Source organism: Butyrivibrio sp. INlla16 (assembly GCF_900104155.1).
GTDB lineage: Bacteria > Bacillota > Clostridia > Lachnospirales > Lachnospiraceae > Butyrivibrio.
The window spans coordinates 1-45,479 of the sequence record NZ_FMYB01000037.1 but is presented as its reverse complement, the minus strand read 5'-3'; the positions used below and the strand labels follow the sequence as shown (position 1 = coordinate 45,479).

The window sequence follows — 45,479 nt, the reverse complement described above, 5'->3', positions numbered from 1 at the left end:
TTGAGTTGGTACTACTGCTGTATAATGGAGCAAACAGCATCTCATTGATGTTTACAAAGATCTCTTGTGAAAACTGATGAGCCCATGAACTTTCAAGCATCTTCTGTTTTCTTTCTGAGAGAAATGTAAGAGAATCAAAAAGAGACAATTGCTGATGATCATTTAAGATGAATGACATGGCTGAAACCTCGTTAAATACTGGATTTGATACTAATATTTTACCGCAGATCAGCACTAAAACATAGCTTTATTCAGTTATCAATGTGCATTTTTAGGGTGTTTCTATACTTTTGACACCCACATCATTATCATAATTTCTAGCTTTTCCACATAAATTCAAATTGCAAAAAGCATATGTCCTATTGATAATAGAAAGTCTAAAAATTTTTGCTTCTACGCTATTCCAAACAGCATTGCATTCTTCGCAAAAAATGTTTCCTATTGGTAAACTATCTACCAATGGAGGGCAACTACAAGGAACAACATCTCCTCCAGTCACTATCTGGCATTTAGTAAATGGCTCTCTACAATATGCTCCCTCAGTTACTTCTGCATAATAAGCCTTTTTCATCATCTCAGAAGGCATAACATAATGGTCTGAAAAAGCATCATATTGTCGCATGTATGAACAATAGTCAATTCCTTCCACCAAACCATAACTTGATAACTCCATAGCAACTTGCTCATAGTATTTTATCGTTGTGATAATAACAAAGTAGTCCCTCCATCCAGAAATTTCTTCCGGTAAAAAGACCTTCTTTCCATTTCTATAATCCATCCTCTTTTCACTATCCACATATCCATATACGTTATTCCCTTCGCAAAACATGGATTTATTCTCAAATCTATCACACTCATGGCCTATTCCCCAAAGTATTATTTTCCTTCCACCAGCAAGCTTATTCCAGTCAAAATCAAGGTCTTCAAAAAGTTCCTCAGCAAATGCGTACATTCCCCTATCCAAATTGATTTGCTTTATTATTTCTAAATACTTCTCCTTATCTCCCGTGCATATGATTAAGAAAGCATTATCATGCACATTAAATACTCCATCTATTTGTTTCTCTTCTATAACTGTAGCATTATTAAACATGTCAAAAACATATAGAAAATCATTGACATGCTTATCATCACCCACCAAATATATTTCCTTTTTTAAAACATCTTTAATAGTCAATCCTCTATTCTCCTGCGTTTTTCCTTGCATATATATTCCATATATTTTTCAATATACATTCTTAACTATGCATAATTCCTCAAGCATCTACGGTACATACGCATATAACTTCTCCCATCTGTATTCAATCTTATAATCCGGATTAGCATTTAATATAAGATTAGTCATAACTTCCTTGTCATCCGGAAAATGGTATGTACACAAAGCCATTTTAGGTTTTAATTCTTTCAGTGTTTTTTTTGCCCCTTCCAACATATAACGTTCAGATCCTTCTATATCCGCTTTAATAAAATCAACTCTATCCAGATTATACTTTTCTACAAAATCATCTATAGTTATTGCCGGAACTATTATAGCTTCAAATGCCTCCTCATTCTGTCTATCTATTATGGTGCTTTCTCCTATATCATGAAAATCTTCTGCCACTTTAGAAAATGTAACCGTTCCCGTTTTGTTTCCTGCAGCAGCTTTTACAATCTCAATATTTTCATATAAATCCGTTGTTTTTTTCAGATACTTACTAATAAAGTCTATGGGCTCAAATGCGTATACTTTGCATTTTAATGCTGATGCTGTTGCCGTAAACAATCCTATATTTGCTCCCAAATCAAGAACTACATCACCTGGAGAAATATCAACCTGCCCATAGCAATAAGGTCCTTCCGTTCTTAATGCCGATAAATCATGCAATATATGTGGTGCTACTAACTCTCCAAATTCACCAAGGAAAAAAGATAAATAATTATCTCTTTCTTTCCAAGGATTATTAAACCTAAAGTCACGTATTTTGATATAATCTTTTGTTTTATCCAATTCTATTCCATGTTCATCCATTAAACCTTGAAAACGCACCTCTCTAAGCGCTGCATTTACAGATTCCCAATCTTCGCACAAGAACAAATTGCTATACCCTGCTTTATCAAGGGCATCATATACCAAATCAGAGTTTTTGCGACCCATTGCCAAAATAATACAAACGTCATTTTTATCAAAAGGAGACTCTGATAAACAATATGAAGGCAATTGAGAATACCTATTTGCCACGTTTTTATATTCGTCGCTCTTAAGAAAAGCTTCGACTTTAAACCCCAAACCATCAACCAAAGTTTCTTCACATATCAATCCTTGGTTTCCTGTTCCGTAAAACAAAATTGGTTTGTCGCTAACTAATATATTTATTAATTCGTCAGGTATATCGGAGTTCTTCCTCATGACATTAACATATTTGTTTTCTGAATTAAGCATAACAAGCCTCCTAATACTATGTTTCAGTCTTCATCTCTCCACTGTTCTCCCGGTGGAATTTGCCTCGTAGTTTTCATGTTAGAGCATAAATATTGGCAAGCAGTATAATGTGTTTTATTTAGCAGTTCCCTTAGTCTATCCGTCAGTCCCTTCTCATTATTCAAGTCAATTATGTCATCTTCCACATCATGTACTTCCATTCTGAACTGCCTTTCAGTTTGGGGGCATGCATATAAATATTTACCAGCAATTGATGGGCCAAACACGCATGCAGATTTCCTGTTATCCAATGTTTCATCCCGAAAATCCGGATTATCACGCAACTCATCAGTATTAATTACCCAAATCGGTGTACTTATATTACAAGCTATTCCTGCTCTCTTTACTCTTTCAACATTTTCATGAAAAAGTTTCTTTTGCATATCAGATAGTGAGTCTGTATAGTTAGAAAAATTAATTTTTATTTTGTCGTTCTTTATCTCGTTCAATAATTCTTCACTCATATCACACACGCCATTAGTTGTAATAGATATGATTGCAACATTATCTTTTGTCAGGCAATGTTTCAGAATCTCGGCAAATTTCGGATGTATAAATGCCTCGCCTCCAATAATAGAAAAAGTACCTACAGCATCTAGTCTATCCATTACCACATCAATAGAATGCTTTATATCTTCTGCCGGATAATCTCTGTACTTTTCCGGAAATCTCCTTTTGGTTTCACCTGCCTGTTGTCCGCAATATTTGCAATCCAATGTACATCTGGAAGATAATATTATCTCCAATACTTGAACAGTCAACCCTGTCTTTTCTCTTCCATTCCTGACAATATTCATGTATCTTTTACATGTGTTGAAATTGCAAATACTTGTATTTACACACTCTCTGACATCAAATGGCTTTCCTATTTCTTCTTTACAAGCAATAGCCTCATACGTCTGCATTCCAAATAAATAATTATAATATCCTTTGCTTTCTAGTACCCCCTTTTGCCAAGTATGAGACAAAGTTCCATTAACAATACCAATTACAATCAATGTATTATCTTTGTTATGATCTCCAGAAAAGGGCTCAGTTACTGCTATACCATTACACAATTTTATATTTTCATAATCCATATCCCAGTAAACTGAAATATTTAAACCATGCCCTAAAAAAGCTTTTCCAAGAGCCGTCCCTAAATTTCCCGCGCCCCAAATTATCACATTCTCGAAGCCTCTAACATATTCTTTAAAAGCATTTAAATCCGGTCTTCTTCCAGCTTCAGCATCCTCATAAAACTTCTGCACATCAAACATATCCTAATCCTCACTCATAAGAAAACTGCAACAATCAAAGCTGCTCTGCAGCAGGTACCTGTCCGTGCATATCACAGTAATGGCATGCTTCAATTGGTACTTCGTCATCCATATACTTTCTGAATGCAATGATTCTTTCTTCCTTCGTCATTGTCTCATCGAGAAGATTATATCCGTTTTTCTCAGGATCAATTATTCCAAGTCCAGACATAAAGGCTGCTTGTGAACAGAAAAAATGTCTTCCTCTGTACAATGTATTGCAATCATAAACGCTATTGCAATTCTTAAACTTTTCTACTGCATATTCTTCCGAATACCCTTTATCTTCCAGTTCTCCCACTTCGCTCCAATATTGGATTTTGACCTCATTTTTTCCACCCAGATATGCATATCTCCATTGAACCTTTTTTTCTTCGCATGCCTTTTGAACTCTGTCCATATTCACAGATAATTTCCCATAGTCACTAAGCATTATCATAATTCCATATTTATTCATGACATCCAACAAGTCATTTCCAGGAATAATTGTTCCATTGGATACTATATTTATATTTTTTATTTTCCCCTTTTTCTTTAGTTCACCTACTGCTTCGCATATTCTCGGCAATTCTTTGTTCATCAAAGGTTCGCCACCAAGAAGAGTCAAATCTTGAAGATATGTAATAGCATCTGTTAGGTTTCTGATGCTTTCTATAACAACATTTGTATCCAAATCTTTTGGAGCCTTAAACTTAGGCATATACTGTGAACAATTCTTGCATCTAAGGGTGCATCTTTCCGTAACACATACTACAATCTGCCTCATTATGTACTTTCCATTCTGATATACCAATGCCTTTTCCCTATGATGGTCATACTCAAAACGATGAAGAAGTGCCTGTCTTGAAATAAAATCGTCAAACCCCATTGCTTCAAGATCATTTCTTATTTCTCCGGCCACATCATCATTTCCTACTGTTATAGCAATTCTTACATCAGGATACTTCTCTTTTATTTGCTGTTTTGTCATAACAGGTATATCTTCAATTACCTGTCCAGCTTTATCCGGGTTATTATCTCCTATACATACAATCTTATCCTTGATTCCCAGATATTCCATTCTAAGAACAGCACGTCTTCCGATTTCACCGCCTCCAAAAATAACTATAGGCTTGTTTTCAAAAAGTTTATTAAATTCCTTAGTGAATTCATCCTTTGTAAGCTTTGTTTCTACCATCTTTTACACCTCTTTTTTTACAGCATATCTCTCATCCACACCCTGTTCACCTGCAACTTCCACGAGTTCAATGCTTGGATTGCAATATCTGCATGCATCATAATACGGCTTATTTACCAGCTTCTTTATCTCCTTTGCCAGTTCAATGCCTATTATTGATCCGTCAAGCTCAATGTAATCTTCAGGGTCATCTACTACTCCCAAGTTATACATCGTGTCACAATGCTGGCAGGTAAAGAATTTGCCATTTTTAACAACCATTGTTTCTGTTGTATCTTTTTCATTTTCACCAATCTCGCAGAAATTAGCGCAGCACCTCTTTTTTGCGATAAGTTCATCATCGCTTAGTCCATTATTTGTAAGCGCCCCAGGCTTTCTCCACTCAGGAGTATCATTATGTACCACTACGTTAAGCCCAAGCTCTGCCATCTTTCTTATATTTTCTTCGCGTCTTTTTATCATTTCCTCCGGAAGTGCCTGATTATAATTTGAAATATTGATCTTAACGTTTTCGAATTTAAGCCTTTTTAATACTTCATCAGGCTGATTAAATATTCCGTTCGAAATAATATCTATTGTCCCGACATTTTTCTTTTCAGCCATTCTCTCAATAATTTCAGCTATATCGGGATGCAAAAATGGCTCTCCACCAAATGGAACAAGGCGTTTTATGAAGCTTGCTGCGTCGCACACAAGATCAAGATCCTTTAATATCCTTTCTTTATCAAAATTCACTTTCTTTTCCGGAGGATAGCTGTTTTCATAGATATAGCAGTACTTACATTTAAGGGAACACTTCTGCGTCAGATATACATCCAATGTATTTATGAAAACCTTTTCCGTATTACCAAATAATCTAAAAGCAATATTACTTTGTCTTTTACATGTCGCAACGTTACATTCCTTGCGCTTATAGCACTCGCATGCTTTAAAATCCTCAACAGATGATGGACATAAAATTGCCTCATAAATTCTTGTCCCGTCAATGTAATTTATATCAGCTTCATCAAGTTTTTGATAAAGCTTTGGAATAACGAAGGCATTAGTTATGCAAAAGATAATCAGTGAATTTCTCGCATCTTCAAGCTCAAGCGGCTCCGAAACAGTTATCCCATTACAGCTTTTTACACTCTCGTATCTCGCATCCCAATATGAATCAATTTCGATGTCCCTATCCAATAGCGCTTTTCCTATAACCTGTCCCAGATTTCCGGCGCCCCAAATAATGCGTGTGCTAAAGCTTTTTAATACATTTAGAACATCTGACTCATTAACTATTTCGCCATTATCTGATGCCTCATAAAAATCGTAGTAACAAGGCATGTTCCACCTCCGTAGTATTTACCTGATATCCACCCCGCAAATCTCTACACCATCATCTTCCAGATATTTTATTGCCGTATATATCTCCTTGTAGAAGGCTTCGCTTGCGATTATTACTTTAGTAATACCCAATTCCTTTATTTTGCTCGGATCATTAACTACATATCCACTAAGTACTGATTCCTTTCCCCACTTATTTGGATTAGAATCAAAGAAATACAGCGGAAAATCTATACTTCCCACAAGGCTCTGATACATTCCAAGCAGTCTTTTTGCAAAGGGTCCCGCCGCATATATTCCCATTTTTCCGCCTTCTTCAATTGAAAACAATTTCATAAGCTTTGGCTTTACATACTGTAGATACTCATCTGCAAACTCATTAATCTTTTCTATTCTTTTTATAATTGGTAGGTGCTGGGTACATTTTCTCTCACACATACCGCACTTTTTGCAATCGAACTTAACTTCCTCCGTATATCTCCAGACATCATTCATATATTTTCTTAGCTCTGCTTTGGAATTATCAGTAAGTACATACTGATTGTAAGCAAGCATAAGCTCATTTGTCTTAATATGCTGTGGACAACCTGCGCAATAGTTACATCCCGTACAAAGAGTATCGAATTCATTTTCAATCTTTGCCTTAATAGAATTCACTTTCTCAGCTGAAAAAGAATAAGCCTCTTCAAAGCATGAAGTGTTTTCTTCTATTTCTCCTAATGTTGTCATGCCGCTAAGAACCGTACTGACAGCAGGATGAGCTGATACAAAAAGCAAGCTTGCCTGCGCCAGCGTTTGGCTATCTTCATTTTTTATAAAATCGAATTTCTTCGGATTACAAGGAATAACTCCACCATAAAGAGGATTCATTACAGATACACCAATCCCCTTTTTCTGTGCCGCTATCATTCCCTTTTCCCTGAATTTGAAATTGATGGCATTATATCCAATAGTCATGCCCTCAAACAGGTTATCCTCAAGTATTCTCTCCAGCTCTTCTCCAGTACAATGAGCTGAAAATCCTATATGCTCTATTAGTCCCTCTTCTTTAGCTTTAAGCGCTCCCTCATAGGGTCCACCCGGTTTAATAACATCAAGGTACTGGTCATAATTAAGTATCCCCCACATGTTATAAAAGGCCACTTTATCAACCCCAAGCTTTTTAAGCGATGTCTCCAGTCTCCTTCGCAAAGCATCTGCCGTAGGGTCCTGTGTCGAGGATGATTTTGTCGTTACATGAACCTGCCCATTAATTTGCTTTAGGGCCATCCCAAGAATTTCTTCTGCCCACCAACCGCAATAAGTCGGAGCAACATCAAAATAATTGATTCCATGCTCATAGGCACTTACAATTACCTGCGCAAATTCTTCTCGTTTTTTCGGATTTTCACACTCAGTAGGAGAAAATCTGGATACCCCCATTCCAAGTGCAGAAACTATTTCTCCTGTTTTCCCAAAGTTTTTATATATCATGTCATCCCCTTGATGGTCTTGTTATTCCAAAATCAGAAACACCTTGCCTCCCTCGGTGGTGCAATGCTTGGTACCATAAGCGCCATAGCAAGTTCCTCTATTTTTGTTTTATTCCTGTTTTTCTTTTTGAACATATCTGATATATCGGCATAAATATCTCCACAAACTACTTTGGGATCAATCATCTCCGCATATATCAGACAATCTTCCACCTCTTTATACTCGCCATTTCCCAATTTATAAAGTGCCAACTGTAGTGCTCTGTTCGACAGATTATGGTATGCATCATCCCTTTCAGCAAGCTCAACATCTGACGCCTCTTCGCTTGAAAAAACTCCTGTTTCAAGCGCATACATATTTCGCTTAATTAGGAAAGTTCTCTTTACAAGATCAGAAGCAGCATCCGTAACGCCTTTTTTATAAACGCATCCCATACTATTCCTAAAATATGTTATTTCTCTTTCTCTATTAACAATTAGTGAAAACCACTCACTGTAATAGTCTGCTATAACCTGAAAATATGGTAATTTCATTTCTATGTCGGTAAAAAGATTCTTATACAAAACAATTATTTTATGAGAGCCATCTCGCCTATAGTATTCACTCCTGCTAAGATTATCTAATATACAATTACTGCTGTAAACAGGTTGCACCGTATACTCTTGATTTCCGTCCCACAAATCTGCTTCAAATATAACTGCACCGCTAAAATTCCTAAGTGACAGTACCTGCATCCCCTTTTTTAGAAAATCAGGATAAATAACATCACCAGGCTCCAAAATTACAGAATAATCAACCTTAGTGAACCTAAGATGCCTAAGCATATGCTTAAGAATTCTTCCTCGTGTTGTAGGCTTTTTTTCATGAATTACAGATATTGTGGCAGGATGGTCAATTTCATATTGAAGAACTTTTTTATAATCCTCCATTCCGGTATTGTTTTTGCCAATAAGTACCCTTATTTTCGATATATCTACAGTCTGTCTAAAAATACTATCAATCGTTCTGTCAAGGAATGAAAAATCATCATAAACTGGTATGAAAATATATGCACAAGTATTGTCTTTCATCAGCCCTACACCTCCAGCAGAGTATAGTTTTCAGGTGGTTCATAATTTCTTTTGCGTTTTGAATAATTACTGCTCTTTTTATACTCCTCAACCGCAATTCCGGATGCATCCTTCCTCTCTAGTGCCTCAATGCATTGAATATAATCCGGATCCTTCACTACTTCCCTGTCCACAAGCTTCATGAATAAGAGATACTGCTTTGACAGATCAAACTTTTCTCTTTTTAGGAATACTTTTGTAAAGCCAAGACATTCTTTAGCAAACCTTTTTAATGATAATTCCACTCTTTCTTCAACCTTTGGATAATTACGGAGTTTCGCCCACTCTTCAAAGCTTTTGGCCGTATGATAAAGCGCTATAGGATGATAAAATGTCTCAACAATTCTTGATGTTTCACTTGTTACCTCAGGCATTCGGATAAGTGCCATTTTTTCACGTATATATGCATAATCAGACACCATTGAAAGTCTAAACCACTGTTCCCTGTCTATATTTAGGTGATCGCTCTCAGTATCATGTAATTCGATTTTCTTAAATGCAGAAGTCCTTATCACTGCCTGTGCTGACTGCCCTATATCAGTCACTGAAAAAATAGGCATAACCTCTTCTCCTGGAGCTATAAAACTACAATTAAAGAAAGGATCAAGCTCCGTTATCACTCCATTCTCATCTATATAGTCTCGTTCTCCATGAACGAATCCTACTTCCGGATGCTGTTCCATAATGGCTACTGCCTTTCCAACAAAAGTCTCCTTAAGCACATCGTCTGCGCAAAGAAGTACAAAATAGTCCCCTTCAACCCAATCATCAAGAATGTCATAATTAAAGTTATAGAGATTCTGCGGATTTTTATTTACAATAACCCCTCTGTCCACATACTTTGAGATAACCTCTATTGAGTTATCTGTAGATGCATTATCACTTACTATTACTTCAATATTGGGATATGTCTGATTTAGAGCGCTCTGAATAGACTCATCAAGATATCTTGAATGATTGAAATTTGGAATAATTATACTTACAAGTGGATAACTAGTGCCTTTAGCCATTTAGATCCCCCATCATTTTATGCTGCAAAAGTCTTCTCGTTCACTTATATCCTTTATATAAATTTACTTCTTTAACCTATAACTGTTTGTACTTTGCCTTAAGTTCCTCTGCGTAATCACTTATATCATCCTCAGGGAAAATCCTGAAATCATTAATCGCACATTCCTCACAGAACTTACATACATTTTCCCTTCCATCAAGCATCTGTCTTCTAAATGTCATGTAGCCTTCACCATTCCAAATATCTACAAGACTTCTTTCGTTGCAATCATCAAGGATTCTGGGATAATATACCGCATAGCAGCCGACAATTTTGCCATCGGGATTAATCTGCATTGTATAAAAAGCTTGCGGACATACCTTTACATGCTTCATCGGAAGCCCGAACTGAGTCTTTATACCCTTAGCTTTATATAGATCTTTATTGAAGCTCACATCCGGAAAAATAGGAACTGTATTTTCAATTCCTATAGTGTCACAGATATCTCCGAAAATATCGAAGTATCGCTTTTTATCCTCTTCATCATCGAGTGCTATATCCACGATTTTCAAATACATCTGAACAGCTTCGCCCTTGCGCTCATAAAAGTATCTGATATTATCAACAAAACTGTTAAAGTCAAGGTCAATTCCACATACCTTTTTATACTTATCAGCACTCGTTCCCTGAAGCGATATTACCAGCCTGTCAAGTCCTGCAGCTATAAGTCCGTCTGACATCTCATGCGTCAAAAGAGAGCCATTGGTGATTATCTCTATCCTATTAGCAACATCAAGTTCTTTTGCCCTTTTTACCATCCTCACAATGTCCTTGTGAAGAAGTGGCTCACCCATACCAACAAATCTTAAGGTCTTGATTTTTTCAGGAAACTGCGCAAGCTCGCTAATACATTTTTCATAGAGCTCATACTTCATAACAGGCCAGTCTGTTACAAATTTACGCTTTTCTTTCGGTATTGAATGATGGCAATACTTGCAGGTAAAATTGCAGGCATAAATCGGAAAAAATTGAACCACATACGGAGTTGAAAGTGGGAGCTTTTCTGCAAGATTCTGCCTTTTTCCACCTGGTGCTTCACTATCTAATAACCTAGCTTTCATCCAGCTCAGCTCTCCTTTTTATAATCCTGAAATGGAACCTTTGTCGCAGCCTCTGGTCCGAATACATCATCACTATTTACCGGAAGCTCGTGGTTATAAATACATTTCTCCACATAGTTGCAGATAAAATCTTTATCCTGTGCTATTGTGCAGACATCTATATGTTCTCCGAAATACTTAATGCTAAACCCTCTTTCGATAATATCCTTTAAGGGTTCATTGAAGATATTACCTATTGAAATATGAATATATGGACAAGGCAAAACATCTCCATACTGTGTTACAGAGAACATTCCCTTTACCGCAATACACCCCATCTCCAGTCCATATCCTGGAGTAAGATGAGAATATACATGATACTTTTTCTCCAAAGTATTGAAGAATTTCAGGTCATCATCATCTATCATGATGTCATACTGACCTTCCCATGCTCCTACAGGCTTCGCAAAAGATACAAATACACCTATTCCTCGCCCATTGAAGTACTCTATGAACTTAATAAACTCTTCACTGTGGAGCCTCTGCTTGGTAACAACCGTTTGAATAAAAATGTCGAGACCAACTTCCTGACATGCATCAACAGCCCTCATGGTTTTTGCAAAGGATCCTTCATACGCACGAAATGCATCATGTCCCGCTTCTTCCAGATTGTCAATTGAAAGCTGAACACGATCCACACCTATTTCTTTAAGGTGTTTTGCTCTTTCCACATCCAAAAACCAGCCATTAGTATCTACATTTATATAGAATTTCTGCGGATCTATTGCCTTAACAACCTCATCGAAATCAGGAAAAACAAGCGGCTCTCCACCTGTAATTACGAATCTTGCAAGTCCCAGTTCATCCGCCTGTCTTGCAAGCTCTCTTACTGCATCTGGATCCATCTGACGATTACTGTTTACGCCTCTGAATCTTTTAATTGAGCAATGTGTACAATGAAAGTTACAGGCATAGTTATATTGCATTTGAATGATCGCAATTGACTCTCCGCGCTTAAATTTTTCTTCAAACTTTTGAATTTTCTCATAAACATAAGGTTTCTTTTCCTTAAGTGAATTTCTCTTTTTACTCTCTCTTTCATTAAGCTTCTCATCGCCCATAATATGCCCCCATTTATATAAAAAATAAGCTAACACTATTAATATCGGTGTATTTCATATATTCTGTTATGAAAAAAAGGAACATTCTTAGCCATTCCACTTATTCGGTTTTTCAGCCATGTGTATATCCCGGTATTTAATCAGAACTTTTACTATTCTCTCATGCATATCGCCGTGACACAGCTTCTTAAGTTCATCCCTATTCCACATCGCAAGATTATTTCTATATATTTCTTCGCAGCACTCTTCCCATGACCTTTGGCTGCTCATATGCCCATAGTGTAAATAGTATGATCCGTAGAGTAGCTTATATACCCGTTCCTGAAGTTCAACAAGCACTGCTATACTAATATCATCAGTCAGTCCAAGATCAAGCACTAACCGTACCTGCGCGTCAAGGTGTGCAAATCTCGATTCCAGCTTTTGATATAAAAATCTGTCAGTGTTTATATTTTCAGTAAAAACTTTCGCCTCTTCTTTATTATCATCCTTTTTATTAAACAGGATTGTTCCGTTCCCGCCCATTTCATAGTTTTTTGCAAGAAACAGAAAAAATACGTTGTGAGGATAGATATCATAGTAATAGTTCTGCTTATGATATTTGCTGATTATTGCCTCCCCAAAGTCATTCTCACGCAGCCTATCCATGTTGTAACAGATACCGGTCACATAATTGACAGAAAATGATGATATCACTGAGTCAAATACATCTGTTGTATCATTGTAATCATCATATAAAATCTGTCCGCTACTACTTCTTAGCCTGAAAAGAATTGCTCCTTTTTTCTTATGTTCGTAAATAAATTGAAGAGCATCTCCCAATGCGTTAAGATCCATATTATCTTCGTCGGAGCAAAGAACTGCAAAGCTTCCACTTGAAAGTCGCAAAACATTCTCTATACTTGAACAAAATGTATCCGGTGGAAACTTTTTATACTTTACTCTCGAATCTTCACCGGGCATCATCTCTATCTTTTTGTAGTTTTCATCCTCACCCTCTGTCCCGTTATCTGCTACGACTATTTCTATTTCTTCATCATATAATAGCTCTCGCAGCCTATTAACATTCCTAAGAGCCTTTTCGCCTCTTCCTCTGGTGGGAATGCATATAGATAATATGGGCTTTGCTTTTTTCTCGCTTTCCAGTCTTTTTTCATGAACAGCTTCAAAAAAACCTTTATAATCGTTTTCACCTGCTACCTTCACAGTTCTTGGTACATAGTTTCCACTCTCTATCAAAAAGCATTTTAAATCATCTGTACTGCCAAACACGCGAACCTGCGGAAGCACGTCTGTTGCAAATCCCGGAACCATCATAAAAGCCCAGAATATTGCAGCCATAAAGTCATCCGAAAACACGAGATAATTATTTGCATAGCTTTTAGCACAGAGTTCTGCTGAAACAGCTCTCATATCCGCAAAACCATCTAGTAAAATCGAATCAAATAGTTTTTCCGATGATTTTTTTAGATTTCGCAAAAATTCCAAATCCAGTGCTTCATCTCCCCAGAAGCTGTTGCTGAATCTGTTCCACAGATAGTATTTATCATCGGATACAGGGATAAGGAAAAGTGGTAGTTCTTGATATGGTATGGGGGCAATCCCATTTAATAAATCATTATCCTTAAAATACTGTACGTTCTTGTTGTAACTATCCCTGAACTCTACATCGTTTGGTTTAATGAAATTTTCGTAGATTATATTAAAAATATATCCTTTGTCTTCCTCTGAATCTGCCATAGCAAACTGAGCTATGAACTCCTTCATAGCTTCGTCATAATTATTCTCTTCAAATAATGAAAAGGCTTTATCCAGATTCAAAACAATCCCCTCAACATAGTGATCTTGAACTCAAATAGTTGATTTATACCATTCCACAGTCTTTTTTATGCCCTCTTGTATGGATATCTCTGGTTCAAACCCTGTATCCTTACATATTTTTGATATATCTGCTTCAAGATGCATAATCTGATTCTCGCTGTAAGGTCTTTTTCCTATTCCAAGTGACAATGACGGATCAATAGTATCTTTTATGCATTCCACAAACTCTTTTAGACTGCATGTTTGTCCGGCTCCAAGGTTATATATGCCGCTCCCTTGTGCCTTTTCTGCAACCAACAGAAATGCTCTCACAACATCTTCACAGTATAAGTAATCCCATTTCTGCTCACATGCCGTAAGCTCAGGCTCTTTTCCTTCAAGCAGAGTCCGTATCACATATGATGTGAAAACATAGTCATTTTCATATGGTCCATATACAGAAAATATGCGAATCCAATTGATACGCATATCATTCATTCTTCCATATTCCTTCAGAAGATTATAAGCCGCTGTCTTAGCTATTCCGTATGCTACAACAGGTTTGGTTTCTGCCGTCTCATCAAGTTTTTTGTTTTGCGGACCATACTCCGCCTGCGATCCTGCTCCCACAAATACATTGCATCCACACCTTTTTGCAAATTCAGCCGTCTTAAGCGTAGCTGTTACATTTTCTGATTGCCTTAATGCATCGTACCTTCCGCTGCCTTCCGTATACATCCATCCAAAGTGAATCAGCACATCGTATGGTTTATTATCTTCAAACGAAAAATCTGCTATTTTACCAAGATCCACTTCATAGACATGCACTAGCTCGTCTTTCGGAATATCATCTCTCTTCTTCGATCCCGGCCTCACAAGTGCTGCGACCTCGATTCCCCGCCTGATACATTCTTTTATTAGAACTACTCCCAGTGGTCCACTGGCACCGGTAACTATTATTCTATGCAGCTCCATTATTATTTCTTTCTTGAGGGATTATCCTTAGATATAACAATAAAAGTACCTATCAAGATCACCTTTGCCCCCTCTGCAAATTTATCTTTTATGTACAGCAATTGTATATAGTGTATATTACGTATCGGTTTCTTCTCCGATAAAATAAGACGTTAATTGTATGAAATAATCTATTTCATTTTATCATATTATATTGGTTTTTTGCTAAAAGAATAGCAATTATCTGATAATTTTTAATTATACTCTTTAAATAACAGCTACTATACGCAACGCCGATAGCTATTAATGGATATCCATTTGTATTGCAATTGGTTTGATTTGGGTATATAATGGATATGCATTAGATAATATTGCATATCCAAAGGAGGACACCTCATGAATATAAAACAGATGGTTATCAGAAAAAATGAACTAGGCCTTTCATACGAACAGATTGCAAAGTTATCCGGAGTCCCCATAGGCACAGTACAGAAGGTACTTGGTGGTGTTACCAAGACGCCACGTTATGATACTCTCATTGCCTTAGAAAGCGTCCTGGGTGATCACCCTGAGAATAAATCATTAGAAGAAGATGGGGCCATTTATGGTTCTTCAGTCAGAAAAACCTTTGCAGATTTCGTATCTTCAGAGAAGGAAGAAGCAGAAAAAAATGCAGCACTTGCTGCAAAAATAAAAGCATCAAAAAAGCCAGGTGAATTTACATTAGAGGATTACTACGCTCTTCCGGATGATCAACGCGTAGAACTTATAGATGGTGTTTTTTATGATATGGGAGCCCCTTCTACCACACACCAGATAGTAGCGTTTAGCATTGGTACTCAGATAAAAAACTATATAGATTCTAATAATGGGTCATGCGTTCCACTTATGTCTCCTTGCGATGTACAGCTAGACATGGATGATAAAACAATGCTTCAACCCGACTTTATGATTGTTTGTAACAAAGACAAAATTATTAAGCGCAAGGTTTATGGTGCCCCCGACTTCATAATAGAAGTCCTTTCTTCATCCACTAAAAAGAAGGATATGACCACCAAACTTACAAAGTATGAGAAAGCCGGAGTCAATGAGTATTGGATGATTGATATCGACAAGCAAAAAATTCTTGTGTATGACTTTGCGCATGAATTCGATGTGACAATTTATGGTTTTAATGACAAGGTACCAATTGCTTTATATGAAGGTAAATGCAAAGTGGATTTTGCCCCAATTTTGAAAGAAATATCATTTCTATTGGATTCCTAAAATGATCTACTTTCCATTAATAGTCTGCAATATATCCTCTGTCAGATGAACCTTTGTCTTCCTCGGTCTTATAAAGTTCTTAGTATCATCATAGAAGGAGTCGTTGAGATAATGTGTGGAGGATATCTCCTCAAACACGCAGCCATCCTTTGAGGTAAAGCTATGCTTCACATTTCTCTCAACTGTCATGAGATCGCCCTTTTTCAGGGTCTTGGTCTCACCATTTAAAGTAATTTCAAGAGTCCCATGGAGCACCACAAAGGTCTCCTCTTTTTTCACATGATAATGCACAGGATGATCCTGACCGGGGAGAACCACCAGTATCTTTTTGCAGTATTCCCTGTTAATACATTCGATTATGGTTACTCCGATTTCCTTGAACTTATCTATTCCGTAATGATGAGAGATCTCACATGTCGAGCCAATAGGAACCACCACATTGCTATCAGTTAGAAGCCCTATAACATCTCGAAGCAGCTCCGGTATCTCCTGTTTTACGTCTTTTACTTCAACATCAGTTCTCATGATAGGCGCATCAGCATCGCTGATTTCGCCAAGTGTCCTTATGATGTTGTACTTGGATAAATCCTTGGCAACAAGCTGCCCAGGAACGCATGGAAAAGCAAGGTAATAATCGTTTGGTCCTATTACCTTTCCCTTAGGAAGTCCCTCTTTTGCAAAAACTCCGCGTCGAAGCGCAGCAAGATCATCCTGCTCCTTCTTGGTTGAATGATATCGTTCACCTTCGGTACCACAGGTAGCAAAAGCAAGTCTTGCAGCTTCAAGCCAGTCTCTTACCTGTTCAGGGTTCGCAGAATATCCGTTCAGTTCTATTGTGTCCGTAGGTACCCCCACGTGCTTTTCAAAAATCTCTGCACCCTTACTAACTGCAAGCTTTATTGGCAGAGTATTATCCGGCGCCTCATGTGTGGAGAATCCTATCCTGATTTCCGGGAATAACTGCTTATAGAAATCAATCTGATTGAGTTCCAAATGCTCATTGGGAGTAGGATACTCAGCAACACAGTGCATAAGAGATATCTTTATATTTCTGTTCAAGAAGAAGCCAACAACCATGCGGACATCCTCTAAGTCGCTTCCGGCACCCGACGCTATAACAGGCATATTTTTCTCTGCAATCTTCTCAAGGAGCGGCCAATCAGTAAAAGAGCAGCTGGCAATCTTTATATAGTCATAGCCCTGCTCCGCTATCCTATCCACAGAAATCTCATCAAAGGGAGTGCATATTGCCTTAAAGTCATTATCTCTTACTTCTTTATAAAGCTCTGCAAATTCCTCCTGCGAAAGCCTTGTACCCTTAAATCTTTTAATATTTTTGATATCATCCCTATCTTTATAGGCAGGATGAATAAAGGTATCCAAATCCCTGTACTGGAACTTGAAACCAAAATCAAATTCGGGGAAATCCTTTGTCACAGCCGCAATTTCACGAATAATGCGTTTTCCGTGTTCTACGCTCCCTTGATGATTATTCGCCATTTCAAATACGAAAAGTGGTCTGTTTTTCATGGCACTACCCTCATAAGAATCTATTACAAATTCAGCTATCTATCTCTGAATAAACTCCCTTCATCTCTTCCTCCGAAAGGAATGGGAAAGGATTCTCCAATGCCGCAGATACTCTTTTACCATTTTCATCTAAACTGGAAATGCATTTGGGGATTTCATCAAACAAAATAGAACCGAAAAACTCGCAAATAACCGGTCCATCCAAATTCATGACCTTTTCGAGAGTTTCGTCTATGTCGGAATTATCTGCAATACTGTAATATTTTATTCCATAGGCTTCAGCTATCTTGGACATATCCGGAAGGCTCAGGCCGCTTCCCTTGTCACATCCCACATGGAATCCACCAAAGTTCCTGTCCTGCATAGTTGCTATTGCAGCATATCCGATATTAGAAAACACAAAAATCTTTGCGTCCATCCTGTGATGAACAATAGTCTGAAGCTCCTGTATATTAAGCTGCAGACTTCCGTCCCCCTCAATGCATATCACCCTGTTTTTATCAGCTGCAAAATACGCGCCGACAACAGACGGAAGAGCAAATCCCATGGATCCGAATGCCATGGATGAGATAGTTCTCTGCCCCTTTTTATGGTTAAACGCCATGTGTCCCGCAGTATTGCACCTGCTTGTGGATGATATCACTATTGTATCATCTTTTTTACATTTTTCTGACAATTTAATAGAAAGTTTATACAAATCGACTCCGGGAAGCTCCGCGGTCTGCTTCTCTGCCAAAATCGGATACTTTTCCTTCATATCATGGCAAAAAGTGAGCCACTGTGAGTAATCGCCAAGCATCCCTTTTCCATAGCCAGCATCTGCTTTAGGTACTGAAGAATGTCTCTTTTCTAATTCTTTGCATAATGCCTCTAGAAAAGTTGCTATTCCGGAAACTATTTTGACCTTTCCCGGCATGGCCAACTTATCTATTTCGTTTTCATCAATATCAACTATAAATTTCTTATCAGCCCTCAAGGCAAATCGCTTCTCATTAAAAGCAGTTATCATGTTGTCAAGTCTTGAACCAAGCACTACAACAAGGTCTGCTCCCTGAGTTATGATATTTGAGTATCTTGGAGCCTGAAGTCCCGGGCTTCCAAAGAAGTACGGATCATCATAGTCCATAACATCAAGAGCTCTCCAGGTAGCAATCACAGGAGCCTTGATTAGTTCATTTACTTTGAGGAAAAGCTCTTCTGCTCCATCAGCAATAAGACCATGTCCAATGATGAAAAGCGGTCTTTTGCATGAGCTAAGAGCTTCACACAGTTCTCTTGCCATTCTTGATATATCGTTCTCACTAAAAAGTGATGGATTCTCGTCATCTGCAGTGCTATATCCTTCAAGCTTATCCGGATCAATCTCACTGTTCTGAACATCAAGGGGAATGTCGATCCACACAGGACCTCTTCTTCCTGTCATTGCCTCATGAACAGCCTTCTCCATGTGATACCTGATTTTTTCAGGTTCCATGACAGTAACAGCATATTTTGCGACAGGCTTTGCCATGGATATTATGTCATTTTCCTGAGCGCCGAACTGGCGAACCTTCCTCAGGCTCGCAAAATCCGCCCTTTTTACCTGTCCGGATAAAAAGAGCATAGGTGTAGAATCCGTGTATGCTGCCCCAAGTGCTGTCAGAGCATTGGTACCACCGGGGCCCGTTGTAATCATGCATACGCCCAAATCATTTTTCTTCATGGCGTAAGCCTGAGCCGCTATTCCTGCTGCCTGCTCATGATGACAGCAGACATAGTCAATTTTGCTCCTTCCAACAGCATCAACAAGATACATTATTCCGCCACCACTCAGCATAAAAAGGTGCTTAACGCCCACGCTCTCAAGAAAATCCATTACATATTCAGCAACATTCATCTAGTCTTCCTCTCGTTCCATCATCTCATCAACCACCTGCTGCATAATTAGCTGATGGATGGATTCAACCTTGCCAAAACTACTGCAGGGAACATAAACATTTATATCCCCCATCCCTCTTACTCTGTTGGTCTTTTCAAATCCGGTAAAAGTTATAACCGTTCCTTTCAACCCTTTTACAATCTCGATAGCATTTACGATGTTCTGTGAATTACCGGAGCTACTTATGGCAATGAGCAAATCTCCGCGCTCTGCCATCATATCAAGCTGCTTAGAAAACACATACTCATAGCCATAGTCATTGCCCAGGCATGTAAGAACAGGACTATCATACAAACTCACAGTTCTCATGTGAGCATTTTTCAAATAGTCAGCAGTCATGTGCCCCGCAATTGCAGCGCTTCCGCCGTTACCTGCAAAGAAAAGCTGCCTATGAGCCTGTCTCGTTGCACTTAATGCATTTATTATTCTCTCTATTCCGTCACTGTAGGAAAGTTCTTGTCCTTTTTCAGTAATGACAACGCTCTCCAGTAATCTGATGACTTCTTTAAGATATTCATTATAATCTTTGATATTCATAGTCATTTCCCTTTTTTATAAAACATCATACATTAAGCGCTCTATATCTGGGTCTTCACGGCATAGATCATACATTAAGCACTGTACTTAAGAATTTGAGCAGATCTACTTTATGAACATAATCCTTATTACCTATAACATTTGTCTTAAGTGCTGCTGCCACATTGGCAACAAGCGTCGCCATATCAACAGGAATATCAGATTCAGCGCACATAGATGCAAGTGCAAAAAATGCATCGCCGGCACCTACAGTGTCCGTAACCTCTAACGTAAGTGCAGGACATAGTGCCTTTTGCTTAGCAGAAGGTCTCATTCCTATTGCACCCATGGCTCCAACAGTTACCCACCCTACGTTTGTGCTCATCTTCTGGATAAGCTTTTCAAGAAGCTTATCCTTTCCTGCAAGGTGCTGACCAAATGCCATCTTAAGCTCTCTCTCGTCTACCACGAATGAGTCTGCTCTGTCATACTTGGTAATGAGATTCATACCCATATTTGCTGAGTTAGTCTGTACATTCAGTGCCAGAAACTTTGATTTTTCCTGGATAATATCTCTGGCATTCTGATCGATGAGTCCATGACCAAAATCACCAATTATCACAACATCATATTTAGGAATAAGCTTTTTTAGTTTATTGTAAAAAGCACTGTAATCGTGATGTCTGATGTCATGTCGTCTCATAAGTGTATTTACCGAAAAAAGCTTGTCATAGTCCTGACGCTGCTTGTTGGACTTAACATATCTGTGCTTAACCGGAGTTACAAACTCTTCATCTTCAATAATTTCAAGCTTTACCCCTTCCATTGATTCTCTGATAAAGTCCATATATCCCGGCTCGGTTCCGATCATTGAACACAAGGTGACCTTCCCTGCAAACTCTGAAAGATGCCTAGCTATAGCAAGAGACCCTCCTGCATATCTCTCCTTTTCCTCAAAAAAGGTGGAGAGACTACCATCCTTCATGGTTACGCCTTGAATATTCACAAAGGAGTATTCATCAAAAATCACATCTCCAACAACAAGCACCTTTTTCTTTTTAAAGGCCTCTATTTTTTCTCTTATCTGAGACAGTACATCGTCTCCGTACTTCTTTTTAAGCTTATTTGCATAGTCAACGACATTTTCAGGGAGAGCTGAAAAGAAGTTATTAAGAAGTTTTGTGGAACTGAACACTTTTCCTTCTGTGTAATAGATCTCTCCGCCATATTCTCTTACTATCGCTTCTTCACTCCCTATGTTCCCGGTGAGGTCATTTTTAGCAACAGCATATTCCTTACCCTTAGCATAAATGTCCGGCTGAACTGCTCTTACTATGTCATGCACGGTAACCGCTTCACTTAATAGTACATAGTCGACTATTTCCAGATTAGCTATAAAATTCAGTCTTTCAGAGTCTCCAAAATATGGTCTTCCGGGGCCTTTGTTTACATATTTTGCAGCAGTAACAGAGACAACCAGAACATCTCCCTGCTTTTTTGCATCTGCGAAATGCTCTAAGTGTCCCTGATGAACAAGGTCAAAAACTCCGTGACAAAGCACTATTTTCTTGCCTTCTTTTTTTAACTTGTCCCTGATCTTTGGAAAATCATCTCTGGAAATAATTTTATCAGCCGGTGTTCTCATTTAATCCCCTCATATGCCAGAAATCCTGACTTTCTCTTCACTTGGAAGAAGCAAAAACTCACACCATAAATTTCTTTTTCAATTATTTACTTTCCTAAATATTTAAACCAGTCTGCAGTTGCATCCTTGATTGTCTCAGGTGTCCAAACCGGCGCTTTTCTCCAATAATCTATGTTATCCAAGATGTTCTGAACTCCCTGCTCCAGAGTTATCTGTGGATGCCATCCAAGCATCTTCGCTATCTTAGATGTATCTGCATAGGTACAATCCGGCTCACCGGGACGCTTGGGAATATAAACCACGTTTTCTTCCGTTCCACCCAAAAGCTCCACCAGTCTGTTGACTGAATAGGTGTGCTCACTTCCAACATTGAAACGTTCACCCACAACATCCGATTTTGCTGCTGTGTAGAATGCATCAACAATATCTGTCACATAGGTGAAGTCTCTTGTCTGTTCACCTGTTCCCACAACTGTGAACGGTTTTCCTGCGAGCTTCTGTCCAAGGAACACCCCAAACACCGCACCATAGGTTCCTGAAGTACGTGAGCGTGGTCCATATACATTAAAGAGACACAGCGAAACAACCGGTAGTCCATACACCTTCGCGTAGTGGAGCGCCAGCTCTTCACCGAGTCTCTTAGTAAGTGCATAAGGATACTCAGGTCTTATATCTGCTTTTTCATCTGTCGGGAATTTATCTGGAATGCCGTAGCATGACGACGAAGCGGTATACATAAACCGCTTTACACCTGCTGCCTTGGCTGCCTGCAGAACCGAGAAGGTTCCATCTACATTAGAATGAAAATATTCATCAGGATGCTGAATCGAGGGTACTATGTCTGCGAGAGCCGCAAAATGAAATACCCAGTCGATGCCCTCAAACAAAGGCATAATCTTATCCGTATTACAAATATCTTCAACAACAACCTTGAGCGAAGGATTGCCTTTTTGATGCTCAAGATTCTCAAGTCTTCCTGTGCTGCAATTATCAATTACAGTCACCTCATGGCCTTCAGCAAGAAGTCTGTCCACCATGTGTGAACCTATAAAACCACAGCCACCTGTTACAATAGTTTTCATGAATAATCCCCCTCATACTAATGACAACTATCAATTTTCAACTGTTATACCTTTTCAGTTTTTAGTTCCTCTACTACTGAATTTATGTCAACTGAAGTTCCGTTCTTGTTAATGATGTCAATAACCTTTTCTACATACTCAATTGGTTCCTCTAGTTCGTCCGCAATTGCTATGGCGTCTTTTCCTTTGGTTAGTTTTTTATATACTTTTTCAACAAGAAGTTGTTCTCTCCCTTTTTCTATTCCCTCTTCTATTCCAGCTTCTCTTCCTTTCCGTCTTTCTTCCTGAACATCAAAACCTTCCCAATCATCAAAAAGTCCCATATGCTTTCTCTCCTTAATGATATTCTATCAAATAATTTGCAAATTGCCTCAAATCATCCATGATAAGATCCGGCTTGCATTCTTCCTCCAAACCATCTTCTCCATAACCGGAATTTAAAAGAACAGTCTTCACTCCAACATTTTGTCCCAGAAAAATGTCACAGGCACGATCTCCAACCATGAACGACCTGCTAAGGTCAATATCATAATCCTTGCATGCCTGATCTATCATCCCAGTCTTGGGTTTGCGGCAATTGCATACATTTGCGTACTTTGAGACAATACCCTGCGGATGATGTGGGCAATAATACAGGGCATCAACTCCTGTTTGTTCCATTACAATTCGATTCATTTCTTTCAAATCGTCTTCAGAATATAGCCCCTTGGCAACTGCACTCTGATTAGTAATGATTATTGTCAGGTATCCAAGCTCCTTAATAGTTTCTATACACCCTGACGCATAGGAATATATCTCCAGTTCCTCAATTGAAGAAATCGCATAACCCTTTTCTACGGTTATGACTCCATCTCTGTCCAAAAAAATCGCTTTTTTCATCATACTGCATTTCAGAATTTACTTCTGCTATATTCTTCTCTCTTCCTAAACATCAAAGCCTTCGCAATCATCAAAAGACGCCCCGTATTTTCTCTCCTTCTGATTACCCATAGCATTCGAAATTCATTAAACAAAAAAATCGTGTATCCATATATATTATATCGTCATTTTGAATATTTTAATAATAAATTATTCATAAATACATTTAAAAGTCATTCTCTAAAAAAGGCGCCCTCCGTATGGAGAGCGCCTTGGAAGATTTATTTTGAAACTGTGTATTTTTATTATTAGCCCTGAAGTAGTGACATAACACCCTGTGTACTCTGGTTTGCCTGAGCCAGCATGGACTGTCCTGCCTGTGCGAGGATGTTGTTCTTGCTGTAGGTAACCATCTCTTCTGCCATATCTGTATCTCTGATTCTGGACTCAGCGGCTGTTGTATTCTCAACTACGTTATCCAGGTTCTTGATTGTATGCTCTAACCTATTCTGGATAGCACCGAGTTCTGATCTTTGCTCGGATACAACCTTAAGTGCATCTTCGATTGCATCTATTGCGTATGTTGCTGCGATGCCAAGAGGATCAGATACCTGAAGCTGCTGTATTCCAAGATTTGCAGAATTCATTACCTGAACATTCATCATTATCTTGTTGGTCATATCTGCATCAGAACCTACATGAAGCTGTAATCCAAGATCTTTAGCTACTCTGGCAGTTCCTTTTTGAATTGAGAATGTTAATATAGTCTCATCGTTTGTTGCCGCCGTTACGCGCTCACCATATCCGGATGTTGTTGCTGTACCTGTAGTTGCTCTGCATCCAACCTGCACCATATTGACCTTATTGCTATCAACACCGATCAGATTAGCCTGTTTCAATGCTTCATTCATTTTCTCAACTGCAGAAGCTATAGTAATATTCTTTGAAAGACCCGCATCTACAGCTACTCTTGTACTTCCAGTCTCACCAGGGGATGTACCTGCTGGTATGAATACCTTTGCTCCGTCTATTACTTTTGCCTGAAGTTCTTCTCTTGAATACTCCTGATCACCAACTTTGAATACCGGTGTCTGACTATCGTACGAACTTATTGCCGGAACATAAGTTGTACCATTTATTGTAACGGATGTGGTTGATGCAAGTGCCGCAGAAATACCTGCCTGTAAATAGCCTATTGTATCCATGCTCTGATCATACAAGTGATATTCTTTTCCTGCAATCTTTGTATCATCACTAGATTTGAGATAACAGGTAAATGTGCCATATGATCCTAAATCTGCAAGAGTTCCATCTAGTCCTGCATCATGTGTAACCATGTATTTATTATAATTTCCGGTGCCTCCCTTAAGAAGGTAGGTCTCGTTAAATTTAGTTGTCTCCGCAACTCGATCTATTTCTGTTGTAAGCTGAGCTATCTCGTTTTGAATGGCATCACGGTCAACCTGACTGTTTGTTCCATTAGCTGCCTGTACTGCAAGCTCATTCATTCTCTGAAGCATATCGTGTACTTCTGTGAGTGCACCTTCTGCTGTCTGTACTGCACTTACGCCATCATCAGCATTTGTTGATGCTCTATCAAGACCTCTCATCTGCTTTCTCATTTTTTCACTGATGGATAATCCTGCTGCATCATCCGCTGCTCTGTTTATTTTATAACCTGAGGAAAGTTTTTCAGAAGACTTTGCCTGACCACTTGTTGTAATGCCAAGCATTCTGTTAGAATTCATCGCCGTTAAATTATGCTGGATAACCATATTATACCTCCATGTGGGTGCAGTCTCTCCCTCTGATCCGTAGAGTCCGAGCCTGCTGCTTGATACTTTAATTCAAAATAATAGTTACTTATTAAGTTGAGTGCGCTCCCACATCGATCATCCTTGACGATGTTTTATTTGTTTTACACTCTATATATCGTTCCGATTTTTGATTACTTAACCCCTTTTTAAAATTTTTTTTGAATTTTTATTTCATTTTGTTTGAAAATAAGTACAAAAAAGCGAAGAAACGCTGTATTTAAGCGCATCTTCGCTTTATCTAATTCTATTATATTTTTATGTTTTTTCTCAATGATTTACAGAATTCCCTCTCCTTCTGAAACATGTTGTCCCTATATAATATCAAAAACTTTTTGCAACTCCTTTTTAAGACTATCTGCCTCATTCGGAAGATTATGATAATATTTTGCAGCCATATCCAACGTCACGCATGCTTCCTCATTATCATTAAGCTGCATGAGTATATCGGGTTTTTCATATATATCATCCAACCAAAATGCTTCTATCATTGCATTTACAGTCATATCAATTATTTCAAATCTTAATTTTTGAAGCTTGCTTTTCTTCTTAGCATACTTAGGATCACATATATCATGATACTTACTTACTCTTAAAAGTTGTATACATAAATCTTCAACTTCTCTGGCACGCTGAGCTAACTCATCCAAATCATCGCACCATTTTCGTATTTTATTCAATAACTCTTCATAAGTATAATCATTCTGAATGTTATCCAATTGACTCATAATTCCATCGACATCATACTCCTTGACACATATTTCTTCAGAGACTTCTCTTAACGACATAATCCTGCTACCATGAATCAAAGCCCCGCCTTCTGTTGCATCAATCACCTGGCTGTTTGGACAAGCTGCAATGCGTCTTTCTATAAAGTCTCTATTTGCCATCCACACCTCACTTGATCTAACCGGCTGACCATTTATACCTTCAAGCATAATCACGTTTGTATCCATATCTTTATCCTCAATATCGTCCACATGATGCTTATCACCTTCAAAAGCCAAATCCTGTCCTATAAGAATTACAGTCTTTACTCCCAATGCTTCACAAATATTCAGGCATCCCCCTGCTACATTACCACCTTGATCAAAATGTTGAACTCCTACCTTATCTCCGAATAGTTCCTGTTCATATCTTTGGGCATGATAATATATACATCTATTTCCAAACATTTCCTGCGCTCTATAATTAGCCTGATACGAGCATATAAGATATGCTTTTCTGGCAACTGGTACATCCATAAACATAGGATCTTTAAAACTATCCAAAGTAACTATGGCATCTGGCACTATTCCGTGTTTATCCAGTGCACCTACCGCACGATCTGTGGACAATATAAAGCATTTTCCTTTCATCTCTTTCAAAATATGGACATTTTTATTTAAAGAAGGTCCTGCTGCCACTATAACCACCGGGATATCATCAGGGATTTTCTCTTTCAATTCAGGCAAAAAATGTGCTTTTTGAGCATTCTTCCATCCATGCATTCTACACCTTAATGCCTCTTTACTCCCTCCTTTTAGAAATGCACGTTTAAAGCCAACCAAGGCCTCCAATTCATGACATAGCTTATTAAATATCTCATTTTCAGAATAAAATGGTGTGATTACACCAATAATTTCCGGCGCAAAAGCAGCAACTTCAGGAAGAATACTTTCCACCATTAGTTTTTTTTGCTTTTCTGTTATAAATAAAGTAACTCTGTTATCCTTAATTATGTCAGTTATATCACAACATCCGCACAAAAAAGAAAACAAACTCTCATTTGGTTCAAACACGTAAAAAGTCGTGTCCCACCTCATTTTCTTCATGAGCGATCGTAGAAAACTACCATTAGATATACCAAGCATCACAACAATGGCTTTTCTGTATATTCTTCCTTGCTTTTGAGCCCAACGCTCTGCTTCGTATGATGGGCTGTATGAACTATTCAATCTGATGTCATCACCGGATTGCTCTCCTCGTACGAATATGATTGTTTCGCCATTTTTTGCCTTTTCGAAATAATATAGCTGTTCCTCGATACCACTAACTTCGAGTTTTTCACCATACCTCTTCTCAAAAGACTCCATATTTTGTTTTCTAAGAAATTCGTCAATCTTCATTCGTACTTTAAGTCCTATCCATTCTGTACTTCTAACCCTATTCTCTTTATAACCTGTCTAGCTTCATAAATATTCAGGCAAAATATCCAGCAGTTTTTTCATCAATGCTTCAAATGTCATTCTCTGTAATGCCCCTTCCTTGCACTTAGTAGCAACCGCCTTTCTTTCATCTTCATGTTCAAGGAAGTAATGAAGTTTATCAATCAGTTCTTCTTTTGACCTGAAGTACTCCACAGTTCCCTCCGGCATGATTTTATGAATATCACACCAATCATGTTCAGGAGGTATATAGTTCGACAGATAAAATGCCCCACTCAGCATACTCTCCCAGGCTCTTGCTGCGGCAGTTGTCACAATATTATTCCCCATAACGATTTTGGATGACTGGTAAATTTTAGATAATACCTCCCCGTTTTCAGCCGGTCCCATAGCATACTTTTCATATTTGGGATTGGTCTTCCATCCGTTACCCCACAGTTTAATATTATCGAACCCGGCTTCTAATATCCAATCAACCAGCACTTGTCTGAAAACTCTTTGATTGAACCATGTATATGTTTCATTTGCCATTAGATTAACGGCAGATTCATTTAAAACATATCCCTGTTCATCAAATCCATCCCTGATAAATATCCTAAACTCTTCTTCACTGTACAAAAACTCACCCATGTAAGCCATTTTTTCATATTTATCAAAAATTAATCTGAATATATTTTGAGTTTTTTCATCCATATTAAATCTGCCAACAGTTTCTTCAATCCACACATTGACATCACTTGCATGACATACAAAACAAATGTCAGCGGAATACTTTTGCTTTTCTTCTTCACTTATTTCATAGGGTTTATAGATATTGGGATTAGCAGGTACCGGAGCATCTATCAGTCTTTCTCCGTATATGTCTGCGAGCACTTTATATGTAAATAAATGATTCAATAAAATATCACGTTTTATCAGCTTGGAATTTGAACTTGGATCCATAATATGAGGCATCGGATCCTGAATCCAAGTAACATAAAATATATTGTTGGGAAACTCTCTGCCATTCTCAAACCTGAAATGATCAAGTATAAAGATAACATCCGGCCTAAATTCGTCCATCACTTTAGCGATTTTAAACATTGTCAATCGCTTGGCGTCATCAGACTCCTTAAGCAAGCGGCATTCACATCCACAATTAATTGCTGCATCCATCGTATTTTTACAATGATACTGTAATACTGTAGTAAATCTTGATGTCCAAAAAAGAATACGTGGTTTCTTTTCTCTTATTCGAATCTCAGATTCTTTTTTTGCCGCCTCGTCACTATAATAGTCCTGTATTCTTTGTTTAGCTCCATCATACTCTTTATAATAATCAAAAATTATTTCATCCACATACCTATACAGACTACTTTCATAATTACATGTACATATATGTTCAGCTGGAAACTCTGTTTCTAAATCACTGTAACATTTGCGAACCCCTTCTTCTCCCACAAGAAAAAAACACCTATTATCGCATAATTCTTCATACGAAGTGCCTATCTGCATAAACACTTCCCATTCCCATTCCTGAAACGCAAAATAAACTGCATTTTTAGCCCCAACTGTCTCCCCCACCAATTGAGTCTTTTCTATTATCAGATCCATTTGGTCCCGAAATACTATATTTTCTATAAATGTACACTTTCTTGACAACCGACTAAAATCAATCTCATTTTTCACAAATCCTTTGAAAAGCTTCTCTTTTCTATTAACAGCAATTATCAGTTTTTCCCCGCAATAAAAGACCTGCCAATCCGGCAAATCTTTTGATTCTCCATAAAAAAACTTGTAATCCTTAAATAATTTCTTATTTCTACTATAAGCCTGCTGAGAATAGGGAATAAATCTATCAAAATAATTATCATCCAAAAGAGTATAAGCATTTTTGTCATGATAAACTTCAAATAATTCAATAAGTAATTTTATTATTTCTTCATCATCACTTTCAGCTTCATATACATATACTTTTTCCCATAATAAATCTGCTCTTTTATCAGGAAACGCCTTTTCCATAGCTCCAATCATCTGCATTGCTTCCGATAAAAAACCCTTTTCTATAAATGTATGAACAGATACTATCGATTGGTCAAATAAGTTATTATTCTGATCTTCGGTCATACTATGCTCCTACTCTTTATTCAAGCTCGTTCATCTCGTCCGCTTCCTATCCACCTCGCCAATAAAAAGCATTTAAAATCAAATATTATCCACATATGTTTCTATCATAGATAACGCTTTTTTGAATTCTATTTCTATTACACTTTCAATCTTTGAAGTATCTAAAGAAAGATTTAAAGGCCTATCTTCGGGAAATGAAAAACTATTCAATGGCTCACATGTAATCTCCGTTGTTTCATCAACATTCAACGCCTTAGCCATTTCTTTGGCGAGATTGTATCTGCTATAGCTTTCAGGCGCTGCAACATTATAAAGTCCGATAAGGCCTCTATCTATTCCACTTAATATACATTCTGCAGTATCTCCTACATAAGTAGGATTAAAAACAAGCCCCTCTATACAACGGATTTTCCCTTTCTTGGCACCATTATATAAATCCGCAAAAAGATGCTTTCCTTCACAAGAAAGATCATATTGCTTAGATATTCTGTATATAAGTCCGTCACTTATATTTTCTAATATATATTTCTCTATTGCCTCTTTTTGTTCTCCATAGACACATACAGGGTTTGTTGGCGACTCTTCAGTATAATGGCCTTCTTTTCCATCAAAAACGCAATCACTTGACAAAAAGACTATCTTTATCCCAGCCTGATGAAGCTTTTCTATAAGTAATTTGGTTCCAACCACATTAACTTTTTCTGATAACGCTCTGTTTTTGTAACACTCATTCAGATTTGTTATAGCACCTGTTATAACTGCCACATTCTCTTGCTTCTTTTCTGGCTCAAAATACTTCAAAAGACGTTCGGGGTCATCATCACCTATGCAATATTTTTCAATCCCATCCTGTTGCCCCGTCGTAGAAGTACCAAGAACATTTAGATTTTGTTCCTTACATAAATCATATAACCGCTTACCAATTAAACCTGTTGCACCGACTATAAAAATCATTTTTCTTAGTTCCTTCTGTCAATTGTTACTTCAAAATGATGAGCATATTACTTTTTCATAAATGCAAGATATTGCAATCCTCTTCCAAATGCCTTGAAAAAGTCAGGATATTTTGACATATCAACCCTTTCACCGGATAAAACCTCATCCAATGCATTTATTATTTCATCATACACAAGGCAAAAGTCATTTCCTAAAACATTCATTTCAGGTCTATGTTCCTTCAGATTTTCGACTATTTCACGTAAAATAGTCTCGTCATATTCCTGTTCATAGGTGTTTTCAAGACTCTTTATCTTTGAAAAGAATTCCACAAGTCTGGCACTTTCCGAAGCATCAAGCTTATTCTCATTAAGACCTGCCATTATAAAGCTCATCCGTTTTGTATTAAACTGCTCTTTGTAATCAGACAGTTCGTCGTACCAGATATCTTTATACCAGGAATAATTTGTGAAAATGTTGGGACTTCCGCCCAATAAATCGCAACCATCAAAGGTATCTAATGCGTCTCCCACGCTATATTCGCATCCATTAGAAAATGCAGGATTGAAAATATTATCTTCTATCCAATCCTTTGCAGGTCTTGATACACCTCTTAAAGCTGCAAGCTGTTTTTCAAATATAGGAATTAAAAATCTTACTTTATCATCAAGAGCCTTGATATCCTTTGTTAAATACAGACCTATCAATCTTTTCATAAGTTCAATAAAAATGCAGATATCATCAGAACATGTAATGGCTATAACGCCACCATCATTAGTAAGAGTAATTAGTTTCTTGCAGATATCTCTCGCGTTCGGAACATATCCAAGAAAGCCTTCAGCTACCACAATATCGTATTTCTTATCACTCCTGTAATTCTCTATCTGCTCATTGATTATTGAATATTTATATTCACTAATCCCTCTCTGAGAAAAAAGTTCTCTTATTCTTTCAACACCTGTCAAATTCGGCTCAACCAGATCAATATGCTCTACCCCCCAGTGAATAGGGGCAAGCGCATTATGCCCACCTCCCGGACCAACTTCCAGCATCTGTGCCCCTTTAAAGGCCACAGTCGGCAATCCGCACTGTCGATACAGTTTTTGTCTACGCTTATAGTGAACTTCAATATCCGTGATATCCTGATTTACAGGAGATATTTTATTTTTTCCATAGAAATCCAGGTAATCATTCTTCATACAAATAATCCTTATATCATTCAAAGAAAATGAAACTGTAATCCCCTGTGTAGCCCCATTCCTTATATAACCATTCCCACTCATCAACAGCATAATAGCTTGCGCAGGTAAGCTGCCAATATAGCATATTCATCTCTTCACGGTCATTTCTGAATGATTCGACCATGATATAGCTATCCCCCTTACTCACCCGTTCTATTTCCATGATGGCTTTTTTTAAATCATATACCTTCAGATTATGCAGCGTAGTAAGTGATATCACCAGGTCAAACTCGTTATCGTCATAAGGAATATTCTGTGCTTCTCCGTATTTTATCCGATCCCTGATTTCTTCCTTGGCATGTTCCAATGCATAATCGGATATGTCTATCCCATACACTTCCACACCCGGCACTACTTGTGTAAACTCATATAATAGATGTGCCATTCCGCAACCCACATCAAGTATTTTCTGGCCCGGTTTTATATCGTAATGCTCAGCCATACGCTCAGCGACTATGCGCCATCTTCCATCATAGCGATAACCGCCATACCCATACTTTCTGTCACCATCCCAATAATCATAGCCATATTTTTTTGCCACAACAGCGCACTCGGCTTTATCATCGCTTATGACACGTCCTACATAATCTCTCTTAGTAGCCTTATGAAGATCGGATACAAAATCTATATATGCCATTAATACCTTCCTCTTTCACATCAGATCCCTTATTGCCTGTGCTATTTGTTCTTTTCCAACACCGTTGTTTTGTTTAACTTCCGCATAAGTCCCATAACCGCTGGAAAAGCCTTTCAAACCTATTCTCTTAAATTCCACAGCCTTACCATATTCAGCTATTACTTCGGAAACAGCACTGCCTATACCACCGATAACATTATGATCTTCAACTGTTAATATTTTTCCAGTCTCATCTATCGCAGCTTCAATAATTTCTCTGTCAAAAGGTTTGATAGTATGTATGTTGATGACACGTATACTAATCCCATCACTTTTTAGCTTATCTACCACGTCCAACACGTCCTTGAGAATGCTTCCGGTTCCTACAATGGTCAAATCGTCACCATCTCTTAGAGCAATTCCTTTACCGATAACATACTCATAATCATTGTCATAAATTTCAGGTTCTTTATTAGTTCCGAGCCTTAAATAGATAGGTCCGTTGAATTCGTATGCTGCTCTGGTTGCCTTCATAACTTCCATAGGGCTTGCTGGAGACAATATTGTCAGATTGGGCAAACTTCTAAGGCCGCCCAAATCCTCCGTGGTATGATGGGTAGGGCCAAGCGCACTGTAAACCTCTCCTGCTCCGGTTCCAACTATTTTTACATTCTGATTCTGAAGGCACACATCATTACGAATGAATTCATAGGCGCGATATGCCAAAAAAGAACCTATCGTATATGCAAAAGGAATCTTACCTCTGCTTGCCATACCTGCTGCCATGCCAAGCATGTTTGCCTCTGATATTCCGATATTCAGGTATTGTTCTGAAAGATCCTTCCTGTACTTATCGTATACTATTGCTCCGTTATCAGATATCAGTGCATAAACTCTCTTATCATTCATTGCCAGATCATAAAGTGTATTAAGATATGCAGTTCTCATTTTGCAGGTGTCCTCCATTAATTATGAGATAAGCTTGCATCGTTATACTAATGAATCAATTCTTCATCACTGATTTCAAGTTCCCTCATAAGGATTGGCAGTTCTTCCTCATTAGGCATTCTGCAATGCCAGATTGGCTTATTCTCCATAAATGATACGCCTTTTCCCTTAATTGTATTAGCTATCACCAAGACAGGCTTTCCGTCTTCTCTATGTAGCAGAGCCTCTCTTATTTCAGAATGGTTATGCCCATCTATCTCTATTACATGCCAGCCAAATGCACGCCATTTATCTCCAAAAGGCTTCATATTAACAATATTTTCCAATTTATCCATCGCCTGAAGCTTATTGTGATCCACTATCACGGTGAGATTATCAAGTCCCAATGTAGGTGCTGATAAAGCACCTTCCCATATGGATCCTTCCTGACATTCACCATCACCAAGTATTGCATATACATGGTTCTCTTTATTATCCACCATGTTTGCATACGCAATTCCAATGCTAAAGGACAATCCGTGCCCCAGCGCACCTGTCGAAGCTTCAACGCCTGGAATATCCCCCAGTTTAGGATGCTCTCCAAAGCTTGAGCCTGGTCTTCCAACATTCCATAATTCCTTTTCTTCAAAAAAACCTGCCATCTGAAGAGCGGAATATAATGCATAGCTTGCATGTCCCTTACTAAGGATAAAGAAGTCCCGATCTTCCCACTTAGGATTTTGGGCATCATACTTAAGCACATCGCCAAAATAGATAACCGCTATCAGATCCGCCATAGACAACGCTCCCGCCAGGTGTCCACCACCTGATGCATGTGCTATTCTATAAATATTTTTGCGTATTCTTTTTGCATACTCTACAGTATTGTTCATAACCTGTCCCTTTTAAATGAAATTGATATGCTTTTTATCAAGACTAAAGAAAGTGTTAAGCAGTTCATTCCTGTCATCGTATACACAATGATGATTACATTCTTTGCAGGCATCAAATTCTTTATATCGCTTTACTACTTCCGGATCGAACCACAAATCCTTAAATGACCTGTCCACCAAATCTCCCACAACGCCTGAAGCAACATAAGCCTTATCATGACAAAAATAAACTTTGCTGTCTGCTGCAATAACGCAGAATATTCGATTAATGTAGCATTTATCATATTTTCTGCTAAAAACAAGTGCTGAATCAAAATCACCTTCGTACTTATTTATAACCCTGAAACCATCCCCATTTAATTCCTCCGCCTTATGAAGCTGCTCGATTACAGATTCTTTAAAGGGAGCATGGTATTCAAATAAGTCCTTTGTAACCCTTGCAGCAAACTTTATGTGATTTACGCCAAGCTGCTTCGTAAGCTTAGCCATCTCAAGCACCTGATCAGCATTTTCATGATTGATTACAAAATTGACACCTAGCTCACAGTCATTCCCCTTAATCTTTGCAAAATGCTTTAGATTTTCACAGGTCTCTTCAAAAGCTGATTCTGGAATACTTCTTGTCCTTGCGTATGTGGCAGCATTTGCAGAATCAAAAGATACTCTAACCCATTTGGCTTTAGTAAGTACCTCTGCCTTTTCATCCTTTAACAATTGACCGTTAGTGATAATGGACAGATCGATTTTTTTATCAAGCATTCCTTCCATTGCCTGCACAATATGCGGATATACCAAAGGTTCGCCACCCCCGCTGAAGGTAACCGCCTTGACCCCCATATCACCCATATCGTTAATTATTTCCTGCATTTTATCCCATGGTATCTGATCCTGCTTGTTGACAGAATCGCGCAGTCCAAGGGCACTGTCTGCATAACTGCAGTAATAGCATCGATGATTACAATAATTTGTCGGCTTGATCCTTATATATATGGGTGCAATTCTTTCCCCATTTCCTATCTTATTAAGTGCCTCAGCATGTGCGAAAATTTTGAGATTACTATATGGTGTGGCCTTGTCCATATTCCCTCCAATCATGGTCCTATCGACTCATTAGATAAAATTTATATGTTCTCCTGGATAACGTAATTCCTCAAGATATTTATTCATCTCATCTAGTCTGCAATTCTTACGACAATTCTTTTTTATAAAATCACCACAGAATATGTTTCTAATATTCTTAGCTCGTTCAGATTCCCATATTTTATCGAAGTCCTCATTATTGATATTTCCATATATGTACTCATCCTGCCCCATAAAAACTATGCAGGGAAATACTTCTCCAGCGGAATCCATATAAGCCATAAAATGAAGTCCGCAGCAATCATGATACGGTTTTTCCATTCCAAGGTTCTCTATTGACTGAGACCGGAAGTATATCTTGAAATCATCTGTCTGAAGAGTTCTGAGTTCCTTACCTATATCTTCTGCTTCAGAATAATCGACCTGAAGCTTTGCCTTGCTTGAGGGGTGCTGTGAAAATGGCTTAACAGTGAAATAATCAAAACCAATCTCTTTCATCATCTTCCCGAGCGTAACCACTTCATCTTTGTTTTCCGGAAGAAGAAGGAGCTGTGCTCCAAGAGTAGTCTTCAATTTTTGGTTTCTCTTAACCTTTACTGTGTCCTCCATGTTCTTTAAGACCTTTTGAAGATCACCTTTTTTGCACTGATGAATATATTCATATGTTTTATCTGTTGCTCCGGCTATACTGTATCTGACCCAAGTCAATGACTTAAGACAATCTGCTGCTTTTTCACCTGTAAAGAGAGCTCCGTTAGTTGACATTGCAGCATCTATTCCATTGTCCTTTGTGGCATTGATAATCTCAGGTGCCTTAGGATGAGCCATAGGTTCACCCTCTCCTGCATAGATAATGCTCTTTAGCCCTTTTCTCCCAAGAATCTCAAGATTCCGTATCAGTACATCCTTATCAAGCATCCTGGGCTGATACTCCATATAATCTACTGCACAAAAAATGCAGCGATGATTGCAAGCTCCGCTAATCCCAATTTCCATTTCTATGGGATAGATGAGCTCGCCTCGCTGCCATGCCGCCACCCTGTCAGGGTGGTATATTAATTTGTGTGAATCCATTCTGATTTTATCTGACATTTTCTTTCCCCCTCGAAAAAATAAATGCCTAATTTTCTTTCCAAATAGGATTTCTAAGTTCCCATTTGCCATCCTTCTTCATCCAGATGTGATCAGATCTCCAGGAATCAATTATTCTCCAAAATTCAATTTCCGAAATATCACAATAGTCCAAAAAAGTTTTAAAGTACTTCTCAGGGAATTCGCCATCATATCTCTTGATAAGCTCTATCCCGTCTTCTCTTGTCATATAACCATCGCGTATTTCATGAGCCGCATCTGCAGTAGCACGTCCAATTCCAAACTTGATAAATGCAAGCCAATAATGGAATCCGTCAATTTCATCATCAAGCGATGCAAAATTCGTATATGTACCAATAGTTCTTTCCTCTGAAGGCAAAAATCCAGTATTCTTTTTACAATATTCGTAATTCCCCCTTGGATTCCACTTTTTGTAATAGGACATAAAGTGTATTTCCGTACCATTTGCCTTTATCTTTTCATAATCTGGCGCCATATACGGATATAGATCCTGTTTGGTAATTCCATATTCAAGAAACTTTTCCGGAGGAATATTAGAAAAATAATGCTTGTTGTGATCGGTTATCTCTCTTGTAGGAGAGTCAGCATTCTTCATATCTCCGCCATATTCAACTTCACCATTCTCGCCATACATAATAAGCGGTATATTATATTCCACACTTATCTTCAAAGGAAAATTCGTCTGACCATAAATAAACGGCTGAAACGGATCACCCATTATTTCAAAGGACAATTTTGTCAGTTGTCTTTTGACTTTCTGATTTGGAGAAAAAAGTATATTATCAAAGCCTGCTTCAATGAAATTAGAAAGATTGCGCTTACCCACAGGGGAGTCAACAAGGGACGCCCATGTCACTGTCAAGGGATGCATTCCATACACTGTCTTTAACTGATGTGCAACAAAACTGCCATCCTTTCCACCTGAGCATGGAACTATCACATCATATGAGCCATCATCTTTTCTAAACCTGTCGCAAAGCTCCTTAAGTTCCTTATCTCTTGCCTCCCAGTCTATTGTATTTTGCTTCTTTTCCGCAAAACGACATGCACTGCATATACCTTCCGAATCAAATGTAATCCTTGGTCTTTGATTCGAAATGGTGCATCTCTTGCAGTACTTAACCTCTTTTGGCAGATTGTACATTTCAATCAAATTGTGCTTCTTCATTTTCATTACCCCCTTCAAGAAAAATATGTCCTGTTCAACTATTATAAAAAACCACCTGCAATAAAAGCCGCCACCATTTTTATATCGAAACTCATGCCTTATCTTAGCTAATTCATACCTTCATCAATAGCTTCTTTTATTTTTTCTTTTAACGAATCACATTCCTTTGGTAAGTTGTGATAAAAAGCAACTGCATTCGTAAATACCGGCAAGGCCTCTTCATTATTTCTGACCATAAATGTATAATCCGGAATATCGTACAAATCCTTAATCCAGAAATCTTCCATCAAATAATAGGCTGTCTTGTCATAAATTGCAGCTCTGTACTCATCAAGCTTATTCAACTTTTTCATATATTTAGGATCAGCAATATCCTGATATTTACACACTTTTAGAAGTTGATCACAAATCTTCTCTGCTTCTTTTGCATTTTCTGCTATTGAATTAAGATCCTTAATATATTGTCTTTCTCTCTCGACAGTTTCTTTATACTCCTCATCCGTCTGTCCCTTAGGTAACTTCACGAAGATATCTGCTATGTTATACTCTTTATTACAAACTGTATCTATCGTTTCAGATAAAGTCATGATTTCCGTCCCATAAATCTTAGCTCCACCTTCTGTAGCATCTATGACTCTGATAGATGAGTCCATCTTTATTTGTCTTTCAAAAAATTCCTTAAATGCGATCCACATATCATTTGATGTGACCATGCTTCCATCAATACCTTCAATCTCTTTAATAGGGAGAAGATCATCATCAACTTCTTCAACATTATCGGCATGATGTTTGCCATTCAGATGAGCCAGATCCTGTCCAATCAATATAATTGTCTTGATTCCGAGCATTTTGCATAGCACAAAGGATCCGCCTGCCACATTTCCTCCCTGATCCAACCCACTGTCATCCAATACCTTGTCTCCAAGTATGTATCTCTCGTATCGAAGTGCATGATAAAATATACACTTTCCTGAAAAGCGCTTCTGTGTCTCAATGTTTACCTGATGAGAACAGATAAGAGGAACATTCTTTGAAACCTCCACATCCAGGTAATCCGGATTTTTAATCGGATCAAGACTGGTTATAAAATCAGGAACAATTCCAAACTCATTCAAAACGCTTATAGCTCTGTCGGTACATATAATAATTGCCTTGTTTTTAACACGCTCAAGCGCTCTTACATTCTTCCTTAATGAAGGGCCTGCAGAAACAATAATAGCAGGAACTCCTTCCGGTATCAGTTTAATCAGGTCAGAAATAAAGTATGAATTTCTCATATGGTTCCAAGAGTACAATCTACACTCGAAAGATATTCTTCCATAACTGTTCTGGTAATTCTTATTTGCCTCAAAAACCCTTCCAACTTCATCGCAAATATTATCAAACTCTGCATTTACCCCATAAAAGGGAGTATATACTCCATAGAATTCAGGTCTGTTACTAACAGCATCATTTATCATCAAATCAGATAAATGATTGCGTTGGTTTTCATTTATGAAAAACCTTATTCTCATATTCATAAGGAAAATTGTCAAATCAACAAATCCGCAGACAAATGCAAACAAATCTTCCAATGGTTCAAACACATAAAACATGGTATCTGGCCTCAATACCTTAGTTAATGCCTTCAAATATGCTCCTGTGGAAAATCCCAATATTGCAAAAGATGTCTTTCTGTTTATCACCTTCTGTTTTTCAGCCCATTTTTTAGCCTCATAATCAGGGTCATAGCTGCTGATCATTCGCAAATCCCCATATGGTGCTGCACCCCTTATATACAAAACAGGCTCTCCGGACAATGATAACCGCATGTAATACTTCTCATTTTCCATCGGATCAATACTTGGTCTGAACCCATATCTGGCTTCAAATAAAATAAAGTTTCTTTCTCTGAGATTATCATTCAGAACTAAATCTTTTTCTCCAGCCATTAGTGACCTCATCACTTCAAAACGAAACAACTATCAATTCATTTTATAATCAGCTTTACCCTCATTAATCCTTCTGACTAATTCTTCTTTTAGGCTCATACAATCATCAGGAAGCCTTGTATAGTACGTAATTGCATCTTCAAATACCGGTATAGCTTCTTCATTGTTTCTAAGTACCATAGTCGCATCCGGTATCGAATATATATCCTCTATCCAGTAATCCTCCAGTAAAGAGTTCACCGGCGATGCAATAATCCTTTTTCTTAACTCATCCATTTTCTGCAGTTTATTTTCATTATGTGGGTCAGTAATATCTTTAAATTTACATATATTCAAAAGTTGTCTGCATACATCTGAAAGTTCTTCCGAAGCTGCCGCGACAAAATCCAGCTCTTCCAACCACTCACTTAACTTCTTCAAAGTTTCTTTATATTCTTCCCTTGTTTGAACACTCGGAAGATTATTGAATATTCCTTTTACATCGTATGCCTTTTTGCAAACATTATCCGCAACCTCAGAAAGCGTCATGACTTCTGAACCATGTATCATGGCACCTCCCTCTGTAGCATTTATAACTCTTAGTTCCGGATACAACCGAATCTGCCTCTCATAGAAGTCTCTAAATTTCACCCACATAATATTTGACATTATAGGGCGTCCGTCCATACCTTCTATCTCCACATCTTGTATACTCTCTATATCCTTATCTTCTCCAACTGCGTGGGATTCTCCGTTTAGATATGCAAGGTCCTGGCCAATAAGAATTATTGTCTTAATCCCCATTACTCTACAAAGAGAAAAAGAACTCCCTGCTATATTTCCACCATGATCAAAGCCATTTCCATTGTCAACTTTATCACCGAAAAGCATTCTTTCATGCTTTAAGGCATAATAATATATACTTCGTCCAAGGTATTCCCTCTGTGTTACATCATTTAACTGATAAGAACACAAAAGCGATACATTTTCCGTCACCTTCCCCCTGAGGAATTCCGGATCCTTCTCAGTATCAAGTGAAGTGATAATATCTGGTTCAATACCATGTTCATCAAGTAATTTCACCGATCTGTCACAACAGATAATTAGTGCGTGCCCCTTTATTTTTTTGAGAATTTCTACATTTTTGCGAAGGGATGGCCCTGATGCAACTATTACCACGGGTATATCCTTTGGTATCCTCTTCTCCAGGTCAATTATCGACGCTGCTTGTTGCATGTGATTCCAGGCATACATTCTACAGCTAAGAGTTCTTCTTCCATGCACTCTCTGAAAGCTTCTCATTGAACTGGCATTTTTTTCAAGCGCACTGCAGATACTTTTAAATCTTTCATTTGAAGCATAAAAAGGAGTCTCTATAGCCGAAATCTCAGGCCGATATGTTGAGATTTCCCAGAGCATATCATAATCAATTCTCTTTCTTTGTGACTCTGTAATATAAAGCCTTATCCTGTTATTTCTTATTTCTTCAGAGAGATCAATATGAGCACATACAAAAGAGAATAAACCTTCCTCCGGTTCAAATACATAAAATGTAGTATCCGGTCGTAACTTCCTCATTAGTGCCCAAAGATATACGCCTGTTGAAAACCCCAATAACAGTATTGAAGTTCTTCTGTTTATAACATTCAGCCTATCTGCCCATCTGATAGCTTCATAAGACGGAGAGTAGCTGCTATTCATTCGTAAATCACCAAAAGGAGAAGCACCTATTATTTCAAGAACAAATTCTCCGTTTTGGGCTAATGTCATTCTATATTTTTTACTTTCGTTTGGATCTATTTGTGGGCGCAAACCATAACGCTCCTCAAAAGCGTTGAAATTATTTGCTCTCAGAGTCTCATCCACCCTGCATTCCCTTATTATTCCGCCCTCAATAACCATATAGCTATCGCCTCTATATTTATAGAAAACATAAACCGAACACACCCTATGCTACTAATACGCTTCTGCGCACGATCGACATTTACATTGCTGCTCTGTACAGAAAATTACCCAAAAATCCCGGCTATTCATATCCTGTAATTCAGAGTTTTTTCCATATTGGGCGCTTCAAAACCCAGCAGTCATATTCATTCTTTTCAAAAAGATCTTTATTATAAAGACTGTCCACTATCTTCCAGAATTCTGCCTCCGAATAGTTACAAAACTCACAGAAATCCTGTACACATTTAGGATCAAGAGCATGATCAAATTTTCTAACCTTCTCTATTCCTTCCTCTCGCGTGATCAAACCATACCTAATCATACGGGAAGAATAGTCTGTCGCTGCACCATGTCCAAACTTTGGGTATTTTAACCAGGAATGAACCAAGTAAGCACGACTATCTATCTGATCAAAATTCTCCACATGATGCGTCCTGTCCCATTCATGCGTCAGATCATGGAAGCCATGTTTTTTTGCAAATTCATAATTTTTAAAGCTGTTCCACTGGACAAAATAGGATATATAAATTGGATCAAGCTTATTCAATTCTTCATCTTTTGGAGTTCTTGTAAAATATAGGTCCTTTGAAGAAACCCCCGTATTTTCAATCAGTTCTGCTTCATCTACTTCAGAAGCCACTCCATTACTAAGCTGATTTCTAGCTGAATATGTTTCGTTTGCATCCTTCCCGCCATATTCGTAACTAACATTTTCTCCATATACTATAAGTGGGGTATTAAACTTATTTGCCATATAGAGTGGATAAGTATAAATAAGGCGATCAATATACCACGTTGGTTTCCCATAATGTTCAAACATATAGCGCATGATCTTCTTCTGAGCCTGAATATTTGGTTTCATGCTTACTATGTTACAGGCAAACTCTTCTGATAAGTTTTTAAGGTTATGTACCCCTGCATTAGTCATCGGAAAATTATCTTCCACAGAAAAAAGAATAGGGTTCATATTTAATAAATATTTCATCAGATAGACTTGATAATATGAATCCTTCCCCCCAGATACAGCTATTGCACAATCTGGAGCATCTCCATTCATTCCGCGATACTTGTCACAAATAGACTCTAATTCTTTCCATCTGTTTTCCCAATTTACATTCTTACGGTTTTCATATGCTTGACATGCAGAACAAATCCCATCCTCATTAAACGAAATACCCGGACGTGTATTAGGCATAACACATTTTTTACAGTATCGCATTTCACTTGCCTCCTGAATCTATCACAGGACTCTAAGTTCCTTTTTTATCATAAATTATATGTATTTCGTAGCTCTTCTTGTAACGATTTGCAATAATCAGGCAGTTTGCGGTAATACTTTATGCACTCCTCCAATCCCACAATAGCTTCATCATTTGTTCTTAGCATTAACTGCCTGTCTGGAATTGAACAAATATCTTCTATCCAATATTTCTCGAGCAAGACATTAGGGTGATTATTTGAAAGCTCATAGCGCAAAAACTCCAACCTCTTTAGCTTTTTTAAATTTTTTGTATCGTTTATATTATGATACTTGCAAACCTTAAATAATGATTCACATATCTCCGTAAGCTCCATTGCATCTCTTTTAATAATATCCAGTTCATCAATCCACTTACTAATTACTCCAGCACTATTTTCATACTCTTCCTCTGAAATTGCCCGTGGTAAATCCTTGAATAAGCTTTCTATATTGAATTCATTCACACATACCTCATCTGATACTTGCCTTAAAGTCATCAACTCGGTACCATTTATAAGCGCTCCTCCCTCTGTCGCATCAATAACACGAATTTCTTCATGTAAAGCAATTTGTCTTTCAAAAAAATCTTTAAATGCACACCAGATGTCGGTAGTCTCAATCATTGAACCATCAATGCCTTCCACCAACACCTTATTCCCTACAGGCGCTCCATCATTTTTTCCATCCGAATGATGTTGCCCATTCAAAAAAGCCAAATCCTGTCCGATAAGAATTATCGTTCTAATATTCATTTTTAAACACACAGCAAAACTGGCACCGGAAACATTCCCTCCCATTTCCATTTCTTCTACATTATTAAATATTTCTTTCCCAAACAACTCTTCCTCCGGGCTTATATGATCAAAAAAGACGCTCCTCCCCATGAAATATTTCTGGATATCTGCGTTTACCTGCAAAGAACATATAAGTGGTACTTCCATCGTTATATCTGACACAACATACTCTGCACCTTTAGCAGGATCCACAGACGTAATAACATCAGGAACTATTCCATGTTCCGCAAGTGTACTTACTGCCCTATCAACACAGATAATAAGAGCATGCCCTTTTATTTTTTTTAAAACATCCACGTTCTTTTTGAGAGATGGACCTGCTGAAACTATTACCGCAGGCAAATCATCCGGTATTCTACAAGATAAATCCTTTAACCATGAATTATCCGTTAAGTTCGTCCATGCAAATATTCTGTTTTTTAAAGCACCTTTAGCCCATTTAAGCTGAAATCCTATTGCCGTTTCGTTTATAACCTTTGCCTTTTCACAAATCTCATAAAAAAAAGAATCTTGATCATATCCTGGTGTAATTACAGAATAAATATCAGGTCTTCTCTCTTCAATATTTTTAATCAATTCTGCTGTGTATGCAGGAGCCTGTTTGACAGAAACCATAAGAAAAACATGTTCTCTGTCACAAATCAAATCGCAGAAATCAATAAATCCGCACAAGAATGAAAAAAGTCCCTCTGCTGGCTCATATACAATAAACCGTGTATCTTCCTTATACAATTCAACAAGTCTATTCAAATATACCCCTGTGGATAAACCCATAATAAGAATTGTCTTATTTTTCTTACTAAAAAAGTCTTTTTCCGCCCACCTTTGTGCTTCATATTTTGGACTGTATAAGCTATTCATCCTGATCAAGGATTCTTTAGTCTTAACATATAATACAAACTCTCCATCTTTAGCAACTCTTATACTGAATTTTTCACCTTCTAGAGAATCTATTACAGGTCTTATTCCATAAGTACTTTCGTATGCATCAAAGTTCTTTTCTCTAAGCTTTTCATCTACTAATATTTCATCATATCCAAAAGCTGTCATCAGTAACCTCTTTTTCATTCCTACAACAGTCAAATATCTCATTTGATGCATATCTAGACGTCTCAATAGTATTCATTTCAAGTCCATAAGTAGCTAAATTCAAAAGCATGTATACAGAAAGTCACAGCATCATCACTGTAATTATACAATTTATTGTTTCATCCAATCTTCTATTTCAGGATTTATATCATGATGCAAAATATCCGCAGCAAGTATCAAATCTCCTTTTTCATTTGCCTCAGCAAGTCTTGTAAAATCAGTCTGCCACCTCTGCATTTGTACTGCATGCTCTGCATCAGCCTTACCGCTTTGAACAAGTAGCTCTGTAAATGTAACTAAAAGCTTTAATACCGGCGCTATCATTTCCGGTCCACCGGGTTTTCTCTGATATATAGTATCGGCAGCTTTCTCATTATTATTTATAACCTGTCTACCCATATCCTGTAACTGACTCATAAATCCCCCTACACATTTAAATTATCTAACAATTTGCATAATATATTGACAATTATACCATGTAATACCGCTAATTGAAAAGGGCTCTCCCTTGCGGGTAGGGTTGTTTCATGAAGAAGTTTTTGTGCAGGAGAATGCCATAATCAGGTGGAGTAGTTGCTTTTTGAGATGTTATTATCCTATATTCAGCATAAAAAAGCGCATAGTTATCCCTATGCGTCATCAAAAGGAGTAAAGGTATTGTTATTCTCAAAAATCAATACATACTGGGAATTGGTTCAAAAATAAACTTTGCCACACATGTAAGATCCGAGTCCACTTCATCCATTATATCTATCATCTGTATCCGGTTCACAGGATCTTCTAATTGCATCAGCCTTGCTACGTTATATGATATTTTTCGCAAAACGGATAAAGCATCT

36 protein-coding genes are annotated in these 45,479 nt (G+C 37.8%); 1 reads left to right on the top strand and 35 read right to left on the bottom strand.

All coding sequences use genetic code 11. The features are described from left to right. Positions 1–271: 271 nt before the first annotated feature. The 12 genes from BLR42_RS15565 to BLR42_RS15510 form a co-directional block, all read right to left on the bottom strand. The gene (locus tag BLR42_RS15565) at positions 272–1,177 is read right to left on the bottom strand and encodes an SPASM domain-containing protein (protein ID WP_091871057.1); all 906 of its coding nucleotides are present in this window, start codon (positions 1,175–1,177) and stop codon (positions 272–274) included. Between the two features lie 87 nt (positions 1,178–1,264). Continuing rightward, positions 1,265–2,422, bottom strand: a complete 1,158-nt coding sequence (locus tag BLR42_RS15560; protein WP_091871054.1) for an FkbM family methyltransferase — start codon at positions 2,420–2,422, stop codon at positions 1,265–1,267. A 23-nt stretch (positions 2,423–2,445) separates the two neighbouring features. Next, the gene (locus tag BLR42_RS15555; protein ID WP_091871051.1) at positions 2,446–3,720 is read right to left on the bottom strand and encodes a radical SAM protein; all 1,275 of its coding nucleotides are present in this window, start codon (positions 3,718–3,720) and stop codon (positions 2,446–2,448) included. Positions 3,721–3,754: 34 nt separating this feature from the next. Further along, positions 3,755–4,936: a radical SAM protein gene (locus BLR42_RS15550; protein ID WP_091871049.1), complete on the bottom strand. Its 1,182-nt coding sequence runs from the start codon at positions 4,934–4,936 to the stop codon at positions 3,755–3,757. Between the two features lie 3 nt (positions 4,937–4,939). Then, on the bottom strand, positions 4,940–6,259 hold the full coding sequence (locus tag BLR42_RS15545; RefSeq protein ID WP_091871044.1) for a radical SAM protein: 1,320 nt from the start codon (positions 6,257–6,259) through the stop codon (positions 4,940–4,942). Between the two features lie 18 nt (positions 6,260–6,277). After that, positions 6,278–7,732 carry an aldo/keto reductase gene (locus tag BLR42_RS15540; RefSeq protein ID WP_091871041.1) on the bottom strand — a complete coding sequence of 485 codons (1,455 nt, stop codon included), beginning with the start codon at positions 7,730–7,732 and terminating at the stop codon, positions 6,278–6,280. A gap of 32 nt (positions 7,733–7,764) precedes the next feature. After that, positions 7,765–8,802, bottom strand: coding sequence for a glycosyltransferase family A protein (locus BLR42_RS15535; protein WP_091871039.1), 1,038 nt, complete (start codon positions 8,800–8,802; stop codon positions 7,765–7,767). 5 nt (positions 8,803–8,807) lie between these two features. Next, positions 8,808–9,851 carry a glycosyltransferase gene (locus BLR42_RS15530; RefSeq protein WP_091871036.1) on the bottom strand — a complete coding sequence of 348 codons (1,044 nt, stop codon included), beginning with the start codon at positions 9,849–9,851 and terminating at the stop codon, positions 8,808–8,810. Positions 9,852–9,927: 76 nt separating this feature from the next. After that, positions 9,928–10,953 (bottom strand): radical SAM protein, encoded by a 1,026-nt coding sequence (locus BLR42_RS15525; RefSeq protein WP_091871033.1) that lies wholly within the window; start codon positions 10,951–10,953, stop codon positions 9,928–9,930. A gap of 5 nt (positions 10,954–10,958) precedes the next feature. Continuing rightward, complete coding sequence (locus BLR42_RS15520) at positions 10,959–12,053, bottom strand: radical SAM/SPASM domain-containing protein (protein ID WP_091871031.1); 1,095 nt, start codon at positions 12,051–12,053, stop codon at positions 10,959–10,961. 87 nt (positions 12,054–12,140) lie between these two features. Next, on the bottom strand, positions 12,141–13,874 hold the full coding sequence (locus BLR42_RS15515; protein ID WP_091871028.1) for a glycosyltransferase: 1,734 nt from the start codon (positions 13,872–13,874) through the stop codon (positions 12,141–12,143). Between the two features lie 30 nt (positions 13,875–13,904). Then, entirely contained in the window at positions 13,905–14,828 is a 924-nt protein-coding gene (locus tag BLR42_RS15510) for an NAD-dependent epimerase/dehydratase family protein (RefSeq protein WP_091871026.1), read from the bottom strand. 375 nt (positions 14,829–15,203) lie between these two features. On the opposite strand from BLR42_RS15510, the gene BLR42_RS15505 reads away from it, so the two are divergent. Beyond that, positions 15,204–16,073 (top strand): Uma2 family endonuclease, encoded by an 870-nt coding sequence (locus BLR42_RS15505; protein WP_091871023.1) that lies wholly within the window; start codon positions 15,204–15,206, stop codon positions 16,071–16,073. Between the two features lie 6 nt (positions 16,074–16,079). On the opposite strand, the gene BLR42_RS15500 is transcribed toward BLR42_RS15505, so the two are convergent. The 23 genes from BLR42_RS15500 to BLR42_RS15390 all read right to left on the bottom strand — a co-directional run bounded on the left by BLR42_RS15500 (position 16,080) and on the right by BLR42_RS15390 (position 45,057). Continuing rightward, positions 16,080–17,603, bottom strand: coding sequence for an N-acetylneuraminate synthase family protein (locus BLR42_RS15500; RefSeq protein ID WP_091871020.1), 1,524 nt, complete (start codon positions 17,601–17,603; stop codon positions 16,080–16,082). A 31-nt stretch (positions 17,604–17,634) separates the two neighbouring features. After that, the gene (locus BLR42_RS15495; RefSeq protein ID WP_091871017.1) at positions 17,635–19,479 is read right to left on the bottom strand and encodes a thiamine pyrophosphate-binding protein; all 1,845 of its coding nucleotides are present in this window, start codon (positions 19,477–19,479) and stop codon (positions 17,635–17,637) included. Further along, a complete protein-coding gene (locus BLR42_RS15490) occupies positions 19,480–20,058 on the bottom strand; it encodes a D-sedoheptulose-7-phosphate isomerase (protein ID WP_091871015.1) in 579 nt (192 codons plus the stop codon). A 67-nt stretch (positions 20,059–20,125) separates the two neighbouring features. Then, positions 20,126–21,682 (bottom strand): PfkB family carbohydrate kinase, encoded by a 1,557-nt coding sequence (locus BLR42_RS15485; protein WP_091871012.1) that lies wholly within the window; start codon positions 21,680–21,682, stop codon positions 20,126–20,128. Between the two features lie 86 nt (positions 21,683–21,768). Next, the gene (locus BLR42_RS15480; protein WP_091871009.1) at positions 21,769–22,764 is read right to left on the bottom strand and encodes an SDR family oxidoreductase; all 996 of its coding nucleotides are present in this window, start codon (positions 22,762–22,764) and stop codon (positions 21,769–21,771) included. A gap of 44 nt (positions 22,765–22,808) precedes the next feature. Beyond that, positions 22,809–23,087, bottom strand: coding sequence for a hypothetical protein (locus tag BLR42_RS15475; protein ID WP_091871006.1), 279 nt, complete (start codon positions 23,085–23,087; stop codon positions 22,809–22,811). 13 nt (positions 23,088–23,100) lie between these two features. After that, entirely contained in the window at positions 23,101–23,646 is a 546-nt protein-coding gene (locus BLR42_RS15470; protein ID WP_091871003.1) for a D-glycero-alpha-D-manno-heptose-1,7-bisphosphate 7-phosphatase, read from the bottom strand. A gap of 284 nt (positions 23,647–23,930) precedes the next feature. Next, positions 23,931–25,397, bottom strand: a complete 1,467-nt coding sequence (locus BLR42_RS15465; RefSeq protein ID WP_091871000.1) for a flagellin N-terminal helical domain-containing protein — start codon at positions 25,395–25,397, stop codon at positions 23,931–23,933. A gap of 353 nt (positions 25,398–25,750) precedes the next feature. Continuing rightward, entirely contained in the window at positions 25,751–27,544 is a 1,794-nt protein-coding gene (locus tag BLR42_RS15460) for a motility associated factor glycosyltransferase family protein (protein WP_091870997.1), read from the bottom strand. 63 nt (positions 27,545–27,607) lie between these two features. Next, complete coding sequence (locus BLR42_RS15455; RefSeq protein ID WP_091870994.1) at positions 27,608–29,689, bottom strand: glycosyltransferase family protein; 2,082 nt, start codon at positions 29,687–29,689, stop codon at positions 27,608–27,610. A 78-nt stretch (positions 29,690–29,767) separates the two neighbouring features. After that, positions 29,768–30,643: an SDR family oxidoreductase gene (locus tag BLR42_RS15450; protein WP_091870992.1), complete on the bottom strand. Its 876-nt coding sequence runs from the start codon at positions 30,641–30,643 to the stop codon at positions 29,768–29,770. Between the two features lie 47 nt (positions 30,644–30,690). After that, positions 30,691–31,824 carry a class I SAM-dependent methyltransferase gene (locus tag BLR42_RS15445; protein ID WP_170832820.1) on the bottom strand — a complete coding sequence of 378 codons (1,134 nt, stop codon included), beginning with the start codon at positions 31,822–31,824 and terminating at the stop codon, positions 30,691–30,693. A gap of 16 nt (positions 31,825–31,840) precedes the next feature. Then, the gene (locus BLR42_RS15440) at positions 31,841–32,503 is read right to left on the bottom strand and encodes a class I SAM-dependent methyltransferase (protein WP_091870986.1); all 663 of its coding nucleotides are present in this window, start codon (positions 32,501–32,503) and stop codon (positions 31,841–31,843) included. Positions 32,504–32,518: 15 nt separating this feature from the next. Further along, a complete protein-coding gene (locus BLR42_RS15435; RefSeq protein WP_091870983.1) occupies positions 32,519–33,430 on the bottom strand; it encodes a transketolase family protein in 912 nt (303 codons plus the stop codon). Between the two features lie 47 nt (positions 33,431–33,477). Next, a complete protein-coding gene (locus BLR42_RS15430; RefSeq protein ID WP_091870980.1) occupies positions 33,478–34,302 on the bottom strand; it encodes a transketolase in 825 nt (274 codons plus the stop codon). A gap of 12 nt (positions 34,303–34,314) precedes the next feature. Then, entirely contained in the window at positions 34,315–35,382 is a 1,068-nt protein-coding gene (locus BLR42_RS15425) for a radical SAM/SPASM domain-containing protein (RefSeq protein WP_091870977.1), read from the bottom strand. Between the two features lie 30 nt (positions 35,383–35,412). Beyond that, positions 35,413–36,474 carry a radical SAM/SPASM domain-containing protein gene (locus BLR42_RS15420; protein ID WP_091870976.1) on the bottom strand — a complete coding sequence of 354 codons (1,062 nt, stop codon included), beginning with the start codon at positions 36,472–36,474 and terminating at the stop codon, positions 35,413–35,415. Between the two features lie 28 nt (positions 36,475–36,502). Continuing rightward, the gene (locus BLR42_RS15415) at positions 36,503–37,663 is read right to left on the bottom strand and encodes an N-acetyl sugar amidotransferase (RefSeq protein WP_091870973.1); all 1,161 of its coding nucleotides are present in this window, start codon (positions 37,661–37,663) and stop codon (positions 36,503–36,505) included. A gap of 107 nt (positions 37,664–37,770) precedes the next feature. Further along, positions 37,771–39,594 (bottom strand): motility associated factor glycosyltransferase family protein, encoded by a 1,824-nt coding sequence (locus BLR42_RS15410; RefSeq protein WP_170832819.1) that lies wholly within the window; start codon positions 39,592–39,594, stop codon positions 37,771–37,773. 33 nt (positions 39,595–39,627) lie between these two features. Next, the gene (locus BLR42_RS15405) at positions 39,628–41,475 is read right to left on the bottom strand and encodes a motility associated factor glycosyltransferase family protein (RefSeq protein ID WP_091870968.1); all 1,848 of its coding nucleotides are present in this window, start codon (positions 41,473–41,475) and stop codon (positions 39,628–39,630) included. 142 nt (positions 41,476–41,617) lie between these two features. Further along, positions 41,618–42,736: an N-acetyl sugar amidotransferase gene (locus BLR42_RS15400; RefSeq protein WP_091870965.1), complete on the bottom strand. Its 1,119-nt coding sequence runs from the start codon at positions 42,734–42,736 to the stop codon at positions 41,618–41,620. Positions 42,737–42,783: 47 nt separating this feature from the next. Further along, positions 42,784–44,601 (bottom strand): motility associated factor glycosyltransferase family protein, encoded by a 1,818-nt coding sequence (locus tag BLR42_RS15395; RefSeq protein WP_170832818.1) that lies wholly within the window; start codon positions 44,599–44,601, stop codon positions 42,784–42,786. Between the two features lie 150 nt (positions 44,602–44,751). Further along, positions 44,752–45,057: a hypothetical protein gene (locus BLR42_RS15390; RefSeq protein ID WP_091870960.1), complete on the bottom strand. Its 306-nt coding sequence runs from the start codon at positions 45,055–45,057 to the stop codon at positions 44,752–44,754. Positions 45,058–45,479: the final 422 nt, after the last annotated feature.

What these genes read in the sequence shown, in the direction of transcription:
- BLR42_RS15560 (WP_091871054.1), bottom strand. Translation starts at nt 2,422, where the DNA reads ATGCTTAATTCAGAAAACAAATATGTTAATGTCATGAGGAAGAACTCC.
- BLR42_RS15555 (WP_091871051.1), bottom strand. Translation starts at nt 3,720, where the DNA reads ATGTTTGATGTGCAGAAGTTTTATGAGGATGCTGAAGCTGGAAGAAGA.
- BLR42_RS15550 (WP_091871049.1), bottom strand. Translation starts at nt 4,936, where the DNA reads ATGGTAGAAACAAAGCTTACAAAGGATGAATTCACTAAGGAATTTAAT.
- BLR42_RS15545 (WP_091871044.1), bottom strand. Translation starts at nt 6,259, where the DNA reads ATGCCTTGTTACTACGATTTTTATGAGGCATCAGATAATGGCGAAATA.
- BLR42_RS15540 (WP_091871041.1), bottom strand. Translation starts at nt 7,732, where the DNA reads ATGATATATAAAAACTTTGGGAAAACAGGAGAAATAGTTTCTGCACTT.
- BLR42_RS15535 (WP_091871039.1), bottom strand. Translation starts at nt 8,802, where the DNA reads ATGAAAGACAATACTTGTGCATATATTTTCATACCAGTTTATGATGAT.
- BLR42_RS15530 (WP_091871036.1), bottom strand. Translation starts at nt 9,851, where the DNA reads ATGGCTAAAGGCACTAGTTATCCACTTGTAAGTATAATTATTCCAAAT.
- BLR42_RS15525 (WP_091871033.1), bottom strand. Translation starts at nt 10,953, where the DNA reads ATGAAAGCTAGGTTATTAGATAGTGAAGCACCAGGTGGAAAAAGGCAG.
- BLR42_RS15520 (WP_091871031.1), bottom strand. Translation starts at nt 12,053, where the DNA reads ATGGGCGATGAGAAGCTTAATGAAAGAGAGAGTAAAAAGAGAAATTCA.
- BLR42_RS15510 (WP_091871026.1), bottom strand. Translation starts at nt 14,828, where the DNA reads ATGGAGCTGCATAGAATAATAGTTACCGGTGCCAGTGGACCACTGGGA.
- BLR42_RS15505 (WP_091871023.1), top strand. Translation starts at nt 15,204, where the DNA reads ATGAATATAAAACAGATGGTTATCAGAAAAAATGAACTAGGCCTTTCA.
- BLR42_RS15500 (WP_091871020.1), bottom strand. Translation starts at nt 17,603, where the DNA reads ATGAAAAACAGACCACTTTTCGTATTTGAAATGGCGAATAATCATCAA.
- BLR42_RS15495 (WP_091871017.1), bottom strand. Translation starts at nt 19,479, where the DNA reads ATGAATGTTGCTGAATATGTAATGGATTTTCTTGAGAGCGTGGGCGTT.
- BLR42_RS15490 (WP_091871015.1), bottom strand. Translation starts at nt 20,058, where the DNA reads ATGAATATCAAAGATTATAATGAATATCTTAAAGAAGTCATCAGATTA.
- BLR42_RS15485 (WP_091871012.1), bottom strand. Translation starts at nt 21,682, where the DNA reads ATGAGAACACCGGCTGATAAAATTATTTCCAGAGATGATTTTCCAAAG.
- BLR42_RS15480 (WP_091871009.1), bottom strand. Translation starts at nt 22,764, where the DNA reads ATGAAAACTATTGTAACAGGTGGCTGTGGTTTTATAGGTTCACACATG.
- BLR42_RS15475 (WP_091871006.1), bottom strand. Translation starts at nt 23,087, where the DNA reads ATGGGACTTTTTGATGATTGGGAAGGTTTTGATGTTCAGGAAGAAAGA.
- BLR42_RS15470 (WP_091871003.1), bottom strand. Translation starts at nt 23,646, where the DNA reads ATGATGAAAAAAGCGATTTTTTTGGACAGAGATGGAGTCATAACCGTA.
- BLR42_RS15465 (WP_091871000.1), bottom strand. Translation starts at nt 25,397, where the DNA reads ATGGTTATCCAGCATAATTTAACGGCGATGAATTCTAACAGAATGCTT.
- BLR42_RS15460 (WP_091870997.1), bottom strand. Translation starts at nt 27,544, where the DNA reads ATGAAGATTGACGAATTTCTTAGAAAACAAAATATGGAGTCTTTTGAG.
- BLR42_RS15455 (WP_091870994.1), bottom strand. Translation starts at nt 29,689, where the DNA reads ATGACCGAAGATCAGAATAATAACTTATTTGACCAATCGATAGTATCT.
- BLR42_RS15450 (WP_091870992.1), bottom strand. Translation starts at nt 30,643, where the DNA reads ATGATTTTTATAGTCGGTGCAACAGGTTTAATTGGTAAGCGGTTATAT.
- BLR42_RS15445 (WP_170832820.1), bottom strand. Translation starts at nt 31,824, where the DNA reads ATGAAGAATGATTACCTGGATTTCTATGGAAAAAATAAAATATCTCCT.
- BLR42_RS15440 (WP_091870986.1), bottom strand. Translation starts at nt 32,503, where the DNA reads ATGGCATATATAGATTTTGTATCCGATCTTCATAAGGCTACTAAGAGA.
- BLR42_RS15435 (WP_091870983.1), bottom strand. Translation starts at nt 33,430, where the DNA reads ATGAGAACTGCATATCTTAATACACTTTATGATCTGGCAATGAATGAT.
- BLR42_RS15430 (WP_091870980.1), bottom strand. Translation starts at nt 34,302, where the DNA reads ATGAACAATACTGTAGAGTATGCAAAAAGAATACGCAAAAATATTTAT.
- BLR42_RS15425 (WP_091870977.1), bottom strand. Translation starts at nt 35,382, where the DNA reads ATGGACAAGGCCACACCATATAGTAATCTCAAAATTTTCGCACATGCT.
- BLR42_RS15420 (WP_091870976.1), bottom strand. Translation starts at nt 36,474, where the DNA reads ATGTCAGATAAAATCAGAATGGATTCACACAAATTAATATACCACCCT.
- BLR42_RS15415 (WP_091870973.1), bottom strand. Translation starts at nt 37,663, where the DNA reads ATGAAGAAGCACAATTTGATTGAAATGTACAATCTGCCAAAAGAGGTT.
- BLR42_RS15410 (WP_170832819.1), bottom strand. Translation starts at nt 39,594, where the DNA reads ATGGCTGGAGAAAAAGATTTAGTTCTGAATGATAATCTCAGAGAAAGA.
- BLR42_RS15405 (WP_091870968.1), bottom strand. Translation starts at nt 41,475, where the DNA reads ATGGTTATTGAGGGCGGAATAATAAGGGAATGCAGGGTGGATGAGACT.
- BLR42_RS15400 (WP_091870965.1), bottom strand. Translation starts at nt 42,736, where the DNA reads ATGCGATACTGTAAAAAATGTGTTATGCCTAATACACGTCCGGGTATT.
- BLR42_RS15395 (WP_170832818.1), bottom strand. Translation starts at nt 44,601, where the DNA reads ATGACAGCTTTTGGATATGATGAAATATTAGTAGATGAAAAGCTTAGA.
- BLR42_RS15390 (WP_091870960.1), bottom strand. Translation starts at nt 45,057, where the DNA reads ATGAGTCAGTTACAGGATATGGGTAGACAGGTTATAAATAATAATGAG.